The 57,052-nt window shown below is 72.5% G+C and carries 53 protein-coding genes, 1 other RNA gene and 1 pseudogene (1 of these 55 cut by a window edge); 19 read left to right on the top strand and 36 right to left on the bottom strand.

Features of this window, described 5'->3' with window-relative positions:
* Together FZC61_RS19125 and clpS are read right to left on the bottom strand one after the other, a co-directional pair.
* Positions 1-8, bottom strand: partial view of a DUF2017 domain-containing protein gene (locus FZC61_RS19125; RefSeq protein ID WP_148615782.1) — the 5' portion only. The gene continues 574 nt to the left of window position 1, outside the view; the window shows 8 of its 582 coding nt (coding positions 1-8); the start codon lies at positions 6-8; the stop codon falls past the left edge of the window.
* 11 nt (positions 9-19) lie between these two features.
* On the bottom strand, positions 20-328 hold the full coding sequence (gene clpS, locus FZC61_RS19120; protein ID WP_148615781.1) for an ATP-dependent Clp protease adapter ClpS: 309 nt from the start codon (positions 326-328) through the stop codon (positions 20-22).
* Between the two features lie 26 nt (positions 329-354).
* Between clpS and FZC61_RS19115 the strand changes: the two genes are divergently transcribed.
* On the top strand, positions 355-1,134 hold the full coding sequence (locus tag FZC61_RS19115) for an enoyl-CoA hydratase-related protein (RefSeq protein WP_148615780.1): 780 nt from the start codon (positions 355-357) through the stop codon (positions 1,132-1,134).
* Positions 1,135-1,142: 8 nt separating this feature from the next.
* Here FZC61_RS19115 and FZC61_RS19110 read toward each other — a convergent pair whose 3' ends face one another.
* Positions 1,143-1,682 (bottom strand): DUF1697 domain-containing protein, encoded by a 540-nt coding sequence (locus FZC61_RS19110; protein WP_148615779.1) that lies wholly within the window; start codon positions 1,680-1,682, stop codon positions 1,143-1,145.
* 90 nt (positions 1,683-1,772) lie between these two features.
* Here FZC61_RS19110 and FZC61_RS19105 point away from each other — a divergent pair, with 90 nt between their 5' ends.
* A complete protein-coding gene (locus tag FZC61_RS19105; RefSeq protein WP_148615778.1) occupies positions 1,773-3,650 on the top strand; it encodes a carboxypeptidase regulatory-like domain-containing protein in 1,878 nt (625 codons plus the stop codon).
* Here the strand turns inward: FZC61_RS19105 and FZC61_RS19100 are convergent, their stop codons facing one another.
* Positions 3,651-5,660, bottom strand: a complete 2,010-nt coding sequence (locus FZC61_RS19100; protein WP_148615777.1) for a S9 family peptidase — start codon at positions 5,658-5,660, stop codon at positions 3,651-3,653. It lies immediately after the preceding gene.
* 72 nt (positions 5,661-5,732) lie between these two features.
* Between FZC61_RS19100 and FZC61_RS19095 the strand changes: the two genes are divergently transcribed.
* The 3 genes from FZC61_RS19095 to FZC61_RS19085 all read left to right on the top strand — a co-directional run bounded on the left by FZC61_RS19095 (position 5,733) and on the right by FZC61_RS19085 (position 8,384).
* The gene (locus tag FZC61_RS19095) at positions 5,733-6,167 is read left to right on the top strand and encodes a MarR family winged helix-turn-helix transcriptional regulator (RefSeq protein WP_148615776.1); all 435 of its coding nucleotides are present in this window, start codon (positions 5,733-5,735) and stop codon (positions 6,165-6,167) included.
* Positions 6,164-7,426 (top strand): MFS transporter, encoded by a 1,263-nt coding sequence (locus tag FZC61_RS19090; RefSeq protein WP_148615775.1) that lies wholly within the window; start codon positions 6,164-6,166, stop codon positions 7,424-7,426. The genes FZC61_RS19095 and FZC61_RS19090 overlap by 4 nt, the downstream gene beginning before the upstream one ends.
* A gap of 304 nt (positions 7,427-7,730) precedes the next feature.
* Positions 7,731-8,384, top strand: coding sequence for a slipin family protein (locus FZC61_RS19085; protein ID WP_148615774.1), 654 nt, complete (start codon positions 7,731-7,733; stop codon positions 8,382-8,384).
* A 168-nt stretch (positions 8,385-8,552) separates the two neighbouring features.
* Here the strand turns inward: FZC61_RS19085 and hppD are convergent, their stop codons facing one another.
* Positions 8,553-9,746 (bottom strand): 4-hydroxyphenylpyruvate dioxygenase, encoded by a 1,194-nt coding sequence (gene hppD / locus FZC61_RS19080; protein WP_148615773.1) that lies wholly within the window; start codon positions 9,744-9,746, stop codon positions 8,553-8,555.
* Between the two features lie 82 nt (positions 9,747-9,828).
* On the opposite strand from hppD, the gene FZC61_RS19075 reads away from it, so the two are divergent.
* Complete coding sequence (locus FZC61_RS19075) at positions 9,829-10,287, top strand: Lrp/AsnC family transcriptional regulator (RefSeq protein ID WP_148615772.1); 459 nt, start codon at positions 9,829-9,831, stop codon at positions 10,285-10,287.
* 25 nt (positions 10,288-10,312) lie between these two features.
* Entirely contained in the window at positions 10,313-11,032 is a 720-nt protein-coding gene (locus FZC61_RS19070; RefSeq protein WP_148615771.1) for a M50 family metallopeptidase, read from the top strand.
* Between the two features lie 9 nt (positions 11,033-11,041).
* Here FZC61_RS19070 and FZC61_RS19065 read toward each other — a convergent pair whose 3' ends face one another.
* A complete protein-coding gene (locus tag FZC61_RS19065; RefSeq protein ID WP_148615770.1) occupies positions 11,042-12,949 on the bottom strand; it encodes a CocE/NonD family hydrolase in 1,908 nt (635 codons plus the stop codon).
* Between the two features lie 532 nt (positions 12,950-13,481).
* A pseudogene (locus FZC61_RS19060) lies at positions 13,482-13,976 on the bottom strand (DinB family protein).
* A 136-nt stretch (positions 13,977-14,112) separates the two neighbouring features.
* On the opposite strand from FZC61_RS19060, the gene FZC61_RS19055 reads away from it, so the two are divergent.
* Positions 14,113-15,708 (top strand): HNH endonuclease signature motif containing protein, encoded by a 1,596-nt coding sequence (locus FZC61_RS19055; RefSeq protein ID WP_148615769.1) that lies wholly within the window; start codon positions 14,113-14,115, stop codon positions 15,706-15,708.
* A 109-nt stretch (positions 15,709-15,817) separates the two neighbouring features.
* On the opposite strand, the gene FZC61_RS24000 is transcribed toward FZC61_RS19055, so the two are convergent.
* Positions 15,818-17,275 carry a sensor domain-containing diguanylate cyclase gene (locus tag FZC61_RS24000; RefSeq protein WP_148615768.1) on the bottom strand — a complete coding sequence of 486 codons (1,458 nt, stop codon included), beginning with the start codon at positions 17,273-17,275 and terminating at the stop codon, positions 15,818-15,820.
* A gap of 111 nt (positions 17,276-17,386) precedes the next feature.
* Entirely contained in the window at positions 17,387-18,832 is a 1,446-nt protein-coding gene (locus tag FZC61_RS19045) for an MDR family MFS transporter (RefSeq protein WP_246142794.1), read from the bottom strand.
* A 285-nt stretch (positions 18,833-19,117) separates the two neighbouring features.
* Between FZC61_RS19045 and FZC61_RS19040 the strand changes: the two genes are divergently transcribed.
* The gene (locus FZC61_RS19040; RefSeq protein WP_148615767.1) at positions 19,118-21,691 is read left to right on the top strand and encodes a PKD domain-containing protein; all 2,574 of its coding nucleotides are present in this window, start codon (positions 19,118-19,120) and stop codon (positions 21,689-21,691) included.
* Positions 21,692-21,707: 16 nt separating this feature from the next.
* The gene (locus FZC61_RS19035) at positions 21,708-22,202 is read left to right on the top strand and encodes a hypothetical protein (protein WP_148615766.1); all 495 of its coding nucleotides are present in this window, start codon (positions 21,708-21,710) and stop codon (positions 22,200-22,202) included.
* Between the two features lie 25 nt (positions 22,203-22,227).
* On the opposite strand, the gene FZC61_RS19030 is transcribed toward FZC61_RS19035, so the two are convergent.
* Complete coding sequence (locus FZC61_RS19030; RefSeq protein WP_148615765.1) at positions 22,228-22,683, bottom strand: PaaI family thioesterase; 456 nt, start codon at positions 22,681-22,683, stop codon at positions 22,228-22,230.
* Positions 22,684-22,737: 54 nt separating this feature from the next.
* Here FZC61_RS19030 and FZC61_RS19025 point away from each other — a divergent pair, with 54 nt between their 5' ends.
* Positions 22,738-23,229 (top strand): winged helix-turn-helix transcriptional regulator, encoded by a 492-nt coding sequence (locus tag FZC61_RS19025; protein WP_148615764.1) that lies wholly within the window; start codon positions 22,738-22,740, stop codon positions 23,227-23,229.
* Positions 23,230-23,276: 47 nt separating this feature from the next.
* On the opposite strand, the gene FZC61_RS19020 is transcribed toward FZC61_RS19025, so the two are convergent.
* From FZC61_RS19020 to FZC61_RS18995, 7 genes are all read right to left on the bottom strand, one after another.
* Positions 23,277-24,764 carry an MFS transporter gene (locus FZC61_RS19020; RefSeq protein ID WP_148615763.1) on the bottom strand — a complete coding sequence of 496 codons (1,488 nt, stop codon included), beginning with the start codon at positions 24,762-24,764 and terminating at the stop codon, positions 23,277-23,279.
* Between the two features lie 54 nt (positions 24,765-24,818).
* A complete protein-coding gene (locus tag FZC61_RS19015) occupies positions 24,819-26,600 on the bottom strand; it encodes a DEAD/DEAH box helicase (RefSeq protein WP_148615762.1) in 1,782 nt (593 codons plus the stop codon).
* Positions 26,597-26,866 (bottom strand): DUF3039 domain-containing protein, encoded by a 270-nt coding sequence (locus FZC61_RS19010; RefSeq protein ID WP_246142793.1) that lies wholly within the window; start codon positions 26,864-26,866, stop codon positions 26,597-26,599. Before FZC61_RS19010 ends, FZC61_RS19015 begins: the two co-directional genes overlap by 4 nt.
* Positions 26,867-26,876: 10 nt before the next feature.
* Positions 26,877-27,680 carry a hypothetical protein gene (locus FZC61_RS19005; protein WP_148615761.1) on the bottom strand — a complete coding sequence of 268 codons (804 nt, stop codon included), beginning with the start codon at positions 27,678-27,680 and terminating at the stop codon, positions 26,877-26,879.
* Positions 27,677-27,802 (bottom strand): hypothetical protein, encoded by a 126-nt coding sequence (locus FZC61_RS23995; protein ID WP_281289844.1) that lies wholly within the window; start codon positions 27,800-27,802, stop codon positions 27,677-27,679. Before FZC61_RS23995 ends, FZC61_RS19005 begins: the two co-directional genes overlap by 4 nt.
* A gap of 105 nt (positions 27,803-27,907) precedes the next feature.
* Positions 27,908-28,462: a YqgE/AlgH family protein gene (locus FZC61_RS19000; protein ID WP_246142792.1), complete on the bottom strand. Its 555-nt coding sequence runs from the start codon at positions 28,460-28,462 to the stop codon at positions 27,908-27,910.
* A 64-nt stretch (positions 28,463-28,526) separates the two neighbouring features.
* A complete protein-coding gene (locus tag FZC61_RS18995) occupies positions 28,527-29,084 on the bottom strand; it encodes a hypothetical protein (protein ID WP_148615760.1) in 558 nt (185 codons plus the stop codon).
* Positions 29,085-29,297: 213 nt separating this feature from the next.
* Here FZC61_RS18995 and FZC61_RS18990 point away from each other — a divergent pair, with 213 nt between their 5' ends.
* The gene (locus FZC61_RS18990) at positions 29,298-30,005 is read left to right on the top strand and encodes a TetR/AcrR family transcriptional regulator (protein WP_148615759.1); all 708 of its coding nucleotides are present in this window, start codon (positions 29,298-29,300) and stop codon (positions 30,003-30,005) included.
* A 24-nt stretch (positions 30,006-30,029) separates the two neighbouring features.
* Here the strand turns inward: FZC61_RS18990 and FZC61_RS18985 are convergent, their stop codons facing one another.
* The 6 genes from FZC61_RS18985 to FZC61_RS18960 form a co-directional block, all read right to left on the bottom strand.
* Positions 30,030-31,052 (bottom strand): DUF3048 domain-containing protein, encoded by a 1,023-nt coding sequence (locus FZC61_RS18985; protein WP_148615758.1) that lies wholly within the window; start codon positions 31,050-31,052, stop codon positions 30,030-30,032.
* 276 nt (positions 31,053-31,328) lie between these two features.
* The gene (gene fabG, locus FZC61_RS18980; protein ID WP_148615757.1) at positions 31,329-32,096 is read right to left on the bottom strand and encodes a 3-oxoacyl-ACP reductase FabG; all 768 of its coding nucleotides are present in this window, start codon (positions 32,094-32,096) and stop codon (positions 31,329-31,331) included.
* Between the two features lie 177 nt (positions 32,097-32,273).
* Complete coding sequence (locus tag FZC61_RS18975; protein ID WP_148615756.1) at positions 32,274-32,687, bottom strand: HIT family protein; 414 nt, start codon at positions 32,685-32,687, stop codon at positions 32,274-32,276.
* Between the two features lie 29 nt (positions 32,688-32,716).
* A complete protein-coding gene (locus FZC61_RS18970; RefSeq protein WP_148615755.1) occupies positions 32,717-33,853 on the bottom strand; it encodes a glycerophosphodiester phosphodiesterase in 1,137 nt (378 codons plus the stop codon).
* An 88-nt stretch (positions 33,854-33,941) separates the two neighbouring features.
* The gene (locus FZC61_RS18965; protein WP_148615754.1) at positions 33,942-34,343 is read right to left on the bottom strand and encodes a hypothetical protein; all 402 of its coding nucleotides are present in this window, start codon (positions 34,341-34,343) and stop codon (positions 33,942-33,944) included.
* A 36-nt stretch (positions 34,344-34,379) separates the two neighbouring features.
* Positions 34,380-35,177, bottom strand: a complete 798-nt coding sequence (locus FZC61_RS18960) for a hypothetical protein (RefSeq protein WP_170286188.1) — start codon at positions 35,175-35,177, stop codon at positions 34,380-34,382.
* Between the two features lie 259 nt (positions 35,178-35,436).
* On the opposite strand from FZC61_RS18960, the gene FZC61_RS18955 reads away from it, so the two are divergent.
* Entirely contained in the window at positions 35,437-36,216 is a 780-nt protein-coding gene (locus FZC61_RS18955) for an ABC transporter permease (RefSeq protein ID WP_211357339.1), read from the top strand.
* Between the two features lie 26 nt (positions 36,217-36,242).
* Here the strand turns inward: FZC61_RS18955 and FZC61_RS18950 are convergent, their stop codons facing one another.
* Positions 36,243-37,679, bottom strand: coding sequence for a sensor histidine kinase (locus FZC61_RS18950; RefSeq protein WP_148615752.1), 1,437 nt, complete (start codon positions 37,677-37,679; stop codon positions 36,243-36,245).
* A 65-nt stretch (positions 37,680-37,744) separates the two neighbouring features.
* Here FZC61_RS18950 and FZC61_RS18945 point away from each other — a divergent pair, with 65 nt between their 5' ends.
* Together FZC61_RS18945 and FZC61_RS18940 are read left to right on the top strand one after the other, a co-directional pair.
* A complete protein-coding gene (locus tag FZC61_RS18945) occupies positions 37,745-39,109 on the top strand; it encodes an ABC transporter substrate-binding protein (RefSeq protein ID WP_170286186.1) in 1,365 nt (454 codons plus the stop codon).
* Between the two features lie 199 nt (positions 39,110-39,308).
* Positions 39,309-40,745, top strand: a complete 1,437-nt coding sequence (locus tag FZC61_RS18940; RefSeq protein WP_148615750.1) for a lysyl oxidase family protein — start codon at positions 39,309-39,311, stop codon at positions 40,743-40,745.
* Here the strand turns inward: FZC61_RS18940 and FZC61_RS18935 are convergent.
* Positions 40,742-42,280 carry an aldehyde dehydrogenase family protein gene (locus tag FZC61_RS18935; protein WP_148615749.1) on the bottom strand — a complete coding sequence of 513 codons (1,539 nt, stop codon included), beginning with the start codon at positions 42,278-42,280 and terminating at the stop codon, positions 40,742-40,744. The genes FZC61_RS18940 and FZC61_RS18935 overlap by 4 nt on opposite strands.
* A gap of 141 nt (positions 42,281-42,421) precedes the next feature.
* Positions 42,422-42,792, bottom strand: a transfer-messenger RNA (tmRNA) gene (gene ssrA, locus FZC61_RS18930).
* Between the two features lie 141 nt (positions 42,793-42,933).
* Here ssrA and FZC61_RS18925 point away from each other — a divergent pair.
* Together FZC61_RS18925 and FZC61_RS18920 are read left to right on the top strand one after the other, a co-directional pair.
* Complete coding sequence (locus tag FZC61_RS18925; RefSeq protein ID WP_148615748.1) at positions 42,934-43,644, top strand: hypothetical protein; 711 nt, start codon at positions 42,934-42,936, stop codon at positions 43,642-43,644.
* Positions 43,645-43,720: 76 nt separating this feature from the next.
* Positions 43,721-44,545: a cutinase family protein gene (locus FZC61_RS18920; RefSeq protein WP_170286185.1), complete on the top strand. Its 825-nt coding sequence runs from the start codon at positions 43,721-43,723 to the stop codon at positions 44,543-44,545.
* Here the strand turns inward: FZC61_RS18920 and FZC61_RS18915 are convergent.
* The 6 genes from FZC61_RS18915 to ftsE all read right to left on the bottom strand — a co-directional run bounded on the left by FZC61_RS18915 (position 44,506) and on the right by ftsE (position 50,101).
* Positions 44,506-45,636 (bottom strand): serine hydrolase domain-containing protein, encoded by a 1,131-nt coding sequence (locus FZC61_RS18915; RefSeq protein WP_211357338.1) that lies wholly within the window; start codon positions 45,634-45,636, stop codon positions 44,506-44,508. The genes FZC61_RS18920 and FZC61_RS18915 overlap by 40 nt on opposite strands.
* A 36-nt stretch (positions 45,637-45,672) precedes the next feature.
* Positions 45,673-46,581: an amidohydrolase family protein gene (locus tag FZC61_RS18910; RefSeq protein WP_148615746.1), complete on the bottom strand. Its 909-nt coding sequence runs from the start codon at positions 46,579-46,581 to the stop codon at positions 45,673-45,675.
* The gene (gene smpB, locus FZC61_RS18905) at positions 46,574-47,053 is read right to left on the bottom strand and encodes an SsrA-binding protein SmpB (RefSeq protein WP_148615745.1); all 480 of its coding nucleotides are present in this window, start codon (positions 47,051-47,053) and stop codon (positions 46,574-46,576) included. The genes FZC61_RS18910 and smpB overlap by 8 nt, the downstream gene beginning before the upstream one ends.
* A gap of 43 nt (positions 47,054-47,096) precedes the next feature.
* Entirely contained in the window at positions 47,097-48,371 is a 1,275-nt protein-coding gene (locus tag FZC61_RS18900) for a M23 family metallopeptidase (protein ID WP_148615744.1), read from the bottom strand.
* 55 nt (positions 48,372-48,426) lie between these two features.
* Complete coding sequence (gene ftsX / locus FZC61_RS18895) at positions 48,427-49,347, bottom strand: permease-like cell division protein FtsX (RefSeq protein WP_148615743.1); 921 nt, start codon at positions 49,345-49,347, stop codon at positions 48,427-48,429.
* 64 nt (positions 49,348-49,411) lie between these two features.
* Entirely contained in the window at positions 49,412-50,101 is a 690-nt protein-coding gene (ftsE, locus tag FZC61_RS18890) for a cell division ATP-binding protein FtsE (RefSeq protein WP_148615742.1), read from the bottom strand.
* A gap of 78 nt (positions 50,102-50,179) precedes the next feature.
* Between ftsE and FZC61_RS18885 the strand changes: the two genes are divergently transcribed.
* The gene (locus FZC61_RS18885; RefSeq protein ID WP_148615741.1) at positions 50,180-50,821 is read left to right on the top strand and encodes a hypothetical protein; all 642 of its coding nucleotides are present in this window, start codon (positions 50,180-50,182) and stop codon (positions 50,819-50,821) included.
* An 8-nt stretch (positions 50,822-50,829) separates the two neighbouring features.
* On the opposite strand, the gene FZC61_RS18880 is transcribed toward FZC61_RS18885, so the two are convergent.
* The 4 genes from FZC61_RS18880 to pdxH all read right to left on the bottom strand — a co-directional run bounded on the left by FZC61_RS18880 (position 50,830) and on the right by pdxH (position 56,606).
* The gene (locus tag FZC61_RS18880) at positions 50,830-52,701 is read right to left on the bottom strand and encodes an alpha-amylase family protein (RefSeq protein WP_425465828.1); all 1,872 of its coding nucleotides are present in this window, start codon (positions 52,699-52,701) and stop codon (positions 50,830-50,832) included.
* A gap of 561 nt (positions 52,702-53,262) precedes the next feature.
* A complete protein-coding gene (gene prfB, locus FZC61_RS18875) occupies positions 53,263-54,378 on the bottom strand; it encodes a peptide chain release factor 2 (protein ID WP_148615739.1) in 1,116 nt (371 codons plus the stop codon).
* A 54-nt stretch (positions 54,379-54,432) separates the two neighbouring features.
* Complete coding sequence (locus FZC61_RS18870; RefSeq protein WP_170286184.1) at positions 54,433-55,836, bottom strand: glycoside hydrolase family 6 protein; 1,404 nt, start codon at positions 55,834-55,836, stop codon at positions 54,433-54,435.
* Between the two features lie 68 nt (positions 55,837-55,904).
* Positions 55,905-56,606, bottom strand: a complete 702-nt coding sequence (gene pdxH, locus FZC61_RS18865) for a pyridoxamine 5'-phosphate oxidase (protein WP_148615737.1) — start codon at positions 56,604-56,606, stop codon at positions 55,905-55,907.
* Between the two features lie 73 nt (positions 56,607-56,679).
* Between pdxH and FZC61_RS18860 the strand changes: the two genes are divergently transcribed.
* The coding region (locus FZC61_RS18860) for a citrate/2-methylcitrate synthase (protein WP_281289843.1) at positions 56,680-57,052 on the top strand (373 nt) is incomplete at its 3' end.

The raw sequence follows: 57,052 nt of genomic DNA, 5'->3' as shown, positions 1-57,052 counted from the left end.
CCACTCATGCGTCTGCGCCTCACTCCGACTTGGAGAGCGTGGCCCACAGGCCGTACTCGTGCATGGCCTGCACGTCGCGCTCCATCTCCTCGCGGGTGCCGGTGGAGACGACGCTGCGGCCGTCCTCGTGGACCTCCATCATCAGCTTCTCCGCCTTCTTCCTGCTGTAGCCGAAGTGCTTCTGGAAGACGAACGTGACGTAGGACATCAGGTTGACCGGGTCGTTCCACACGATGGTGACCCAGGGGGTGGCCAGGACGGTGATCTCGTCGTGCTCCGGGACTTGCTCGAGCCCTGGATCGACCTCGACAGGACTAGCGGTGGACACGTCTTCATGGTGGCACACTCACGCGGGTGCCCCACCTCGACGTGCAGCTGACCGACGGCGTGCTCACCCTCACCATGGACCGGCCCGAGGTGCTCAACGCGATGAGCCCCGAGATGAGCCTGGCCCTGGCCGAGCAGCTCGAGCAGGCCCACACCGACGACGCGGTGCGGGTCGTGGTACTGACCGGTGCGGGCACCGCCTTCGGCACCGGCGCCGACATCGGTGGCGCCGAGGCCCACGAGCGCTTCGACGTACGGGCGATGGACATGACCACCCGCATGGTGCGCGCGATCGTCGGCTGCGACAAGCCGGTCCTGGGCGCCATCAACGGCATCGCCGCCGGGGTGTCGTGCTCGCTGGCCCTGGCCTGCGACGTGATCGTGGCGCACGACTCCGCGGCGTTCCTGCTGCCCTTCGCGCGGATCGGCTTCATGGTCGACGGCGGCGCGTCGGCCACGGTCGCGGCCGCGATCGGCCGGGCCCGCGCGATGCGGATGGGCCTGCTCGCCGAGCCCTTGTCGGCCCGGGAGGCCTACGACGCCGGCCTGGTGACCCACCTCGCGCCCGCCGAGCCCGACACGGCGTACGCCGAGCTGGTGGCGACGCTGACCCGGCGCCTGGCCGCCGGGGCGCCGCTGGCCCAGGCCGCCACCAAGCGCGCGATCAACGCAGCGACCCTGGGTCACCTCGACGCCGCCCTCGACCGCGAGCGCACCGGCCAGACCCTGCTGATGCGCACCGCCGACGTCGCCGAGGGGATGCGGGCCTTCTCCGAGCGCCGCAAGGCGGTCTTCCGCGGCGAGTAGGGCCGCCCTCAGGGGCACCACTTGGTCACCAGAGCCCGCAGCACGGTGACGTTGCGGTTGGTGGTGACCCCGAGCCGCTTCTCGACCGGCTTGAGCAGGGTGGCGTCGAGGTAGCCGCCGTCGAGGAGCAGGTGCACCGCGCGCGCCGAGACGTGCACCCGCTCGCGGTCGGTCGACAGCGCCTCGAGCTCGTCGCGCTGCGCGGCCGACGGCTCGCGCTTGACCAGCCAGACGTAGTGCCTGCCCTGGTGGCTCCCCCGGCTGGCGGCGAACCGGTCGGCGTCGGCGACGACCGCGCGCAGCTCGTCGGTCGTGTAGGCGATGGTCGGCACCGCGAAGCCGCGGTCCTCGGCGTACGCCGCCTCGAGGGCGGCCTCGATGCGTGCGCGCGAGCGCATCCGGGTGGTGAGCCGCACGTTGCCGGTGTTGATGTGCGTCGCGACGTCGGTGAAGCCGGCGGCCTCGGTCGCCGCGACGATCGCGTCCTTCGGGAACTTCCGGGTGGCGCCGAGGTTGATGGCGCGCAGGAAGGCGACGTAGGTGGCCATGGCGCGAACCTAACCGGGTCGCGACCGGACCAGACCAGACCCGGAGCACTGCAACCCTGCCGCGCAGGCGTGCGTCTTGGGACCGTGAACATGATCTCCCGCATCGCCGGACTGACCGCGGCCCTCGCGACCGCCGGCCTCGTCCTCCCCGCCACGTCGACCGCCACCACGTCGACCGCCACTGCCACTGCCACTGCCGCCATCGCCCCCGCCGACGTCGGCTGGGTGACCGGCCGCGTCGTCGACGAGCAGGGCCGGCCGGTGGCCGGTGCGCTGGTCAACGTCGCCGGACCCAGCGAGGTCGTCGAGCGCGGGCTGCTGCCCGACCGCACCGACCGGCGTACGCGCACGGCGGCCGACGGGACCTTCCGGGCCCGTCAGGACGCCCGCGGCTACCTGGTCCAGGTCTGCGAGCCCGACCCCGACGCCCCGACGACCTGCCGGGAGACCGCACTGGGCGTCGAGCACCTCATCGCCTACGTCGGCCCCGACGGTGGCAGCGACAGCTGGGTCACCCAGACCCGGCTCTTCAAGCCGGCCGGCACCGACCGTGCCGTCGGCGACGTGGTCGTGCACCCGCCGACCCGGGTCACCGGCACGCTGCGCGGAGTGCGCCACGGGCTCGTGCAGGTCATGCGCCTCAACGACACCGTGGCGTTCAACGGGCAGACCGACGGCGAGGGCCGCTACGCGATCGAGGGCCTGGCGCCCGGCACCTACTACGTCCGCGCGGGCGGCGAGGGCCGCCTGCCCTGGCGCTCGGCACCGGTGACCGTGACCGCCGAGCAGCCCGGCGTCGTCGACGGCGTCGTGCGGCTGGGTGCCGTGGTGACCGGCTCGCTGGTCTCGGGAGGCCGTCCGGTCGCCCGCACCGAGGTGCTGCTGACCCGTGGCGACGGCACGCCGTACGCCGCCGGGGCGACCGACGGTCGCGGCCGGTTCCGCTTCACGGGGCTCACCCCTGGCCGCTGGCGGGTCGGGGTGCGCGAGGCCGGCGGCGTCCACGTGCCGCGGATGGTGGGCTTCACCGTGGACGGCGCCGCGGACCGCGTGGCGGTGACCGTGCGCCTCACGAAGGGCGCGACGATCGTCGTCCCGCTGGTCGAGGACGGCCAGGCCCCGCGCCGCACCCGCGACGAGCTGCGCAACGCCGACGGCGACCTTGTGCTGACCTACCGCAGCGGCGGCGGCACGGCGACCTACACCGGGCTGCGTCCGGGTGACTACACCGTGACCGTCTCGGGCGCGAACGGCTGGGCGCGACGCACCGTCGAGGTGCGCGCCGGCCGGACCGTGCGCACCCGCCCCCTCGACCTCGCGCGGCCGTTCCTCACCCTGCGCGGCACGACCGCCCCTGGAGCCGTGGTCGAGGCCACCACCAGCGACCTGTGCCCGCCCGACGGGCAGCCCGTGATCGGCGCGTTCCACGAGATCTCCGACCGCGCCGACGCCCAGGGCCGTTACGTCCTGCGCGGGCTGGTCGGGGGACGCCACATGGTCGGGGCCGACTCCTGGCCCGGCACCCACGCACCGAGGTGCTGGGACGACGTCGCGATCACCAGGAGCCGGCGCCTGGACCTGCCCCTGGCCGCCGGGGCCACCGTCACCGGTCGCCTCGTCTACGCCGGCACGGCCAACCCCGTGATCGCACCGCTGTCCTACGAGCTGCTGCACCCGGCCGGCCGCGCGACCAACCCGACCTCCGAGCACCCGGCGGTGGGTCGCGCCCGTGGCGCGACCGGCGTCTTCTCGGTGCCGCGGCTTGGCGCGCGACAGGTGACCGGCGTGCTCGCGACCCAGACCGCCGAGGGCATCACCGACGGGAGCTTCCTGGTGCTGCACCCTTACCAGGACGGCACGCCGTACTGGCTGGAGGCCGCGCCGCGACCGATCTCGCTCTCGGTCGGGTCGCAGGTCGACCTGGGCGACGTCGAGCTCGTCGTGCACGGCGTCGCGACCCAGCCCTGATCAGGTGGCAGGGGCGTCGACGTCCTTGAGGTAGCGGTCGAACCACTCGACGACACGCCGCTGCACGTCGACCTGGTGCCGGGTCTCGCGCACCGCGTGGGGCTCGCGCGGGTAGGTCACGAACCCCAGCGGCGCGTCCTGACCCGCCAGCGCCCGGTGGAACGCGACGGCCTGGCTGTGAGGGACCCGCGCGTCCTCGGCACCGTGCAGGATCAGCAGCGGCGTACGCCGACGCGCGGCGTGGGAGATCGGCGAGCCGAGGGCGGCCCGGTGGGGGCCCGGGCCGTCCCACGGGCGGCTGCCGCCCAGGGCGGCCTCGAAGTCGGGCAGGTCGCTGGTCGCGGCCATCATCCCCCAGTCGCTGACCCCGGCGCCCATGACGCCGACCTTGAACCGGTCGGTGGCGGTGACCGCCCAGGCGGTCAGGAAGCCGCCCTGGCTCCAGCCCCCGACGCCCAGCCGGTCGGGGTCGGCGATGCCCGCCGCGACGGCCGCGTCGACCACCGCCGTCACGTCGTCCCACTCGACGCTGCCCATCGTGCCGCGGGCGGCCGCGGCGAACTCGCGGCCACGGCCGGAGCTGCCGCGGTAGTTGGGCATCACGACCGCGTAGCCGCGGGTCGCGAGCAGCTGGCCCCAGTCGAGGGGGTGCACGTGGGCCTCGGGGACGTCGCGGCCGTAGGGCCCGCCGTGGACGAGGACCGCGGTCGGCCAGGGCCCGTCGCCCGCGGTGCCGGCGGCGGGGCGGATGACGACGGCGTCGAGGTGGGTGCCGTCCGGCGCCGTCGCGGCCAGGGCCTCGGGCACCCCCAGCACCACGTCGGGCAGGCCCGCGCCGTGGTCGGCGACGTCGCGCAGGTCGCCGAGGGGGCCCGCGAGCACCCGCACCGGCAGCCCGGCGTCGAAGAGCACCAGCGCCAGCACCGGCCCGGCGTCGGTCGTGACGAAGGTGGCGTCGAGCGGCTGGCCGGGCACCTCGAGCGCGAGGCTCCGCTCCCCCGTGGCGAGGTCGAGCCACTCGAGCCGGTCGGCCATGCCCTCCGAAACGGTGAGCAGTGCTCTCGAGCCGGCGCCCGCACCGTCGGTCGCAAGCCCCGCGGCGCAGCGCGGCTCGTCGCGACCGGTGCCCACGACACGCAGCTCCCCGCCCGCGGCCGGCACGGCCCAGGCGGTGTAGCCGGTCTGGGGCGACAGGTCGTGCTCGGCGAGCAGCACCACCTGGTCGCCGACCCACCCCAGCCCCGAGGCGTACGGCGCCGCGCAGAGCGTCCGCGACCCCCCGGCGAGCGGCACGACGACGACGTGGCGCGAGGCCCAGTGCTCGGCCGGTGGCGCGTCGTCGGCGAGCACGGCCAGGTCGGCGCCGTCGGGCGACCACGACAGCTCGACGAGGTGGCGGTCGAGGTCGTCGAGGCGCGCCGGCTCGGCCTGCTCGCCCGGCGCGGGGTCGACGTCGACCAGCCACAGGTGCGCGTGCTGCCAGCGCTCGCCGTGCACGGCGGCGTCGTCCTTCTCCTTCTCGCGGCGCGCGTCCTCGTCGTCGGGCTCGTCGGGCGCGAGGAACGCCAGGCGGGTGCCGTCGGGCGACCAGGCGAAGGCACCCACGTCACGCTTGCGCAGCGCCACGGGCCGCGCCTCTCCCCCGTCGACCTCGAGCACGTAGAGGCCGTGCGTGCCGCGCTCGTGGCGGTCGGACAGGAAGGCCAGCGGCAGGCCGTCGGGCGACCAGCGCGGCGACGTCTCGTGCGTGCCGTGCGTCCACCGCCGCCCCGGCCCCGCCGTCGTCAGGTCGGCCACCCACACCCCCGACTCGGGGTGCTCCCCCGCGACGCCGAACGGTGCGGCCGTCCAGGCCACGCGGCGACCGTCGGGCGAGACCTGCGGGCCCCGCGGGAACAGCAGGGACGAGACCAGCTCGGGGTCGAGCCCGGTCGTGGGGGTCGGCGGGGTCGGCGGGGTCGGCGGGGTCGGCGGGGTCGACGGGGTCGACGGGGTCGACGGGGTCGGCATGCGGGTGACGCTATCTGTTCCCCGGGTCACACTCGCTGGAGATGCATAGGTTTCCTATGTAACGTGGAGGACATGGACGATCCCGTCGACCTCGGCAGCGAGCTGGTCACCCACGCCGCCCGCCTCGTGCGCGCCGTACGCCGCCGCCACGACCTGCCGGCCGGGATCCGGGTGCTGTCGCTGCTCGACGAGCACGGCACCCTCGGCGTCTCCGCGCTGGCCCGGGCCGACCGCTGCTCGCAGCCGACGATGTCGGCGAGCGTGCGCGACCTGGCCGAGGACGGCTGGGTCACCAAGGACACCGACCCGACCGACGCCCGCGCGTCGGTCGTCACCCTCACCCCGGCCGGACGGGCCGAGCTCGACCGCGTCCGCCGCTTCAACGGAGAGGCGGTCGCGGCCCGACTGGCCGCGAGCACCACCCACACCGTCGACGATCTCGCCACGGCCGTCGCCGTGCTCCGCGACCTGCTCGACGGCTCCGACCCCGAAGGGAGTCACCTGTGAGCCACTCCTCGGCCACCACCACCCCTCACCCCACCGACGAGAAGAGCTCGTTCCTCGCCCAGCCCCGCGCGGTCTGGGCCGTCGCCTTCGCCTGCGTCATCGCCTTCATGGGCATCGGCCTGGTCGACCCGATCCTCAAGGACATCGCGGCCCAGCTCGCCGCGACCCCCAGCCAGGTGTCGCTGATGTTCACCAGCTACATGGCGATCATGGGGATCGCGATGCTCGTCACCGGCGTCATCTCCAGCCGCATCGGCGCCAAGCGCACCCTGCTGGCCGGCCTGTCGCTCATCATCGTCTTCGCCGCCCTCGCCGGCGCCTCCGACACCGTCGGCCAGATCGTCGGCTTCCGCGCCGGCTGGGGCCTGGGCAACGCGCTCTTCGTCGCCACCGCGCTCTCGACGATCGTCTCGGCCTCGGTGGGCTCGACCGCCCAGGCGATCATCCTGTTCGAGGCCGCCCTCGGCATCGGGATCGCCTCGGGCCCCCTGGTGGGCGGGCTGCTCGGCGAGCAGTCGTGGCGCGCGCCGTTCTTCGGCGTCTCGTGCCTGATGGTGCTGGCCCTGGTCGCCACGGCCGTGCTGCTGCCGGCCACCCCGCCCGCCGGGCGGCGTACGTCGCTGCTCGACCCGTTCCGCGCGCTCAAGCACCGGGCCCTGCTGCTCCTCGGCGTGACCGCGATCTTCTACAACATCGGCTTCTTCACCATCCTGGCCGCCGGCCCGTTCGCGCTGCCCGAGGCCGGGATCCTCGAGATCGGCTGGATCTTCTTCGGCTGGGGCCTGCTGCTGGCCTTCACCTCGGTCTTCGTCGCCCCGGTCGTGCAGCGCTGGCTCGGCACCGTGCCGGCCGTGATCACGGTGCTCGCGCTCTTCGCCGCCGACCTGGCCGTGATGGCGCTCTTCACCTCGCACACACCGGTCGTCGTCATCGGGATCGTGCTGTCCGGGGCGTGCATCGGCGTCAACAACACCCTGGTCACCGAGGCCGTGATGGGGGCCGCCCCCGTCGAGCGTCCGGTCGCCTCCGCGGCGTACTCGTTCCTGCGCTTCACTGGCGGTGCGGTCGGCCCGTTCGTCGCCCTCAAGCTGGGCGAGGAGGTCGACGCCCACGCGCCGTTCTGGTTCGGGGCCGTGGCCATCGCGATCGGTGCTCTCGTTCTGACCGCCGGACGCCACGTCGTCGCGGGCCGCACCCCGCACGCCGCGGTCGGCAGCCGCGACGAGGCCGAGGCCGTGCTGGTGGGCGACCAGGCCTGAGCCCACCAGGGCCTGTGGAAAGCCGTTCGCGCGCGGGACGCCGCGCGCGTACGGTCGTGCCTGGCGGGATCAGCAGCCGGCGCGGGGTACCGATCGCCGGTCCTGCGCGTCGTACCCCGCCACAGGTACGCAGCCTGAACAGCTGCAGGGTTCGACTCCCTCCTCTCCGGCGGGGTCGGGTCCGGGCGTTCACCGCAGCGGCCGCCAGCGACCCGGCCGGTCAGCACGACGGTCGACGTCCCGTGGCCGTCGCGTGCCCGGACCCGACCCTGCCCTCACCCACGACCGCACCGAGGAGAGCACGATGACCACCACGACCGTCCCCGCCACCACCGTGGCCGTCGAGTACGTCGACGGCCTGCGCACCCGCGTGCTCGAGCCGGGCCGCCACCGGGTGCCCCGTCGCGCGACCCACGTGTCGGTCTCGCTGCTCGAGCGCCTGGTCACGATCGCGCCCCAGGAGGTGCTGACCGCCGACGGCGTCAGCGTCCGGGTCACCGCCGCGGTGCGGTGGACCGTGGGCGACCCGGTCGCCTTCCTCGAGACCACCAGCGACCCCGACGGCGCGGTGCACCTGGCGGTGCAGCTGGCGCTGCGTGAGGCGCTGCTCGACGTCGAGGCCGACGCCGTCGTGCGCCGCGCGCGCACCGGGCTCGGCGACGCCCTGCTGGCCGCGGCACGGGGCGCCGGCGCGAGCGTCGGCATCGACGTGCGCGCCGTCGCGGTCAAGGACGTGATCCTGCCCGCCGACCTGCGCGCGGCCTACGCCGAGCTGGTCACCACGCGCGCCCGCGGCCAGGCCCGGCTCGAGGCCGCGCGCGCCGAGACCGCCGCCCTGCGCTCGCTGGCCAACGGCGCCAAGCTGCTCGACGACCACCCGGCCCTGGCCCGCCAGCGGCTGGTCGAGGCGGTGCCCTACGGCTCGACGATCACCGTCAGCACCGGCACCACCGACTGACGCCCCCCGGCCGGGATAATCCCTGACGAAAATCAACGATGTCGGCCGCGGATCGTTGATTTTCGTCAGGGACTACCCCGCCGCCGGCCGGCCCGACGCCGAGATCGCGGTAGCGAGCACCAGGCATCCCGCGCCCGCGGCGCGCGGCAGCCGGATCGCGACAATCAGTTACAGGTTGCCGCGGGCGTCCTGCTCGCGCTCGATGGCCTCGAAGAGGGCCTTGAAGTTGCCCTTGCCGAAGCCCAGCGAGCCGTGGCGCTCGATGAACTCGTAGAACACGGTGGGCCGGTCGCCGATGGGCTTGGTGAAGATCTGCAGCAGGTAGCCGTCCTCGTCGCGGTCGACGAGGATCTTGCGCTTCTTGAGCTCCTCGATCGGCACCCGCACCTGGCCGATGCGCGCGCGCAGGGCGGGGTCGTCGTAGTAGGAGTCGGGGGTGTCGAGGAACTCGATGCCGTTGTCGCGCAGGATGTCGACGCTGCGCAGGATGTCGCCGGTGGCCAGGGCGATGTGCTGGCAGCCGGCACCGTCGTAGAACTCGAGGTACTCGTCGATCTGCGACTTCTTCTTGGCGATCGCCGGCTCGTTGAGCGGGAACTTGACCCGGTGGTTGCCGCTGGCGACGACCTTGCTCATCAGCGCGGAGTAGTCGGTGGCGATGTCGTCGCCGATGAACTCGGCCATGTTGGTGAAGCCCAGGACCTTGTTGTAGAAGGTCACCCACTCGTCCATCTTGCCGAGCTCGACGTTGCCGACGCAGTGGTCGACGGCCTGGAAGAGCCGCTGGGGGTGGCCCTCGCGCCGGGTCACGGTGGTCGCGCGGGCGACGTAGCCGGGCAGGTAGGGACCGGAGTAGCGGCTGCGGTCGACCAGCGTGTGGCGGGTCTCGCCGTACGTCGCGATGGCGGCGGTGCGCACGGTGCCGTGCTCGTCGGTCTCGTCGTGGGGCTCGACCAGGATCGTCGCGCCGACCGCGCGGGCGTGCTCGATGCACTTGTCGACGTCGGGCACCTCGAGGGCGAGGTCGACGACGCCGTCGCCGTGCTTGCGGTGGTGCTCGTGCAGCGGGCTCTCGGGCGTCACGCCGCCGGTGAAGACGAAACGGGCGCTGCCGCTGCGCAGCACGTAGGACTTGGAGTCGCGCGTGCCGGTCTCGGGGCCGCGGTAGGCCTCGAGCTCCATGCCGAGCGCGAGCTGGTAGAAGGTCGCGGTCTGCGTCGCGTTGCCGACCACGAAGCACACGGCGTCCATCGCGGTGACCGGGAACGGGTCGCGGCTGGCGTCGTACTCGACGAGGCCGACGAGCTCCTTGAGCTGGTCGAGGGTGAGGTCTGCTCTGAGCTCGTCCGGGGTCAGCGTCATGGGGCTCAGCGTGTCCGGCGGTGACAATCTGTGCAACAGTGCTGCGACACGTTGAGCAACTTGTCCAGTCGAGAGGGGCACGATGGACGACCTGGACCGCACCCTGATCAGTCTGTACGCCGCCGAGCCCCGCGTCGGGGTGCTCGAGGCGTCGCGCCGGCTCGGCGTCGCCCGCGGCACCGTGCAGGCCCGGCTCGACCGGCTCGTGTCGTCGGGCGTGGTGACCGGCTGGGGTCCCGACCTCTCCCCCGAGGCCCTGGGCTTCCCGGTGACGGCGTTCCTGACCCTCGAGATCAGCCAGTCGGCGGGCCACGTCGCGGTGGCCGACCACCTCGCCACGATCCCGGAGGTGCTCGAGGCCTACACGATCACCGGGGCCGGCGACCTGTGGTGCCGGGTCGTCTCGCGGTCCAACGCCGACCTGCAGCGGGTCATCGACCAGGTCGTCTCCGTCGACGGCGTCCAGCGCGCCTCGACCGTGATGGCGCTGGCCACCCAGGTGCCCTACCGCGTGCTCCCGCTGCTCGAGGCCACCGACTGACCCCCGCACCCGCACACTTGTCCCCGTGGACGCGCTCACCGAGACCTGGGACCGCGCGACCGCCGTCCAGCCCCTGCCCGAGCCGGGCGTCGTCCTGGCGACCGGGCTGGTCGCGCTCCTGATGGTGCTCAGCTCGACGACCTGGCGGCGGGTGCGGCTCGGCGTCACCGTCGTCCACGAGGCCGGCCACGCGGTGGTCGCCGTCCTGGTCGGCCGACGCCTGCAGGGCATCCGGCTGCACGCCGACACCTCGGGTCTGACGGTCTCGAGCGGTCGCCCGACCGGACCCGGCATGGTCGCCACCCTGCTCGCCGGCTACCTCGCCCCCGCCGTGGTCGGGGTCGGGGCCGCGCTGGTGCTCGCGAGCGGGCGTGGGGTCGCGCTGCTCTGGCTGATGATGCTGCTGCTGGTGGGCCTGCTGCTGTGGGTGCGCAACTGGTACGGCGTGCTGACCCTCGCCGGCGCCGGCGTCGGCATCGGCCTGCTGACCTGGTACGCCGCGCCCGACGTCCAGGCGGTCGTCGCCTACCTGGTCGCCTGGCTGCTCCTGCTCGCCGCGCCACGGCCCGTGCTCGAGCTCGTCACCGCAGGCCGCCGGCGCAGCCGCAGCTCCGACCCCGACCAGCTGGCCCGGTTGACCGGGGTGCCGGCCCTGGTCTGGTGCCTGCTGATGCTGGTGGCTAACCTCGCCGGCCTGCTCGTCGGCGCGCTGACCCTGGCGCCGGACCTCCTCGCCCGCGCCTGAGCCCGGACCTCAGCCGGGCAGCCCCGGCAGCCGGAAGGTCGAGCCGGCGCGCACGGTCACCGTGTCGGCGACCTTGGCGTTGTACGACGTCTGGTCGGTCGTGCAGAGCACCAGCCGCACCCGGTGACCGGCCTGGAAGCGGTGCGCGAACCCGAGCAGCCGCACCCGCACCGCCCGGTCGCCGTAGCCCTTCGGTACCCGGACCGGCGTGATCAGCCGGTGGATCAGCGTGGCCGAGCCGTCGGGCGCGACGTCGAGGACCTTGGCGTAGAAGACGGTGTCGAGGCCGTTGGCGCCCCGCAGCCGCAGCGTCGCCGACGGGATGCCGACCGACACGTAGGGCCGCGCGAACGGTCGCGACGTGAAGGCGGCCAGCTGGCCCGGAACGTCGCGCGGCGGCATCGCCAGGTCGGGCGAGGAGTCGGGGCCGCTGAAGTTGCTGGTCTCGGTGTAGGCCGCCGGCTGCCCGCCCGCCGGGTTGAGCATGGTCAGCGCGCCGGGTCGGACCCGGCTCTCGCGCGTCACGAGCCGGCCGTCGGACGACAGCAGGAACGCGGTCGTACGCCGCGGGGCGAACCGTGCGGACGCGCCGTACTGCTCGTCGTCGGCACCGCCGCCGGTGTGGCGCACCCAGTCGCGGTAGTAGGTGAAGGTCGGGCCGCGGCCGGCGGGGGTGCCGCGCAGCCAGTGGTCCATCCAGCCCAGCGCGCGCAGCGGCAGGTAGCAGCGGTTCATCTGCGCCACCGAGCGGGCGACCCCGTCGTACTGCTCGCACTCGCCGGGCTGCGAGCTGTAGCCACCGTGGCCGCCGGAGTTCCAGATCATCGCGACCGGCACGCCGCGCCGCCGCAGGGTCGTGAAGGTCGCGGCCGCGTCGTTGAGGTTGAACAGCGTGTCGCTCTGGCCCTGTACCAGCAGCACCGGGACGTCGATCTCAGACAGGAAAGTCGACGCCGAGGCGCGCGCGACCTGCCGGATCGCGGCCGCGCGGAAGCTGCCCGTCGCGGTGAGCTCGTCGTAGAGCGTGCAGAGGTCGGCGTAGTAGCCCGGGCAGGAGGCGATGCTCGCGATCTCGGCGGGGTCGCCGCTGCCGGCCTTGGCCGCGGCACAACCGCCGTTGCCCATCGCCTGCTGGGCGTTGCCGAGCGCGTAGAACAGCGAGGTCCACTGCTGCTTGAAGACGCCCTGGTGGGGCGGGTGCCGCAGCCCGGTCCGGTCGCCGCGGTCGACCAGGTTGTTGGGGTCCAGCGAGTAGCGCAGGTTGTTCCAGGTGCGACCCGGGATGGCCGCCCGGATGCGGTGGTCGGCCGCCGCCAGCGGCAGCTGGATGCCGCCGCCGTAGGACCCGCCGATGGTGCCGATCACCAGGCCGCGACGGTCGCGCAGCACGTCACGACGCGGCCCGAGGACCGTGCTGATCACCTGGCTGGCGGCCTCGACGTCGTAGTCGGCCGACTGCAGGCTCACGCACCCGCCGCTGCGCCCGAAGCCGGACGAGGTGTAGGTCAGCACGTTGTAGCCGTGGGCCGCGAAGAACCGGGCGGTGGTGACGACCTCGTTGGAGTCCTTGGTCAGGCCGAAGCCGTGCGTCATCAGGATCGTCGGCTGCGGCGTACGACGCGTGGCGTTGTCGGGGACGTAGAGCCGGGTGTCGATCGAGAAGCGGAAATTGTCATCGGGACCCACGACCACCGGCACCATCTGGTCGTTGGTCCGCCAGGAGTGCGTGCCGGGCCGAGCGCGGACGACGTCGTGGTCGGGCGGAGTCGTGGTCGCCCGGGCTGCGACCGGCACGGCCGTCGTCGTCGGTGCGGTGCGGACGTCGGTGGTCGCCGCCTCGGCCCGGACGGCGGCCGGCACCAGCGCGGCCACGACGGTGGCGAGCACGACGGCCCGCCCGATCCTGCTGGTCTCCATGTGACGACGGTAACGCCGTCACGCCTGCTGCGATGCCGTACGACGTATTGGCGGCCGCGCAGCCCCTCGCCTCCACACGGCTCTGCCGCAGGGGTCTCTGTTGGGGGACGGTTCTCGTGAGCTCCGTGCGGCCACGTTGTCTCCACGTGACCTGACCGATGATCAGTGGACCCGCTGGAGCCGCCGTTTAACGTGCCGGACACAAGCGGCCGCGAGCACGCCGAGGACCCGTCCACGGTGGTGGACAGGATCCGGCCTATCGTTCAGACCACTGCCGGCGGCGATCTCTCCAGACGTCGTTCGAGCCGTGCACACCGGTCTGGCTACAGTTCTGCCGCTCGTCAATAACGGCAGGTGAAGGTAGGCGATCACGGTATGGCATCGCCACCGCCGTGCGCTCCCCGTCACGGGAACGAGACGGCCGGCTCACAGTCGCGCTCGCAGCCTGGTCGTGAGGCCCCCGGGAAGCGCGCGCAACGCGAAAGATCTGGATGCGTCCCTAGATCTGACGTACGTCGGCAGGCCGCCGACCCTAGTAGCCGCGCGTACCGTCGAGTTGCTCTCGAATCACGTCGAGGTGCCCGAGATGGCGGGCGGTCTCGTCGATCATGTGCGTGACGATCCATCGGAGACTCACTGGTGGGAATTCAGGTGGTGTGAACTCCTGCATCGCCCCGAGGTCTTGGTGCGACACCACCTGACGTGACACTGCACATTCAGTTCAATAGCCCTCGACGAGGGCGTCCAGCGACGACCGGGGAACCTGCCAGCCGTCGGAGGAATCGCGCTCTGTGTGGCCTCCTGCTGCGCTTGGGAAAATGGCGGCGAACCAACCGTGCTCGGTCCAACGCAGGTGCGACAGGATTCCCGCGACCGTCATCAGCGGCGAGGTCGCCAGGAGGGACTGGTGGGCCTGTTCGTCGGTCAGCCCTTGGACCTTACGCAGCACAGTCGCACGCTGCCAGTCCAGCCAGCCTGTCAGTACTGCTCGTTCGTTCCCGCTGCCGTCTGGGAATGTCCGCTCCACGTCATCCACCGTAGTGACGCGGACAGGTGAGCGCCCTCGCGCTCATCGCCAGATCCGGTATGCACTGCTAGGCAGCCCACGCCAGGAAAATGAAGAACCCATTGTTCTCGAACATGTGCTCGATTATACTCGACCCATGTCCACTGCTCTCGCCGACGACGCGGTGACCCCGGCACTGCTGCTGGAGCAGGTCCGTGCGGCACGGGTCGCAGCCGATGCGGCCGAGGCACGCATCCTGCAGGTCGCGGTGGACTGGGCGCAGGCCCACCCGGTGCTCGACGGTGCCGACGGTTGGCGGATCACGGCCGCGTCGGCGCAGCCGATGGAGCAGCTCGACGGCACCGCCCTGGCCCTGGGGTTCGCCGACCTCGAGACCGGCGAGCAGGCCGAGGAGCGCCTGGGGTGGTGCGGCATCCCCCCGGTCGCGTGGGACGCCCCGGCTGCGTTCGCCGCGGCCAACCGGATGTCGACCGCGGCCGGCAAGGCCCTGATCCGTGACGCCCTGGTGCTGTGCCACCGGCTGCCGAGGATCTGGGCCCTGGTGTGCACCGGGCAGGTCCCCGCCTGGCGGGCCCGGCGCATCGCGCAGGCCGTGCTCGGCTCCCCGGCCGACGTGGTGGCCTACCTCGACGACCACCTCGCCCCGATCGCTGCCACCGTAGGCCTGACCACCCTGGACCGGGCGATCGCCGAGGCGATGCTGCGCCTGCACGCCGAGATCGTCGAGCTCGAGCAGGCCGCCGCCGAGCACGGCCACCACGCCTCCTTCCACCTCGACCCCCAACCCGACGGCAGCGCCGAGCTCCACGCCCGCGGCGACTGGCAGGACCTCCACGCCCTGGCCGCCACCGTCGCCCGCATCGCCGCGGCCCTGAAGACCAACGGCAGCGACCCCGACGACCCCGACGACCCCGACCCCGACGACCCAGACGAGACCGACCCGCTCGACACCCGCCGCGCACGCGCCCTCGGCGTCCTGGCCGACCCCGCCCTAGCCCTCGCCCTGCTCCACCAGCACCCGGCACTCGCGTCCGCTGAGTCACCCGCCGAGTCACCGGCCGAGTCACCGGCCGAGTCACCGGCCGAGTCACCGACCGAGTCACCGGCACCCGCTTCCGTACCTACCCAGGCTCCGACACGGGTCCCGGGCAAGCAGGCCGTGGTCTACCTCCACCTCACCGACCTCGCCCTGCTCGGCCTGGACCCCGTCGCGCTCAACGACACCCCCGGCACCCGCCCCCACCCGCTCCTGGTCCAACAGGTCCACCAGTGGCTGTCACGAACCGACACCCACGTCGCCGTCTTGCCCGTGCTCGACCTGTCCAACGAGCTGCACACCGAGTCCTACGCCATCCCCGACCTTCTGCGCGAGCAGGTCCGGCTGATCAACCCCACCTGCGTGTTCCCCTGGTGCACCACCCCCGCGCGCCGCTGCGACCTCGACCACCTCGACCCCTGGAGCCCCCACCCCGGCGGCGGCACCACCAGCAGCTGCAACCTCGCACCCCTGTGCCGACACCACCACCGACTCAAGACCCACACCACCTGGACCTACCGCACCTTCCGGCCTTCCGCACCCAGGGCATCGGCAGTCTCCTGCTGGACGCGGTCCAGCGCGCGGCATCCCTGCGCAGCGAGTCAGTCGGTCTCGGTGTCGGCCTCTACGCGGACTACGGCGCTGCTCAGCGCCTCTACGCCCGGCGGGGCTACGTTCCCGACGGACACGGGCTGATGTACGACTACGCCCCGGTCGCTCCCGGCGACACCGTCCGCGTCGACGACGACGCCACCTTGATGCTCGTCCTCAGCCTGTCGAAGCGCGGCAACGCCGACGCGTGACCTCAGCTGGCGCGGGCGGAGTGCTTGACCAGGTACATCGCGGCGTCGGCGACAGCGGCCAGGGCGGAGCCCTCGCATTCGTCTGTGGTGGCCGCGCCGACCGAGGCGCGTACGTCGACCGACGTGCCGGCCCACGGCAGCGAGAAGGTGAGCGCACCCTGCACCCGGTGGATCAGCTGCACGGCGACGCTGCGGGGCAGCCGCGCCGCGACCAGGAACTCGTCGCCGCCCAGGCGGGCGACCAGGTCGTGCGGGCGGGCCGCGGCCCGCAGCCGCCGACCGACCTCGACCAGCACCGCGTCACCGGCGGCGTGCCCCAGGGTGTCGTTGGTGGCCTTGAAGGAGTCGAGGTCGACGTAGGCGACGACCACCACCTCCGCGGGGGCCACGAGCGCGACCTGCGCGGCCAGCCACGGGTCCACGACCCGGCGCGTCGCGCACCCGGTCAACGAGTCGGTGTCGGCCTCGTCGCGTGCGCGCGAGACCGCCGCCTCACGTTGGACCTCCGAGGCGATGAGTCGGGCGAAGAGCCGCATCGTGGGCAGGTGGGCCTCCGCGTCGTCGGCGCTCACCGAGTCGGCGGCGCACAGTGTGCCCCACAGGGCGCCGTCGGGCATGGTCACGGGCACCGACACGTAGACCCGGATGCCGAGCTCCCGGCCTGCAGCACTGTCGGGCCACGCCGACGCGACGTCGGTGACGTAGGGCCGCTGCTCCTCCAGCGAGCGCTTGCACAGGGTGTCCTCCCACGGCACGACGAGGCCCTCGTCGACGGCGAACCCGTCGCGGGTGTTGCGGGCGTAGCGGATCTCCTGCACGCCGTCGTCCTCGTGCACGACCGTGAGGTACGTCGACGCGAGGCCCGTCAGGTCGCCCAACGCGTCCAGCAGCGGCCGACTGAGGCCCTCGAGGTCTCCGGCCTTCTCGACGGCGTCGGCGACGGCCGCCAGGCCGGTCGGCGTCGGGCGAGCCTTCGGCGGCGCGTCGAGCGCCCGGACCAGCGGTGCGGCCACGGCGGCCAGGCCCGAGAGGACGTGGTGGTCGCGCACGTTGAGCGAGGTGTGCGGCTCGCGGCCCAGCGCGCAGAGGGTGCCGAAGACCGTGCCGCTCTCGTCGAACAACGGGACGCCGGCGAACGAGACGATGCCGAAGGCCGACGTCGAGGGCAGTGCCTGCAGCGCCGCGTCGTCCCGCGCGTCTCCGATCATGAAGCCGCCGGTCTCGACGACGCGACCGCACCACGCGTCGGCCAGCGGCTCGGTGATGGCGTCGGGGCCGGCGGTGCCGTCGGCGTGGGCCGACAGCCGCACGGTGCGGTTGCCCGCGCCGTCCAGGACGCTCGCGAACGCGGTGTCCATGCCCAGCTGCTCGCACAGCAGGGTGAGCAGGCGGCGCAGGACGACTCGGGGCTCGCCCTCGACGAGGCTCGCGATCTCCTGGAGCGCAGGGGCTGCGGTCATGGGCCCACGATGAGGGGTGGCGGCACGGCCGGTGGCCGAATCCGGCGATTCGGACCACTCGGGCGCCCCGCATGACCCGAACGGGTCAGGGACCACCCGACCCTCGTCGTCCTAGGCCGCGTCGGCCCCTGCGCGCCGCGGCATCAGCAGCCCCGAGAGCAGCAGGGCGAGCGCGACGACCACCGAGCAGACGAACACCGCGTGGATGGCCGGCGCCAGCACCCCGGCCGCGAGGTTCTCGAGGTCGAGCGTGGCGCCCGGCGCGGACCCGTCGGCCACCCGGCTGTTGACGATCGCACCGAAGACGGCGACGCCGACGGCGCTGCCCATCGAGCGGGCTAACATATTGGTGCCGGTGGCGACGCCGCGGTGCTGCCAGTCGACCGACGACTGGGCGACGATGACCCCGGGGCTGGCGACGTAGCCGAAGCCGATGCCCATCACGAAGCAGGGCAGGGCGAGCTGCCACAGGGCACTGTCGGCGCTGACCGGCAGCAGGAGCGCTGCGCCGGCGATCACGAACAGGGCCCCCATCAGCACCGTGCGGCGGAACCCGATCGTCAGGTAGAAGCGTCCGCTCGTCGAGGCCGCGATCGGCCACCCGATCGTCATCGCCGCCAGCGCCAGGCCGGCCACGAGGGCACCGTGACCCAGCACCCCCTGGGCGTAGAGGGGCACGTACGACGTCAGCCCGAGCATCAGCACCCCGACGACGAACGCCCCCGAGTTGGCGGCGTTGAGCACGCGGCGCCGAAAGATCCACAGCGGGAGCACCGGCTCGGGCGTGCGCGCCTCGACCGCGACGAAGGCGACGAGCAGCGCGAGCGCGGCGACGAAGATCGCGACACCGGCGGTCGAGCCCCACTCCCAGCGCACCCCACCCTCGAGCAGGCCGAGCAGGAGCAGGGAGCCCCCGGCGGCCAGCAGCACCGCGCCGACGTAGTCGATCGTGTGCTTGCGCCGCTCGATGCTCTCGTCGAAGCGCCGCCACATCACCCAGCCGGCCGCGATCCCCAGCGGCAGGTTGACGAAGAAGATCCAGCGCCACGACAGGTAGTCGGCGAAGACCCCACCCAGCGTCGGGCCGATCACCGAGGCCGCCGCCCAGACGCTGGCGATGTAGCCCTGCACCTTGGCGCGCTCGGCCAGGGAGTAGATGTCACCGACGATCGTCATGCCCATCGGCTGCACCGCACCGGCGCCGAGGCCCTGGACGAGCCGGAACAGGATGAGTGCGGGCATGCTCCACGCGATCCCGCAGAGCAGCGACCCCACGACGAACAGACCGATCCCGAGCAGCATCACCGGCTTGCGACCGTAGAGGTCGGCGACCTTGCCGTAGATCGGCACCGACACCGCCTGCGCCAGCAGGTAGATCGAGAACAGCCACGGGAACGACGTGAAGCCGCCGAGGTCGTCGACGATCGCGGGCACCGCGGTCGCCAGGATCGTCGCGTCGATCGCGACCAGACCGATGCTGAGCATGACCGCCAGCAGGACGGGGCCCCGCTCGCTGCGCAGGCCGACGCTGGCACGGGTGATCTCGGGAGCACTCACGGGTCTCCCCAACCCCCGGGCGACGCCCTGTGTTCCCGAGCCGCCCTGACCTGCCGTGGGGCATGGCCGACTTCGACAGCGGCGCGGTCGCGGCCGCTGACCGGGCACGGACCGGCAGACGGCTGCGCCCTGGCCGACGTGTTCGCGCGGCTCCTCGCCGTGCCCTCACTCCGGGTCGGCTGAGCCGTCGAGGCAAATTCGGTCAGCCCTGGTGCCTAACCCCACGCCGGACCGTTCGTTGTGCAGTAGCCCCAGCAAGCTCCGTCCTTCGATCAAGGGTGTCGCGTGTCCACAACTGCACCAGCCTCCGTCCGCCGCCGACGACGTCACCTCGTCGCCGTCGCCGCCGTCTCGACCCTGGCCCTCGGCCTCGTCGGCCTGGTCGCCTCAGCGCAAGGCGCGTCACCCACCGCGGGCGACCTGACCGACACCCACCGGTCGGTGTCGTGGACCGGCGGACCGCTGGCCGGCGCCGACCCCGGCGCGCTCCTCGGGACGGGCCCTCTGGTGTGCCTGCCCGCAAGCTGCGACGAGTTCGCCCTGAAGGTCGCCACGCCTGCCGGCTACGGCACCACGCACAACCTCACGATCTCGCTCACGTCGACCTCCCCGAGCGGCCAGGACGACTTCGACCTCTACCTGGTCGACCAGGGCGGCAACGTCGTGGCCTCGAGCGCCGAGGCGGGCGACGAGTCGCTCACGATCCCGGTCCCCGCGCCCGGCACCTACAGCGCCGACGTGGTGGCCTACACGGCCGCCGGTGGCACCTACACGGCCAGCGCCACCATCTCCGACGCGGCGGGCCCCACGCCCGGGCCGGGCCCCGGCCCGGTGCCGACCGACCCCGCGGCCCCCGGCTACGCCACCTACGCCGCGCCGAGCGCCCTGCCGGGCGCCAACGACGCGGGTGAGCCGTCGATCGGCAACCACAACACGCCCGCCTCGCAGGACCCGGCCCTGCCGGACCCCGTGATGTACCAGGCCGGGCTGCACACCTACAAGGTCCTCTTCGACGACACCGTGACCCCCGCGACCGCGACCTGGAGCGACGTCACCGCCTCGGCGACCGTCGGGTGCCTGGGCGGCAACACGACCGGCCTCGACCCGATCCTGTTCACCGACCCGCTCACGGGCCGCACCTTCGAGTCCCAGCTCACCGGCCAGGACTCGCTGACGTGCTACACCGACGACGACGGCGCCACCTGGAACCCCAGCCAGGGCGGCGGTCTGGTCAGCGGTGTCGACCACCAGACCATCGGCGGTGGCCCCTACTCCCCCGACGACCTCGTCGGTGGGTTGCCGGTCAACGACTACCCCCACGCCGTCTACTACTGCAGCCAGGACATCGCCACGGCGCTGTGCGCGGTGTCGCACGACGGTGGCACGACGTTCCCCGTGGTCAACCAGACCTACACGCTCGCCGACTGCGGCGGCCTCCACGGCCACATCCGGATCGCGCCCGACGGCACCGCCTACCTGCCCAACAAGAGCTGCACCGACGCCGACGGCAACCGCACCGCGGCCGTCGTGGTCTCGACCGACGGGGGTCTCAGCTGGACCGTCAAGCCGGTCACCGGCTCGACCGCGGGTGACTCGGACCCGTCGGTCGGCATCGGCCGCGACGGCACCGCCTACGTCGGCTACGTCGGCGCCGACGGCAAGCCCGGCGCGGCCGTGAGCCCCGACCGCGGCGACACGTGGATCCACCACCACGTCGCCGGCGCCTCGGTCCCCTGCACGGGTGCCGCGGACGTCGCTCCCTGCAGCGTCCAGAGCGCCGTGTTCCCCACGGTGATCGCCGGCGACGACGACCGCGCCGCCTTCGCCTACCTCGGCACCACGACGCCGGGCGACTACCAGGCCACCGGGGTCTTCACCGGCGTGTGGCACCTCTACGTCGACACGACCTACGACGGCGGCGCCACGTGGGTGACCACCGACGCGACCCCGACCGACCCGGTCCAGCGCGGCTCGATCTGCACCGGCGGCACCACCTGCGGCGACGACCGCAACCTGCTGGACTTCATCGACATCACCCACGACGACCACGGCCGCGTCGAGGTCGGCTTCGCCGACGGCTGCATCGCGGCGTGCGCCACCGACCCGACGTCGATGACCCACGACTCCTACTCGACCATCGCCCGCCAGACCACCGGCCGGACGCTGTTCGCCAAGTACGACCCGGCCACCGGTCCCACGGACCCGACCACCGACCCGCCCGCGCCGACCAACACCCGGCCCGTGGCGCGGATCGCGCTCGGCTCGCGTCTGGTGGCCGTGGACGAGCAGCTGCGGGTCAGCGGGTCCGGCAGCCGTGACGCCGAGACCCCCGGCCGTTCCCTGACCTACGCCTGGGACTTCGGCGACGCTGCCTCGCCCCGTCTGGCGGGCGGCCTCAAGGCCTCCACGACCTTCACCCGGCACGGCGCCCAGACGGTCACCCTGACGGTCACTGACGCCGACGGCCTGACCGACACCGCGACCACGACGGTCCAGGTGGGTCGTGAGCACGGCTGCGGCAGCCTCGACCAGAAGGGGACCTGGCGGACCCGCAAGGCCGCCGGCGCGTCGGGGAGTCGCTACTGCGAGAGCCCGGAGCAGCAGGCCGGCCGGGATCGTTCCTCGCTCGCCACCACCTTCCGCGGCAGCCTGCTGGGCATCGCCTTCGGGACCGTGAAGGGCGGCGGCACCGCGCGCGTCCTCGTCGACGGCCAGCGCGTCCGCACCCTGGACTTCGGCGGCGCCACGGGCTCGCCGAGGTTCGGCCGTGACATCGTCGTCGGCGGGCTCGGCGCGGGCTCGCACACCCTCGAGATCGTCGTCCGTGGGCGCGCTGTCGTCGACAGCGTCACCTACTGACGTGGACCGGCCACCCGTGACGACACGCCGGGTCCGGCGCGCCACCGTGGCCCTGGCCGGGGCGCTGCTGCTGAGCAGCGGCACCCTGGCGGGGTGCTCGAGCGACAGCAGCGCCGAGAGCGACCGCGACGAGACCGAGGGCTCGGTCCTGGCCGACGCCGCCGACCTCACGACCTGCACGGCCGACGCCACGCCGGTCGCGGCGCCGTACGGCGACGGCTTCCCGAGTGACTGGGCGTTCCCGCCGCAGACGACCGTCTACGACGTCGAGGAGCGGGCCGGGGCCGGCACCATCGTCACCGGCGTCTCGACGGCTCCCCTCGACGACGTGCTCGCCTTCCTCAACGACGACCAGCCGGCCGCCGGCTACACGATCACCGGCGGCGAGACCGAGGACGACGACGCGGAGGCCGACTTCACCCTCGCCAAGCACTCCGGCCGCTGGTCGATCCGCGAGTCCTCGGCGTGCGAAGGAGAGACCGTGATCCAGGTCGTCGCCTTCGAGCGCTAGACCGGCGGCGGTAGGTCCCGAAGGGTCAGCTGAAGATCATGCACGACGAGGTCGCGTGGGCGACCTGCTTGCCGGCCGCGTCGAGGAGCACCGCCTCGGCCAGCGCCGTACGGCGCCCGCGGTGGATGACGCGTCCCTCGGCACGCAGCCGGCCCGAGTCGACGGTCACCGGCCGCAGGAACTTCACGGTCAGGTCGAGCGAGGTGTAGCCCTCCCCCGCCGCGAGCGTGGAGTGCACCGAGCAGCCGGCAGCCGTGTCGAGCAGGGTCGAGATCACGCCGCCGTGGACGGTCCCGAGCGGGTTGTAGTGGCGGGCCTGCGGCACGAGCTCGACGTGGATCGCGCCGTGCCCGCCGCCGAAGTTCTCCATGCCGATGGTGTCGGCGATCGGTGCGCCTGGCAGCTCGCCGCGGGTCATCGCCTCGAGCTGCTCGAGCCCGGTCATCGCGAACGGGTCCACCGGGGCCTGGGTCTCAGTCATGGACCGAGCGTGCCGCCCTTGGCTGGGTCTGTCAACAAGACCTAGACTGTGACCATGCCCACGACACCCGCGACCCCTCCGGCCCTCGCCTGGGCCACCGACAACTGCCAGGTGGCGCGGGCGATGGCCATCCTCGGCGAGAAGGGCACGATGATCGTGCTGCGCGAGGTCTTCAACGGCGTGCGCCGCTTCGCCGACATGCAACGCCACAGCGGCCTGCCCCGCCAGGTGCTCAGCAACCGGCTCGCCCTGCTCGTCGAGCACGACATCCTGCACCGCGTCCCCTACCGCGACGAGGGCAGCCGCGAACGCCACGAGTACCGCCTGACCGCCAAGGGCTTCGAGCTCTACCCCGTGCTCGCGGCGGTCGCCGAGTGGGGCACCCGCTGGTACGCCGACCCCGAGGGCCCACCGGTCGAGCTGACCCACCGCGACTGCGGCGCGGTGGTCACCACGGTCCTCGAGTGCCGCGACGGGCACCGCGTCGACGACGCGCGTGACGTCGTCACGCGACCGGGGCCGGGCGCCCGCCCGTTCGAGGGCTGAGCCGGACGGACGTCAGCCGACGGCACGCCCGCAGCGGTCACGCGTCGTCACAGCGCCTCCAGCTCGAGCTCGTAGTCCAGCTCGGCCGCCTTCTCGGCCATGTCCTTGTGGTGCCGCACGGCCTCCACCCCGGGGAGCAGCAGACTGGCCACCGCGCCGACCGCGAGCCCGATCCCGGGCACCAGCAGGCCGTGCAGCACCCCGTTGCGCCAGGCGTCGCTCGACTGACCCGCGCCGACGGACTCGAAGAAGACCACGCCGACGATCGCCAGCAGCACCGCGCCCCCGACCTGCTGGAAGGTCCCCAGGACACCCGAGGCGGCGCCGGCGTTCTGCACGTCGATGTTGGCCAGCGAGACGTCGAGCAGCGGGACCGCCGCGAACGCGAGACCGACCCCGCCCAGGAACATCGGGCCGGTCAGGTCCCACGTGCTCAGCGCGTCGCCGTGGTGCGCGATCGTCTGGGCGGTCCACGCCACCGCGAGGGTGAACAGCGACAAGCCGATCGTGACCAGCGCCTTGCCGACCTTGTCGACCAGGGGCACGCTCGCGCCGCTGGCGAGGAACGCGCCGACGCTGAACGGCAGGGTGGCGAGCGCAGAGCTGATCGGGGTGAAGCCCAGTCCCAGCTGGAGGTAGAGGGTGACGATGAAGAAGAAGGCACCGATCGACCCGAAGAAGGCCAGCGACGTGAGGCTGCCCGCGGTGTAGCCGCGGTCGCGGAACAGGCTCGGCGGGACGAGCGGGGTGACGCCGCGCTGCTCGACCTGACGCTCGTGGCGGACGAAGGCCACCAGCAGGACCGCCGCGACCGCCATCAGCGCCCAGATCCACCAGGCCCAGCCCTTCGGGCGCCCCTCGATCAGCGCGAACACGACGAGGAACAGCGCCAGTGAGCTCACGACGACCCCGGCGACGTCGATGCTGGTCCGTCGCGGCGACCTGGTCTCGGGGATGAGGTAGGAGCCGCCGACGAGCAGCAGCGCGCCGATCGGCAGGTTGATGACGAAGATGCTGCGCCACTCGAGGCCGGCGACGTCGTGGGTGACCAGGACGCCGCTCAGCAGCGGGCCGGCCACCGCGGCGAGACCGGTGACGGCGCCCAGGGCACCGAGCACGCCGGCGCGGTCCTTGGGGCTGTAGAGGACCTGGACGATCGAGAGCACCTGCGGCACCATCGTCGCCGCGAACACGCCCTGCACGATCCGCGAGACCACCAGGACGTCGGCCGTCGGGGCGAAGGCGGCGACGCCCGAGGCGACGGTGAAGCCGACCACGCCGATCAGGAAGATCCGCTTGCGTCCGTAGAGGTCGCCGAGCCGGCCCATCGTGATCAGGACCGTCGCGAAAGCCAGCACGTAGCCCGAGACGATCCACTCCAGCTGTGACGGCGAGGCCTGCAGGTCCCCCTGGATCGCCGGCAGCGCCACGTTGACGATGGTGGTGTCGAGCAGGTCCATGAAGGTGGCGACGAACAGGACCAGCACGGCGACCGCACGGAGCCTGCCGGTCGGCAGGGCGGCATCGGGAGGCATGCGCGCATTGTGTCGCAGGAGGGGGCGCCGGAGGGGTGAGGCAGCCTCGGGGACTCAGCCCGACTTGCGCATCGCCCAGTCGCGGACCAGGTCGATGCGGGCCCGCAGCTGCTCGGCGTTGGCGATCGCGGCGGCCGGGCCGCCGGCCTCCTTGCGCAGGGCGGCGTGGGTGATGCCGTGGGCCTGGCCTGTGCGGTGGTGCCAGGCGGCGACCAGGCCGTTGAGCTCGCGGCGCAGCACGGCGAGCTGCTCGTGGGTCGAGACCTCGGCCACCGTGTCGGGCGGCGAGCCGGCGGCGGACTGGCGGCGCGCCTTCTGGGCCTTGGCGCTGTCGGCCTGACGCTGCTGGAGCAGCTCCTTCATCTGCGACGGCTCGAGCAGCCCGGGGATGCCCAGGAAGTCCATCTCCTCCTCGGAGCCGTACTGGTCGCCGTCGAAGAGCACGTGGTCGAACGACGCCTCCGAGCCGAGCGCCTCGAACGAGAAGGTCTCGTCGGGCGTGGCGGCGTCGCCGGCCTCGGCCTGCGCGAGCAGCTCCTTCTCCGCGGCGAAGATGTCGTCCTCGTCGGTGACCCGACGGCCCAGCACGTGGTCGCGCTCGAGCTCCATCTCGGAGGCGTGGCTGAGCAGCACCGGCACCGACGGCAGGAAGATCGACGCGGTCTCGCCGCGCGACCTGGCTCGCACGAAGCGCCCGATCGCCTGGGCGAAGAACAGCGGCGTCGAGATGGTGGTGGCGAAGACCCCGACGGCCAGGCGCGGCACGTCGACGCCCTCGGAGACCATGCGCACCGCGACCATCCACCGCTTGTCGCTGTCGGTGAACTCGGTGATCTTCTTCGACGCGGCCTTCTCGTCGGACAGCACGACCGTCGGCGCCTCGCCCGAGACCGAGCGCAGGATCTTGGCGTAGGCCCGCGCGGACTCCTGGTCGGTCGCGATCACGAGGCCACCCGCGTCGGGGACGTGGCGGCGTACCTCGGTCAGGCGCTTGTCGGCCGCGGCGAGCACCGACGGGATCCACGACCCCGACGGGTCGAGGGCGGTGCGCAACGCCTGGTTGGTCATGTCCTTGGTCAACGGCTCACCGAGGCGCGCCGCGATCTCGTCGCCGGCCCGGGTGCGCCACGACATCTCGCCGGAGTAGGCCAGGAAGAGGACCGGACGCACGACGTGGTCGGCCAGGGCGTGCCCGTAGCCGTAGCTGTAGTCGGAGACCGAGCGCGGGATGCCGTCGTCACCGGGGGCGTAGGTGACGAACGGGATCGGGTTGACGTCGGAGCGGAACGGGGTGCCGGTGAGCGCGAGGCGGCGGGTGGCCGGCTCGAAGGCCTCACGCACGCCCTCGCCCCACGACAGGGCGTCGCCGGCGTGGTGCACCTCGTCGAGGATGACCAGGGTCTTGAACCGCTCGGTGCGGATGCGCAGGGCCAACGGGTTGACCGCGACGCCGGCGTAGGTGACCGCCACGCCCAGGAAGTCGCTGGAGATCTTGCCCTTGCCCGCGGAGTACGTCGGGTCGATCGGGATGCCGGCGCGCGCGGCGGCCTCGGCCCACTGCAGCTTGAGGTGCTCGGTGGGCGCGACCACGATCACGCGGTCGACGACACGGCGTCCGATGAGCTCGGAGGCCACCGACAACGCGAACGTCGTCTTGCCGGCCCCCGGCGTCGCGACCGCGAGGAAGTCACGCGGCGAGCGCTCGAGGTAGTCCTTCATCGCCGCCGTCTGCCACGCGCGCAGCGACGGGGCGGTGCCCCAGGCCGCGCGCTCCGGCCAGGCCGGGGTGAGCGCGGGGGTCAGGTGGGGGTCGGCGGGGTCGTGGGCCCCGGTCACCCCTGGTCGCCCGAGTCGTCCTTGAGGTTCTCCCAGGCGTCCTTGCACTCGGGGCAGACGGGGAACTTCTCAGGGGCCCGGCTGGGCACCCAGACCTTGCCGCACAGGGCCACTACGGGGGTGCCCATGACCATGGCCTCGGTGAGCTTGTCCTTCTCGACGTAGTGAGAGAACCGCTCGTGGTCGCCCTCGTCGGTCGGGACGGTCCGCTCCTCCTCGCGCACCTTGGTGTCGGTCGAGGTTCCGAAGCCGAAGGGAGGAGTCACAGCGATCAGTCTAGACGCCACACGGCTCGTGCCGAACCTCGCGGTGAGCGTCGCGCAGCCACGCGCACGAGACCCCGCCGAGGGCCAGGGCCGGGACCACTCCGACCAGGACCGTCGGGACGCCGGTGCTGGCGACCGCAAGCGTGAAGCAGACCACGAGCGAGGCCGCCGCCACGACGATCCCGACGCAGTGCACGACTCGGGGGCGCGGCGAGCGCAACGCGACGACGGTCACGACCACCGGGGCCAGGCCGAGCAGCACCCAGCCGACCCCGTCCGTGCTGGCCGGCTCGTCGGTCAGCCCGGCCACGATCGGGAGCACCAGGAGCAGCAGCGCCGTCCCCGCGACCGCGTAGAGGCCCAGCAGCACCCGCGCCGCCGCGACCAGCCGCGCGGACCGGTCGCGCTGCGCCTCGGCCAGCCCGAGCCCGGCGACACCGACGACCAGCGGCGGCACGACGACCGCGGCCGCCACCAGGACCGCCGTGGTGAGGGTGACGTCGTCCCAGGCGAAGGCGACCTGGGAGGCCCACGCCAGCGCGGCGACGAGGTCGGCCAGCCCGATGACGACAGCTGCCCCGAACGCGGTGCTCGCGGTGCGCGACATCGCGAGGGCGGCGAGGACCAGCAGCGGGAGTCCGAGCGCCAGGCCCGGCAGGATGACGATGAAGGCGAGGCCGCTGTAGTCGCCCCTCTCCCCGGTCAGCCAGTCGACGTAGGTCCAGGCGGCGAGCAGCAGGGCCGCGACGGCGGCGAGTCCGTGCACGGCGCCGACGGCGACGACGACCCGGCGCAGGGTCCGCGGGCCGGTCATCGGTCGGCCACCTCGTCGGTCTCGACGGGGCCGGGACAGCCGTCGGAGTCGGGCAGCAGGAGGGCACACATCTCGGTGAGCATCGCGATCACGACCTCGGGTCGTTCGGTGGTGGGAGCCATGGCCCGATCCCACCGACATCCACGCACGGTCGACCCCGTGCCGGTACTCAGGTAGCTCGCGCGGGAGTACTCAGATCAGTCGACCGCCGTGGGGTCGGGCCGACGTCAGTTGAGGTCGGCGTCGAGCGGGCGGGTCGACTGCCAGGCCAGGTCGCCGGGCTGGCGGCGCAGCACGTCGCGGTGCAGGGTCGAGGTGTCGGCGCGGAAGACGTCGGGGGCGGTGCCGGGCACGACGTACCAGCTGCCCTCCTCGATCTCGCGCTCGAGCTGGCCGGCGCCCCAGCCGGCGTACCCGGCGAAGATGCGCAGCCCGGCGAGCTCGTCGCTGACCAGCTCGACGGGGGTGTCGAGGTCGAGCAGGGCGAGCCGGTCGACGACCTCACGAAGACCGAGGACCTCGTCGTCGCTGCGGCGCAGGGCGACGGCGAGCGCGCCGTCGGTCTCGACGGGTCCGCCCTGGAACAGCACCTCGGGCTCGGCGACGACGTCGCCCCACGCCTCGAGGACCTCGGCGACCGGCAGGCCGGTGGGCCGGTTGAGGACGACGCCGAGCGACCCGTCGCCGCGGACGTCGAGCATCAGGATCACGGTGTCGGCGAAGTTGGGGTCGAGCAGGGCGGGTGTGGCCAGCAGGAGCATGCCGGCGCGTACGTCGGTCACCCGACCATCATGACGCAGACGACGGCAGGGTGCCCGTGGGAGGACGGGCACCCGCCGTCGCGGATCAGGCGGCCAGGACCGACCGCAGGCGCTCGAGGAGGCTGGGCCGCGACGACTCGACCACGAGCGTGGGGATGCCGTGGTGCAGGGCGCGGGCGCGCTCCTCGATGAGGGCGCCGATCGGCGCGGCCTCGGCCTCGGCCGCGGCGTCGCCGACGCTGCCCTGGCCGGCCATCACGGCGAGCAGGGCGTGCTCCTTGACGGTGGCCTTGCCCATCGCCTGCGCCATCGCGTCGTCGACGGGCTCGGCGCGGTAGTGGTCGAGCACGAGGCGTACACCGGGGAGCTCGTCGCACGTGTCGCCCCAGGCAGTGGCGACCGCGAGAGGGAGGTCGAGCGGCTGCTCGAGCAGCTGGCGCTCGATCTGTCCGGCCAGGCGGGTGTGCCACTTCAGCTGCAGGGTGCCCAGCAGCTCGAGGTCGTCGGCGAAGGTCTCGGAGACACCCTCGACGTCGGTGGGGAGGATGCCGTCGCGACGGGTGTTCGCGGTGGCGATCACCGTGCGCAGGATCTCGCCCCGAGAGTGGAAGGTCTTCCAGGTCATGGTGAGCTCCTTGGTCATGGGGCACTCGCATACTGCGAGTACGTACTTGAAGTATGGAACATGCCGAGCGGCATCCACACCTCCTAAGCCGTGATCCTGGCCACCGAGCACGTGCGGTGCATCACTCCAATCCCGCTCAACCATGGGCCGCAGCGCTTCGGCTCACCTGTTCAGGTCGTTCGAAGTGGCGACCGCCACGCGCGCGTGTGGGCCACGTCATAGGGTGTGCGGGTGCCCAAGTCCTCGGTCTCCAAGCTCGTGCCCAAGGTGCCGAGCGTCCCTGGGGCGAGCCGTCGGGCCGCCTACTCGGCCTCGACCAAGCGCGCCCTGGTCGACGTGGCCGAGGAGCTCTTCACCGAGCACGGCTACGCCAACGCCTCGCTCGACTCGATCGTCGCCGGCGCCCAGGTCACCAAGGGCGCGCTCTACCACCACTTCGCCGGCAAGCAGGCCCTCTTCGAGGCGGTCTTCGAGCGCGTCGAGGACGACGCCTCGCGCACCATCCAGAAGGCCATCAAGGGCCACAAAGACCCATGGGACAAGGCCCGGACGGGTCTGCGGACGTTCCTGACCGTCGTCCAGGAGCCACGCTACCGGCGGATCGTGGTGCAGGACGGGCCGGCCGTGCTCGGCCACGAGCGGTTCCGCGAACAGGAGGAGCGCTCGACGTACGCCAACGTCGTCGACATCGTCCGCTCGGTGCTCGTCGCCGGTGCGTGGGAGCTCGACGAGGACATGGTCGAGACCTTCTCGCGGATCTTCTTCGGGGCGATGGCGTCGGCCGGCGAGTCCGTCGCGGGCGCCGACGACCCGATCGTGGCCGCCGACCGGGTCGAGGTCGCGATCAGCTTCATCATCTCCGGCTTCCAGGCCCTCACCGAGGCAGGCGTCGCGCTGCCGAGCGGTCTCGGGCAGCGCCGGGAACCCGCCCAGGACTGAGGGGACCGAGCCGGGTCCGAGCCGTCAGTCGAAGGTGACGTCGCCGGTGGCGGCCGGCACCAGCTCGATCCACGTGTGACCCGGGGGTACGTCGAGCGCGCCGGCGCGGGTCGTGAGCTTGATCGGCGAGTCGAGCGACGACTTGCCCCACGTGCCGCGCACCAGGCGCCCGCCGTGGAAGAGCATCGCGTCGCCGGAGCCCTTGAGCACGGTCTCGGGGACGGGGTTGCCCGCGGGGTCGCGGTAGCCCGCGTCGCCGACCTTCACGCGCAGCACGAGCACGGTGTCGGCCGGGAACGCGTCGCCGTCGGCGGCGTACCCGTCGACGTTGACGTAGGAGCCGTCGCGGTAGGACCAGGTGGTGGTGTGGCCGGGCGAGAAGCGGGCCCGGACCGACGTCGCCGGCTGGCCGGCGGGCAGGTCGTCGTCGGGACCGAAGGGCAGGTAGTCGACCGGGCGGCCGGGGACGCCCTCGGCCGCCTTGGCGACCTCGCCCATGTCGGTGAACAGGTTGTAGGGCGCGTAGCGCGAGGAGTCGCGGAAGAAGCCGGGCGAGCCCTCGGTGTAGTAGTCGATGCCGGCGGCCTCGATGCGCTGGATCGTGACCGAGGCGGCGCCACTGGTGACCATGTCGCCGTCGACGGGCGACACGATGCCGATGTCGGAGGCGCGCATCGAGCGCACCGGACCGACGACCCCGGGGATCGTGGAGTAGTAGAACGCCGCGAGCCGGGTGACCCCGCCCTCGACGAGCTCCTCGACGACGAGGTCGGCGGAGCCGAGGCCGAGCTGCGGGTCGCTGGAGGGGGTGTTGTCCATCTTGAGCACCAGGACGGGGTGCTTGCGCACCGAGGTGCCGCCCTGCACCATCAGGCCGGTCAGCGGCCAGGTGTCGGGGTTGCCGCTGACCTCGGCCCGCGGCGCACTGGCCGCCGTGCCGTCGGGCGCCGCCGGCTGCTCGTCTCCCCCGCCGCACGCGGCCAGCGCGAGGCAGAGCGCGACGGCTGCCGCGAGGGCGGGTACGTGCGGTGTGCGGGGGAAGGGCACGGGGAAGATCCTTCCGGGTCGCCGTCGGACTTTGGTCTATCGAGTCGGTGGACTTATGGACCCAGTGTGGGCGCCGTACGCCGCCGCGCGTGGGACATCGCCTCGGCGAGTCGGCTGTGGTCGCCCTCAACGGCGCCCCGACCACGGACCCAGGCCGACCACGGGGCGCACGGAGCCGGAGGCGGGCCCGGCGTCTCGGCGGCCGCCACCCAGGCCGGCGGCAGCAGTGCCAGGCATGGGCGGCCAGCGAGACGCAGGCCCGCCGGAGGCGACCATTCAGCCGAGCTTGGCGCCGCCGTCGACGTAGAGGGTCTGGCCGGTGATGTAGGAGGCCTCGTCGCTGCACAGGAACGCAGCCGCGGCGGCGATGTCCTCGGGGAACCCGACGCGCTTGACCGGGTTGGCCTCGGCGGCGGCGGCGCGGAAGTCCTCGACGCTGACGCCGACGCGGGCCGCGGTCGCGTCGGTCATCTCGGTGGCGATGAACCCGGGGGCGATGGCGTTGGCGTTGATGCCGTAGCGGCCGAGCTCGATGCCGAGGGTGCGGGTGAAGCCCTGAATGCCCATCTTGGCCGCGGAGTAGTTGGTCTGGCCGCGGTTGCCGAGCGCGGAGACGCTCGAGAGGTTGAGGATCTTGCCGTACTTCTGCTCCACGAAGTGGGCCTGGGCGGCCTTGGTCATGAGGAACGCGCCCTTGAGGTGGACGTTCATCACGAGGTCCCAGTCGTCCTCGGTCATCTTGAACAGCAGGTTGTCGCGGGTGATGCCGGCGTTGTTGACGAGCACGTGGATGCCGCCGAGCTCGGCGACGACGCGCGCGATGGCGGCGTCGACGGCCTCGGCGTTGCTGATGTCGGCGCCGATGCCGATGGCCTTGGCGCCCTCGGCCAGCGGCAGGCGTGCGGCGGCGTCGGCGGCGGCGGCCTCGTCGAGGTCGACGACGGCGATCGACGCGCCCTCCTCGGCCAGTCGCGTGGCGATGCCGAAGCCGATGCCTCGCGCCGATCCGGTGATGACGGCAACGCGCCCGTCGTAGCGACCCATCGTGGTGACTCCTCTGTCGGTGGTCTGGACGAGGCCCACGGTAGAGGGTGGGTCAGGTCGGCCCGATCGGGGCCTGCAGGGCGAAGGCGACGACGGTCATCACCACGATGAAGAACGTTCCGAGAAGCGTCTTGGTCATGCCTGTACAGACGCGCGGGGCGGGCGTTGGGTTGCCTGTCAGCCGAGCGCTTCTCTCAGGCGCTCGGCGTACGACGCGGCCTCGCCGTCGGCGTACGTGGTGCGCGGCCAGAAGAAGCCCCGCAGGCCGTCGCCCTTGGTGCGCGGGACGACGTGGAGGTGCAGGTGCGGGACCGACTGGCTGACCGTGTTGTTGATCGCCACGAAGCTGCCCTGCGCGCCCAGCCCGTCCTTGACCGCGGTCGCGATGCGCTGGGCCGCCGCGAGGAAACCGTCGCGGTGCTCCGCCGGGAGGTCGGGCAGGGTCCCGAGGTGCGTGCGGGGCACCAGGAGCACGTGACCCTTGAAGACCGGGCGCACGTCGAGGAAGCCGAGGAACGCCGGCTCGTCGAGCACGACGTGGGCCTCGGCCTCCCCGGTCACGATCGCGCAGAACACGCACGGCTTGGCCATCCCCCGAGGCTAGTGGCCAGGTCGCGGGGTCACTCCACCCAGCCGTCCCGCGCGTCGACGCAGGAGTCGGCGTAGTCGCAGAAGAGGCCGTCGATGCCGGCGTCGAGCAGCGACTCGACCTCGCCGCGCACGTCGCCCTTGGCGTTGGGGTCGGTGCCGGTGCGGAAGTTGGTCGGCAGGAACTGGTTCTCGTCGCGCACCGTGTAGACCACGACGCGCACGCCGGCACGGTGGGCGTCGCGCACGAGGTCCGAGGGGCGGCCGGTGGCGCCGGCGACGTCGCGGGGCAGGACCTGGATCTTGTCGGGGCCGATCCAGTCGGCGTACCGGGCGACCTTCCGCAGGCCCTCGGCGGAGGTGATCTGGGCGTAGGTGGTGCCCTGGGCGCTGAGGTCGAACGGGCCGCCGCTGGCGCCGGTCAGCTGCACCAGCGGGACGTCGGTGAGGTGGTCGAGCTCCTGGAGGTTGGAGACCTCGAAGGACTGGATGACGACCGGGCTCTTCCTGCGGTCGAGGCCGAAGCGGTCGAGCGTGGCGACCAGGGGCTCCTCGAGGGACAGCCCGATGGAGTCGAAGTAGGTCGGGTGCTTGGTCTCGGGGGCGACGCCGATCGTGGTGTGCAGCTTCTTCTCCCACGTGCGCACCAGGCGCAGGACCTCGGTGAGGGTGGGGATCTCGAAGCGGCCGTCGTAGCGGGTGTTGCCCGGGCGCACCTGCGGCAGGCGCTCCTTGGCGCGCAGGGTCTTGAGCTCGGCGAGGGTGAAGTCCTCGGTGAACCAGCCGGTCACCTGGACGCCGTCGATGCTCTTGGTCGTACGACGGTCGGCGAACTCGGGGTGGTCGGCGACGTCGGTGGTGCCGCTGATCTCGTTCTCGTGACGGGCGACCAGGACGCCGTCCTTGGTCGAGACCAGGTCGGGCTCGATGTAGTCGGCGCCGAGCCGGATCGCCAGCTCGTAGCTCGCGAGCGTGTGCTCGGGGCGGTAGCCGGAGGCGCCGCGGTGGCCGAAGACGAGCGGGGAGGCGAGCTGCCGGACGCGCTGGCGGGAGTCGGCGTGGTGAGCGCCCCGGTCGGGGGCCGCGTCGGCAGGCAGGGTGAAGATGCTGAGCGCGGCGGCGGCCAGGAGGGCGACGGGGGCTGCGTGACGAAGGGTCCGAGAGGTCATGGTCGGACCCCATCGGGCCCCGGTGGCCGGCGGGTGAACGGCGGGCGGGCCCCCGGTGATCGTTGGCCCCACGCGCGGGTCCAGCCGGCTACGGGGCGGGGCAACCGCCGCTGGTGCCGGAGTCACGCACGCCCATGGGGGCCGTGTCGTAGGAGGCCCACGCGCCGTCGGCGTCCTGCAGGCACAAGACGAACTCCACCGCGTCGGGGTCGTAGGTGTAGCCGCCGACCTCGGTGCCGGGCGAGAGCGTGATCCCGGCGGGGGCGAGGGTGGAGACCGCCTCGTCGAGCGTCTGCGGGTAGGGCCCGCCGCGGTAGTAGCTCTCGAGGGCGGGGGCGACCGAGGTCACCTCGGCGACCACGGCGTCGGCGCCGGACCCGGCCGGCGCAGTGGTGGCGCCGGACGCCGAGGGCGACTCGTCGTCGCCGCAGCCGGCGAGACCGAGTCCGAGGGCGAGCACGACGACGGCAGGGAGCACACCACGGGTCATCGGGCCAACCTAGTGCGGTCGGTGGGGTGCTGCGGGTCACCCGTCCGGTGTCGTACGACGCCCGCGCCGGGCGATCACGACCGCGCCGGAGACCATGGCGAGCCCGGCGATCACCAGCAGCAGCGCGGCCGCGACCGAGTCGGGGAACCAGCGGTTCATCGTCGCGGGCAGGTCGAGCACGGCGCTCACGGCTCCCACCGCGAGCAGCGCCAGGTCGTGGACGAGGATCGCAACGGCCACCACCACGACGATGGTGGCGGTCAGCAGCAGCATCCCGGCGTCGGAGCCGGCGGTCAGCATCGCCCCGAACACCGCCATGGCCGAGCCGAGCACGGCGGTCATCCGCTGCGGGGACAGCAGGCCCGCCCACCCGCTCAGCGCCCAGGCCACCCCGACCACCCAGACCCCGAGCCCGGGGAGGTCCGGCTGCTGCGACACCCGGTCGACCGCGGTGGCGAGCGTGACGGCCAGGGCGACCATCATCGCGACCTGCTGCGGCGGCGGCGTCGGGTGCAGGGACCACAGCACGGCCGCGCCGAGCGCGCACCCGCCGGCGGCGAGGAGGGCGACGCTGCTGTGGCCCAGGTCGAGCACCTGGTCCCCCACCACGACGAGCAGGCCCGCCAGGCACCCCAGCGACACGAGCCAGAAGACCGAACGGAGACGTGACCCGAGACCGTCGTCGGCCGGCACGACCGCACCGGCGGTCAGCAGGGCCGCGGCGCTCAGGCCGAGGACCGCCGTACGCCACGGCGTGCCGAGGTCGCCCCAGAAGCGGGCGCCGACGAGGATCGCGCCGACCAGGCACAGCACCCCGCCCAGGTAGCCGACCACCTCGAGGGCCGGCAGGCGGTCGCGCGACTCCCCCGCGCGCTCGGCCCGGGCTTAGCCACGCATCACCTCGGCCTGCTCCGCGGTGATCACGCCGTCGGCGACGCACCGCTCGACGAGCACGTCGACGCGCGAGCGCTCGGCGGTCGCTGTCCACAGCACGGTGCACCTCCTGCTCGCAGCGTCGACGTCCGCGGAGCGCGCCGGCAGGGTCCGAGGTCATCAGGGCGCGGGACCGCAGGGCACGCCCTAACCTCGGGGTGTGCACCCCCTGGTGGCCGCCGCGCCGCAACCCGACTGGCGGCTCGCCGTCGTGCTGGTGGCGCTGGTCGCGATCGCCGCCCTCGCGTCGGCCGTCGGGCGGTTGGGTGTCGGTCGCGACCACCTGACGGCGGCGGCCCGGGCGGTCGTCCAGCTCGCCGCGGTCTCCGCGGTGATCGGAGCACTGCTCTCCTCGCTGTGGGGGGCGCTGGCCTTCGCGATGGTGATGTACGTCGTCGCGACGGCGACCGCGAGCCGGCGGCTCGGCGCGCCGACGCACCAGGCCGGCTGGGTGGCCCTGGCGATCGCGGCCGGCGCCCTGCCGGTGCTGGTCCTCAGCCTCGGTTCCGGGGTGATCCCCTTCAACGGCGCCGGCATCATCCCCGTGGCCGGCATCGTCATCGGCAACACGATGACCGCGGCGACCCTGACGGGGCGCCGGGCCGCCGACGAGCTGCTCGCCCAGCACGGCGCCTACGAGGCGGCGCTCGCGCTCGGCCTGCCGTCGTCGGAGGCGGCGTACCTGGTGCTCGAGCCGTCGGCGCGCGAGGCGTTGACCCCCGGGCTCGACCAGACCCGCACGGTGGGCCTGGTCACGCTGCCCGGCGCGTTCGTGGGTGTGCTCCTGGGCGGCGGGACACCGCTGGAGGCCGGCTCGGCCCAGGTGCTGGTGCTGATCGGGCTGCTGGCGGCCCAGGCCATCACCTGCGCGGTCCTGCTGCGCCTGGTCGCCTCCGCCCGCGTCGTACGACGGGACCTGGCCGCCGTCTTCCCGCGATGACGCAGGTCAGCCCACGGGGTCGGGCGTCACTCGGCCAGGACGAGTGAGGCGAGGTCGCAGGCCTGGGGATGGACCGGCTCCTCGGCCGACCCGTCGGCGTCGGCGACCACGAGCGGAATCCGCATCTCGAAGAGCGTGCCGCTGGGCGCCACAGCCTCTGCACGCAGGGTTCCCTGGTGGCCTTCGACGATCGACTGCGAGATGGCGAGACCCAGACCGGTGCCGTCGATGCCCTCCGCAGTGGCGGAGGAGGCGCGGAAGTAGGCATCGAAGACGCGATCCAGCTCGTCGGCGGGGATGCCTATCCCGGTGTCACGCACCCTCAGCACGGCCTGTGTCCCGACGGTGGCCACCGAGACCTCGACGCGGCCGGCCGCCGGCGTGAACTTGATGGCGTTGCCCACGAGGTTGTCGACCACCTGGCGCAGGCGGTCGGGATCACCGCTGATCAGGGCGACGGCACAGCTGGTGCACGTCAGGTCGACGTGGGAGGTCCTCGCGCGACCTCGACTGGCCTCGACCGCGTCACGGACCAGTGCGGACAGGTCGAGCTCGACCGTCTCGGCAACGTCGATCGGCGAACCCCCCTGCCCGAGGTCGGTCACCAGTCGCTGCACCTGCCTGGCGCGATCGCGGATGACGGACGCCTGGCGCACCACCTCGGGTGACGCCCCGTCCTCCGCGGTGATGAGCTCGGCGTACCAGTCGATGACCATGATCGGGTTGGTGAGGTCATGGCTGACCATGGCGAGGAAGCTCTCGCGCGAGTGCTCGAGGTCGCGAAGGATGCCCAGCTGTCGAGTCTCCTCCGCAAGGAGCTCCGCCCGTGTCCGGGCGAGCTCGGTGGCGAGGGCTGCGTCCTCCCCCATGCGCCGGTGCTCCTTCAGCAGCCTGCGAAGGGTCCACCCGACGACGGCGAGGGCCAGGGCGAATGCGGCGGGGAGTTCCCAGCCCAAGCGCTGGGTCACCTCGATCTCCTGTCGGGTGGCACGCTTGAGATCTGCTCGATGGCTGGCGATCGACGCCTCGAGCAGCTGCTGAATGGAGTCGAGGGCAGGACCGGCCACGCGGTCGTCCCCTCCGGGGGCCACCGGGGCGTCCAGGGTCGAGCGCACCTGGTCCACGTAGCGCTGGTTGAGCAGCTTGAGGTTGGCCAGGATCGGGCCGTCACGTCGTTCGGTGGCCGTGTGTGCCGTGGTGAGTGCGTCGTCGGTCGCAGCGATCGAGGAGTCGAGACGCAGTCGGGCTGCTGCGCTCGGCGCCCGCCGGTACCCGGCCTCGGCCACGGCCTCACCCGCGACCGCTGCTCGGATGTCGCTGTAGGCGATCGCCGACTCGCGGGTCCGCAGCGTCTCCTGCTGCGCCTCACGCATGGACTGAACCGCTGACCACGACGTCACCCCGAGGGCCACGAGCACGACCCCGAGCACCACCGAGGAGAGGAGCGAGGCACGTGTCCGCACAACATTTCCTCCCGGCTCCCGCCATACGTCGGTTCGTGACCACTTCAAGGTGACACATTGGGCCGGTGACCGGAGCCGATTCGCACAAGGCAGACCGTCGGCACCCCCCTGCGCGGGCCGGCATCGTCGCGGTCGCTGCGCTGCTGGTCACCTGCCTCGCCGGCTCGTTGGTCGGGTGCACGACGCCCAGCAGGGACAGCAGCACCGACACCGAGGTCCGCGCTCTTATCGTCTGGCGCCACGCCGGCACCGACGCCGAGGCCCGCGTCTTCGCCGACCAGGTCGACGACTTCAACGCCACCCACCCGGACATCAGGGTGACGGTCAGGACGGTCGCCGAGGGCGACTACAACGACGCGCTGCAGACCGCGGTGGCCGCGCGCGAGGTCCCTGACGTCGCTGAGATCGACGGCCCTCTCGTCGACAGCTACGTCTACCAGGACCAGCTCGCCGACCTGGACCAGCTCCTGCCCACCGAGATCGTGAACGCCCAGCTGACGTCGTTGCGGACCCAGGGGCAGGTCGACGGTCGTACCTACTCGGTGGCGGTGTTCGACTCGGGCCTCGGCCTCTACGCGGACCGTCGGCAGCTGCGCGCAGCACACGTCGCCTGGCCCACGGGGCCCGACGACGCCTGGACGGCCGCGGAGTTCTCTCGTGTGCTGGCCCGGCTCGCCGCGCGCGACGACGACGCCAGGGTGCTCGACCTGAAGCTCAACTACGGTGTCGGCGAGTGGCTCACCTACGGGTTCGCGCCGCTGGTCGCGTCCGCCGGAGGGGACTTGATCGACCACGACACCCTGAGCCCGGTGGGCCATCTCGACGGCGACGCCGCAGTCCGCGCGCTGGGGACCCTGGCCGAGTGGGCACCGTACGTCGACCCGGACACCCGGGACGACGCCTTCACGAGCAGGTCAGTGGCGTTGTCGTGGGTCGGCCACTGGGTCTACCGCGACTACGCCGCAGCCCTGGGCGACGACCTGCTCGTCCTGCCGCAGCCCGACCTCGGCCACGGCTCGAAGTCCGGTCAGGGCAGCTGGTCCTGGGCGATCACGAAGTCGAGCCGGAACCAGCAGGCGGCCGCCACCTTCCTGACCTACCTGCTGGGCACCGACCAGGTGCTGCGGATGACCGATGCCAACGGTGCCGTGCCCGGGACGGACGACGCCCTGGACCGGTCCGACCTCTACGGACCCCAGGGGCCGTTGCGGCTCTTCGCGGCACAGCTCCTGGCCAGCTGTGCCGACGCACCGCCGACGACCTCGTGCGTGTCGGTCCCCCGCCCGGCCACCCCCGCCTACCCCACGCTGAGCGCGCAGTTCTCCTCCGCGGTGTCAGCGGCTCTGACCGGTGGGGACTGGAGGCAAGCACTGCGCGTCGGCACCGAGCGGGTTCAGGCCGACCTCGACGCCAACGACGGCTACCGGTAGCCACTCGCGCACCCAGCCGGCTGACGACCCCGGGCCGGGTGACGCACAAATGACGTAGGCACTATCCGCCACCCGGGCCGGATCGATCCGGCGCATCGAGCACATGCTGGCAACCCCCCGACCTCTCGGAAAGGAAGCCCCCGTGCGCAGTCCGCGTCGTGCTCTCTCGTCCCGTCGTCTCACGGCTGCAGTGCTCCCCGTGCTGCTCGTGCTGGCGATCCCCGCCCAGTCCCGGGCCGTCGTACCCGACCGTGACCAGGTCGTGGCGAGCGCCGCAGGCTCCGTCGCGCGCGCCGCCGGCACTCACCGCGTAAAGCCCACCGCGACTCTCGTGACCGTGGGTTCGCGCTACGTCAGTGCCCCGATCCCGATCCGGGGTCGCACGGCACACCTGGGCTCGGGCCGCTACCGACTCGTCGTCCAGCGACGCATGGGCGGGCAGCCGATGTGGCTCAACCGTGACCAGCAGTACGTGATCAGCGGCGGCTATCGCTTCTCGCCGCAGCACGTGGCCACCCAGGGTGAGGTCGCGTTCCGCACCGTGCTCTACCACCGCGGCAACCGCGTCGCCACCTCGAACGTCGTCAGGGTCAGGGTCGTGCCGCGCTCGTCCTCGGCGACGTGCGCCAGCGCGCCCAGCCCCACGACCTGCCCGCAGCCGGCCTCGACCGTCGAGCAACGCACCGTCGAGACAGCGAACTGCCCGCAGCTCACCGTCGACACGCACCAGGAGGAGCGCACGATCGGGTGGCGCTGGAGCGCCAGCGACCTGGCCTGGGTCCCGGCGCCGTCGCCGTGGGTGACGGTCCCGGGGTCCGAGGGGCAGCGCGCAGCAGGCCTGGCTGACTGCGTGAAGGTCGTGGACGGGATCCCCGCGGGAGCCACCCTGCCGGACCTGCGGATCAAGGACCTGACCAAGTGCGGCGCCGGTGACCTGGCTGCCACCAACGGGACCTGCTTCAAGATCGACCCGGCGGCGCCGTACAGCGCCGACTTCCCGTCGCTGGAGGGCAGGAAGCTGCTCAAGTTCGGCGTCATCACCATAAACGTCGGTGCCGGTCCGAGCGAGATCGTCGCCGATCGGTCTGCGGCCGACGCGACCGACTGGACCGCGTACCAGAACTACTACGGAGCCGACGGGACGCTGCTCGGCTCGGTGCTCGACCCCGGCGTGGGGTTCTTCTACGCCGGCGACGGCCACCACCATTGGCACATCCGGGACTTCGACGACTACCAGCTGCTCGACGCCGGCGGCACCGTCGTCGCCCGCGCGGAGAAGCACGGCTACTGCATCCAGGACAACACGACCTACACGCCGATGCAGGGCCAGCCGGGCGTCCCCGAGGCCCCGGTCTACGGCGAGGACACCTCCTGCGGCAAGGGCCTCACCAGTGCCCTGACCGTGGTCCACGGCCTGAGCCGTGGTTGGGGTGACACCTACCCGACGACGCTGCCCAACCAGGCCATCGACATCACCGGGCTCCCCGACGGGACCTACACGGTCCGTGTCCATGCCGACGCACTCGGAGCCGTCGCCGAGTCCGACGACGCCAACAACACCGCCGAGGTGAAGGTCCAGATCACCGGCGACACCGTCACCGTGGTCCCGGACACCTCGACCGGCGGGCTGCCCTAGACCGACTCGGGGTACAGCGAGTAGGTCGGGAAGTTGCCCATGAGCGGCCCCTCCCCCTCGGTGACCGCCTGCACCAGCAGGTCGCCGCCGACGAAGGCGCCCTTCCAGGAGGCTCCCTTGCCGCCGAACACCTCCTCGCGGTCACCGCGTGAGCGGGGCTTGTTGATGCCGACCTTGAAGCTCTGCAGCTGCTCGCCGACCCGGGCGGCGAAGTCGGCATCGTCGGTGGCGATGGAGCCGACCAGGGCGCCGTTGGAGGCGTTCATGGCGGCCAGCAGCTCGGACTCGCTGTCGACGAGCACGATCGAGTCGAGCGGACCGAAGGGCTCGGCGTGGTGCAGGGCCCAGGACTTCGGGGGCTCCAGGACGCACGCGGGGGCGACGTACGCCGAGGTGTCCTGGCCCCCGAGGAACCGGCCCTGCGACAGCGAGCCACGGTAGAGCGGGATGCCCTCACCGGCGACGGCGGCGTCGAAGTGCCCGACCAGCTCCGCGGCCTTGGCGGCGGAGATGACCGGCCCGAAGTTGAGCGTCGGCAGCTCGTCGTCGGGGTTCTCGACGGCCAGCGGGTGGCCGAAGGTCAGCGAGCGCACGACCGGCAGGTACATCTCGAGGAACTGCGGGAACAGCTCGCGCTGGACGGCGTAGCGCGGGTAGGCGGTGCAGCGCTGCTTGGCGTAGTCGAAGCCCTTGGTCAGGTGGGCGGCCAGCGCGTCCCAGTCGGAGTAGTCCCACACGCCCCAGACGTTGAGGCCCTCCTGCTCGAGCAGGTGGCGCTTGCCGGTGTCGGCCAGCGTGGTGGCGGCCTTGCGGCCGTTGGCCCGCCCGCCGACGAAGGCCAGCGCGCCGATCTCGGGGCTGGAGATGAGGGCGTCACCGAGGGCCGCGCCGACGCCGGACAGCAGCGTCACGGGCAGGCCGGCCCGCTTCATGATCGCGTGGGCGAGGGTGAGGGTGTGGAAGCCGCCCTGCGACGGGGTCTTGGCCACGACGCCGTTGCCGGCCAGGCACTGCACGAGCTCGGCGTGGACCTGGACGCTCATCGGGTAGTTCCACGACGCGATGTTGCTGACCGGGCCCGACAGCGGGGTCCGGCCGGCCAGCTGCCGCTCGATCTCGCCGAGGTACCAGTCGACGCCGGACAGGGCGCGGTCGACGTCGTCGCACGCGAGCTTCCACGGCTTGCCGATCTCCCAGACGAGCAGCAGCGCGAGGGTGTCGCGGTGCTCACGCATCTCCGCGACCGCGGCCGCCACCCGGGCCTTGCGCTCGTCCAGGTCGACCCTGGCCCAGGCGTCGTGCTCGACGTGAGCGTGCTTGACGGCCTCGACCGCCTCGTCGTGGCCGATGCGCGGCGGGCCCTGGATGGCCTGCCCGTCGACCGGGTTGACGTGTTGGCCCGGCTCACCGCTGCGTTGCCACTCGCCCCCGTGCAGGTTGAGGATGCGGTCGGCGTCGAAGGCCTCCGGCGCAGCGGCCCGCGCACGCGCGTAGACCTCGTCCCACGTGGTGCCCGGCTTGATCTGCAGCGTCATGGCGGGAGTGTGTAGCAGAGGGTCCGCCACCTGGTACACCTTCCGGGTCACCGCACCGTGCTGGCGCTGCGGGGTCGGCGTACGACGAGAGCCGCCCCGACGGGTGTCGGAGCGGCTCTCGCTCAAGAGGCTGTGGTGATCTGGTGGAGCTGGCGGGAATCGAACCCGCGTCCTCGAGCGTCGAACCAGGTCTTCTCCGGGTGCAGTCCGTGAAGGCGATTTTCTCGGCCCTGGCGCTCGCACAGACACGTCGCCAACAGGCTCAGTCAGGATTAAGTCCCGATCAACCCTCCTGACAAGGGATGAGCAGCAAGTCTCCTAGATGACGCCAGGATCCGGGACGGAGACGGATGCCCGGTCTGACGGTTCGATCACCGATCAGGCGGCGAGAGCGAACGAACTGCGCTTAGCGTTGGCAGTTATTGGTTTCCAGCGATCGTTTACGAGATGACGCTGGCTCCTCGACCCGCTTCCCCTGGAACTAACGTCCCAAGTCGAAACCGATCAGCCCCTCTTGAGTTGTCGTGCTCCCACAGCCTACCTGCTCCTCCCCACCGCGTCGCCGCGCGAGCCGATCCGAGGGGCCCCGCACCGCAGGATCGCGGGTTAAGGTGCGCACGCCCCTCCCCACCACCCTCGGAAACGGAACGTACATGCGCCAGCTCCTGCGCGGCATCGCCGCCGCCACCGCCCTCTCCCTCGCTCCGCTCACCGCGGTGGCCGTCACCGCCGCGCCCGCCCACGCGGCCGCGACGGTCAACACCACCGTCACCCTGGCCTCCGACATCACCAAGATCGGCTTCTACGGCGACTACTTCTCGATCACCGCCGAGGTCGACGCGACCAACGACCCGGACGGCTACACCACCCCCTTCGTGGGCAGCGCCTACCTGCAGCGACAGGCGCCGGGCTCGTCGACGTGGACCACCGTCGGTACCGACACCGACCCCTCCTTCTCCTACTTCCCCGACTACGACACCTTCCGCGGCAACGCCCTGTTCCGCGTCTACTACACCGGCGGCACCTACCACGCCGGCGAGAGCGACGAGCGCACCTACCCGGCGTCGGTCTCCGACACGGTGCGGATCCGCACCGCTCGCAACATCGACGGCACCGACGTCTCGAAGGGCCGGACCGTGCGCGTGCGGACCGTCGTGAAGCCCAAGTTCGGCGGCAAGAAGGTCCTGGTGCAGAAGAAGCGCTCCGGCGGGTTCCGCACGATCAAGAAGGTGCGCACCAACCGGCAGGGCGTCGCGGTCGTCTCCGTCTCCGGGTCGCGCCGCGGCATCCGCTACCGGCTGGTCGCCCCGGGCGACCGCAACTTCGTGGCCAGCACGCTGACCTTCACCGCCCGGGTCTACTGACCCGACCGCGTTCACTCGGGTGCGTCGCGACGATCGCGGCTCGCCGGGCTGTGCGGCACCCAGCACCATGGAGGACGTGCCCTTCTCCCAGCGGTGGTGTCGTCGGCTCCTGCGGGTCGCGGTCGTCCTCGCCGCGGTCGTCGCGGTGTCGGCGGTGGCGACACCGGTGACCACGCCGCGGCTCCTCGACGACCCGACGGGAGCCGACGGCTGCTCCGACGTCGTGTTCTACGGCGTACGCGGCTCGGGTCAGGACGCCGACGACCGGGCTGCCGGGTTCGGGCGGGAAGCCGCCAGTGTCGCCGCCCACGCGACCGAGCGGCTGCGCGAGGCGGGCCGCAGCGTGACCTACCGCGCCGCGGACTACCCCGCAGCGCGCGGCGGCGGTGACTACGACGCCTCGGTCGACGCCGGTGTGGCGACGACCCGTCGCGACCTCACCGACCTGGCCGAGGGCTGCCCCGGCTCCGACGTCGTGCTGGTCGCGTTCAGCCAGGGAGCGCAGGTCGCCCACCTGGCCCTGGGGGCGGTGTCCGACGCCGTCGCCGGCTCGCTGAGGGGCGTCGTGCTCGTGTCCGACCCGCTGCGCGACGTGGCCGACCCGGCGGTCGAGCTGCCCGGATGGGGTGGCAGCCGGGACTCCGGGGGCTTCGCGCGGTCACCGGCGACCGCGCGCCTCGACCCCGACCTGGCCGGCCGCGTGCTGTCGGCGTGCTACGACAGCGACCCGGTGTGCCACCGCGGCGGCGTACCGGTGCTGGGGATGCTGACCCACGCGTTCCGCTACGAGTGGGGCCCCGCCGAGGACCTGATGGCGGCCTGGGTGCTCGAGCGCCTCGTCGGCCAGGTCGTCGACCAGGCTCACAGGGAGTCCAGACAGGCGAGAGCAGTGCTCACGTAGGCGTCGGTGCGCGGTGACGACACCATGTGCTCGACCAGCTGGTTGGGCGTGTAGGCGATCGTCGTACGGCGGTCGAGGTCGTTGACGACGACCGCGCCGCCGTAGCCGGTCCACCAGCACGCGCGCCCGGTGGGGATCGCCGGGGCCGACGGTGTCGGCAGCCCGTAGCCGGTGCCGAAGACCAGCGGGATGCCCAGCACCAGGTCGGTGCCGTCGGCCTGGACGTCGAAGATGCGGTCGATGGTGTCGGCGCCCAGGAGCCGGGTGCCGTCGAGCGCGCCGCCGTGGGAGACCACCGCCTGGGCGCGAGCGACCCCGCGCGCGTTGCCGTGGCCGCCGGCCGCGCCGACCGCGCCGCGGCGCCAGGCGTCGCCGTTGCAGACCTTCATCGTCAGGAACGGGTTGGCGATGGTGCGCAGCAGGAAGCTGTCGGGCGACAGCGCGGCGTAGTCGACCGAGGTCGACGGCGGCGACCGCAGGTCGGCGACGTCGTCAAGACGGTCGTCGGGCACGCCGAGGAAGAAGTCGGCGCCGAGCGGGCCCGCGACGTCGTCGTGGAAGACCTCGGCCAGCGGCCGGCCGGTCGCGCCGCGCACGATCGCGTCGAGCAGGTGACCGTGGTTGAGGATCTGGTACGCCGGGGCGGAGCCGGGCTCGTACCAGGGCGCCTCCTGGGCCAACCAGCCCTCGCTGAGCTCGAGGTCGAGCAGGTCGTCGACGGCGACCGGCCGGCTCCAGCCGGGGACGCCGCCGGTGTGGCCGAGCACGTGACGCACCCGGACGTCGTCCTTGCCCGCGACCGCGAACGCGGGCCAGTAGTCGGCGACCGGCGCGTCGAGGTCGAGCTGGCCGCGGTCGGCGACCACGAGCGCGGTGAGCGCCGCCATCGTCTTGGTGACCGACCAGACCTGGACGATGGTGTCGCGGGTCCACGGCACCCCGGGACGGGCCTGGCCGCCCCACAGGTCGGCGACCAGCTCGCCGTCGTGCACCACCGCCACGGCGGCGCCGACGTCGGTGCCGTCGGCGAGGTTGCCCGCCAGCAGGTCACGCAGGGGCTCGAACGCGTCAGTGCACTCTCCGTCGACCACGCCCACCACCCTAGAACCCGTTCCAGTCCTGCGGGACTATCCCGGCTCGCCGAGCAGGGCGGCCCCGTTGTGCCACAGGACGTCGCGCAGCCAGTCGTCGCCGAGGCCCAGGTCGACCAGGGCGTCGAGCTGGTCGGCGTAAGGGAACGGGAGGGTCGGGAAGTCGGAGCCCCACAGCACGCGGGGCTGCAGGTCGGCCAGCATTGGCACGACCGCGGGGTCGAAGTGGTCGCCGAAGAACGGGCTCACCGCCATCGAGGTGTCGAGGAATACCCGCTCGTGGGTGGCGGCGAGGCGGGCGAAGTCGAGGCACTCGGGGGCCCCGAGGTGGGCCACGACGATCGTCAGCCGCGGGTGGGCCGCGAGCAGGCGGGCCATCGACTCGGGTCCGGTGAACTTGGTGCCGACCGGGCCCGACCCGGCGTGCACGAGCACCGGTGTGGTGCCGTCGGCCAGCACCTCCCAGACCGGGTCGAGCAGCGGGTCGTCGAGCAGGAAGCCGCCGACCTGCTGGTGGAGCTTGAAGATCTCCACGCCCTGCTCGACCAGCGCGGCGACGTAGTCGGCGGCGCCCGGCTCGGGGTAGAACGTGCCCGACCACACGGCCTCGGGCACCTCGGCGGCGAAGTCGCGCGACCAGTCGTTGAGGAAGGTCGCCACGCCGGGCTTGTGGGCGTAGGGCAACGTGGTGAAGCGGCGTACGCCGAAGGAGCGCAGCAGCGCGACACGCTCGTCGACCGGCTGGCGGTAGCGGATCGGCCACTCGCGCCCGATCAGCGGGCCGGCCTCGTCGAAGACCCGCCACACCGCCCGCTCGATGGGCGGCGGCAGGAAGTGGGCGTGGACGTCGATCAGGCCCGGGAGCCCGAGCCGCTCCCAGACCGCGCGGGCGCGCTCGACGGGCTCAGCGGGCTCAGCGGGCCCGACGGGCTCGGACTCACTCACTCATGCCCTTGAGCCGGCGTCCGACGGCCTGCTCGATCTCACGGTTGGCCTGGCGCTCGGCGAGGGTGTTGCGCTTGTCCCACGACTTCTTGCCCTTGCCGACGCCGATCTCGATCTTGGCGCGGCCGTCGAGGAAGTACAGCGACAGCGGGACGACGCTGAGGCCCTTCTCGCTGACGCGGCGCTCGATCTTGTCGATCTCGACACGGTTGAGCAGCAGCTTGCGCTTGCGACGGGCGGCGTGGTTGGTCCAGGTGCCCTGGGAGTACTCGGGGATGTGGACGCCGTGCAGCCAGGCCTCTCCCCCGTCGATGTCGACGAACCCGTCGACCAGCGAGGCCCGCCCCTGACGCAGCGACTTGACCTCGGTGCCCTGCAGCACGATCCCGGCCTCGTAGGTGTCGTCGATGGCGTAGTCGTGGCGTGCCTTCTTGTTCTGCGCGACCAGCTTGCGGCCCTGCTCCTTCGCCATGCGACCAGTCTCCCAGAAGCACGCAACGGGGTTGCAGGTGCCGTTACAGGTACTTCATCGGGTCGACGGCGACGCCGTTCTCCATGACGGTGAAGTGCAGGTGGCAGCCGGTCGACCAGCCGGTGGTGCCGGAGAGCCCGACGACGGTGCCGCGCTCGACGCGCTGGCCCTCGGAGACCCGGTAGGCCGACATGTGGTTGTAGATCAGCACCAGGCTCTTGCCGTTGACCAGCCCGAGCGAGAGGTAGAGCCGGTTGCCGTAGACCGAGTCGTAGTAGGTGTCGATCACGGTGCCGCCGGCGGCGGCGTAGAGGGGGGCGCCGCAGCCGGTGCCGAAGTCGGTGCCGTTGTGCAGGCTGTAGTAGCCGTAGATGGGGTGCACGCGATAGCCGTACGGCGAGGTCACCGGGCCGCTCGCGGGATAGCTGAGGTAGCCGTCGGACCGGCCCTTGAAACCGGTCTGGTCGCGCTGGCTGCGGGCCAGGGCGACGAGCTTGCGCGAGATGGCGGACTCGCGGGCCCGCAGCGTGCGCAGCACCTGGCGGTCGTGGGCGCGGGCGGCGAAGGCCCGCTGGCGGGCGTCGCGGGCCTCGCCGACCAGGCCCTTGACCTTCTGGGCGGCGGCGAGGGACTCGGTGTAGAGCGCCCGGACCTCCACGAGGTGGGCCGCGGCCTCCTGCCGCTTCTGCTCGACCGCTGCGGTGGTGCGCTCGACCTCTGCCCGCTCGGCGACGAGCAGGTCCTCGGCCTCGGCGAGGTCGTCGAAGACGGTCGACTGGCGGCTGGTGACGACCTCGTTGCCGAGCTGGCGGGCCCCGATCTCCTCCAGCGACCCGCTGTCGAGCACGTCGCCGAAGGCCTGCAGCCGGGGGTCACCGCCGGTGTAGATGGCGATCGCGGTGCGGCGTACGACGCTGCGCTGGCGATCGACGGCGGCCGAGGCGGCCTCCATGGCCGCCGTGGCCCGCGCGAGCTCGGCCTCGGCCTGCGCCAGCTCGACCTTCAGGCGGGCGTCGCGCTCGCGCGCGTCGGTCAGGCGCGTGCGGACGTCGGCCAGGCGGCTGCGCGCGTCGGCGAGCCGGTCGAGCACCTGGGTGAGCCGGCCCGTGGCCCGGACCACCTGCCGGCTGGCCTCGCGCAGGTCGTCGCTGGCGTCGGCGATCTTGCCCTTGACCTCGCGCTGCCGGGCGCGCAGGTCGTCGTCGTCGTCGGCGTGGGCCAAGGGCACCACGAGCGCGGCGAGCGAGACGACAGCAACGCAGGCAGCGGTGAGTCGCTGACGCGGAGCGCTGGGGAAGTAGCGCACAGGAAGAGCCATTTCGTCGGGGGAAGCGTCCGGGGAAGAGGACACCGTCGACGGTAAGGGACCCGCCTCAGAATCTGAGGTATTTGCGGGTCAGCAGGAGTGTCGGGATGACGGTGAGCAGCGGTCCGGCGACCCCGATGACCACGAGCGTGTAGAGGTAGTCCGACCAGCCGATGAACGGCAGCGCGTCGTAGGACGCGTCGAGGGTGTCGATGATGCCGAACTTGGTCAGCGCGGCCAGGGCGCCGGCGGCCAGGAGCACCCCGACAAACGCGTTGAAGACCGCCTCGAGCAGGAACGGCAGCACGATGAAGATCCGTGACGCGCCCACCAGGCGCATGATCTCGATCTCCTTGCGTCGGGCCAGCGCGGTGAGCCGGATGGTGTTGGCCACCAGCATCACCGCGGCGAGCAGCAGCACGGCCGCCGCACCCCACGCGGAGTACTTGATGACGTTGATGATGGTGAAGACGTTGCCCACGAGGTCCTTGGCCAGCACGATGTTGCGCACGCCGTCGAGGTCCTGCACGGCGCTGGCGACCCCCTGGTACTGGTTGGGGTTCTTCAGCGTGATGCGCAGCTCCTTGGGCACGTAGTCGGCCGTCAGCAGCGCGTCGGGGCCCTCGGTCTGCGCCTGGGTGACCAGGCCGAGCTTGATGAAGTTGTCGAGGCCCTCCTCCTTGGAGATCTCCTCCCACGAGGCGACCTCGGGGTTGTTCTCGATCGTGTCGACGATCGCCGCCTCCTGCGCGGCGGTCACCTCGGTGGTGCACTGCGGGTGGTCGGGGTCGTCGGGCACGCAGAGGTAGACCGACACCTTGAGCTCGTTGCCGATGACGTCGGTGGTGAGGCTGGCCTGACGGTTGAGCATCACGCCGATGCCGGCGAGGGTCAGCGACACGAAGAGCGTGAGGATCACGGCGGCGTGCATCGACATGTTGCGACGCAGGCCCTGGCGCAGGTTGGTGCTGACGTGGCGAAGCTGCATGAAGCGGGAGACTCCTGAGGATCGGTGAGTGGTCGGCGTACGGGCGGGCGGCCGGCCCGGGGGCCTAGTGCTGGAAGCCGTAGACGCCGGTGGCCTCGTCGCGCACGACGACACCGTGGTCGAGCTCGACGACGCGCTTGCGCATCTGGTCGACGATCCCGTTGTCGTGGGTGGCCATGAGCACGGTGGTGCCGGTGGCGTTGATGCGGTCGAGGAGCTTCATGATGTCGACCGAGGTGGTGGGGTCGAGGTTGCCGGTGGGCTCGTCGGCGATCAGGATCATCGGCTCGTTGACCATCGCCCGGGCGATCGCGACCCGCTGCTGCTCGCCGCCGGAGAGCTCGTCGGGCAGCCGGCCGGCCTTGTCGGACAGCCCGACCAGCTCGAGGGTCTGGGGCACCGTGGCCTTGATCTCGCGGCTGGAGTGGCCGGTCACCTGGAGCGCGAACGCGACGTTCTCGGCGACCGTCTTGCCCGGCAGCAGCCGGAAGTCCTGGAACACCGTGCCGATCTGGCGGCGCAGCCGCGGCACCTTCCAGGTGGCGAGGCGGTTGATCTCCTTGCCGGCGACGTAGACGCGGCCGCTGGTGGGGCGCAGCTCGCGCAGCACCAGGCGCAGCGCCGTGGACTTGCCCGATCCCGACGTGCCGACGAGGAACACGAACTCGCCCTTCTCGACGTCGATCGACACCTGGTTGAGCGCAGGCTTGCCGGGGCCGGGGTAGGACACCGTGGCCTTCTCGAAGCGAATCACCGAAAAGACGGTACTCGCATCGGGGGCCCGTCGACGCTTCGGCGTGTCGTGCCCCGGCCGGTCCGTAGGGTGGCAGGCGTGCGTCGTGTCCCCGTGCTCGTGGTCGCCGCCGTCGTGACGCTCGTGGTCGTGGTGGTCGGCCTGGTCGTCGTCAGCGGTGACGACGACCCCGCGCCGTCGACCGCGCCGGCGTCGAGCCCCACCCCCACCACCCCGCCCGTCGTGCCGCTGTCCGACGTCGACACCCTGACCACCGCCGTACGACGCGGGGAATTCTGCGACGCGGTCGCCCCCGAGGCGGTCGAGGCGGCGCTCGGCGCCCCGGCGACCGATACGACGTCGTACGGCGACGGGCAGGACGCCCCGGTCACCGGTCGGGTCCGCGACATCGCGCACGAGTTCGCCTGCGACTGGACCACGCGCACCGCCGCGGCCCGGGCGTGGGTCTTCGCTTCCCCGGTCACCCCGCGGTTCGCGAAGGAGCTGGTCGCCGGCGCGAAGCGGGAGCCCGGCTGCGCGCCGGTGTCGGGAGCCGCGTCCTTCGGCCGCCCGACGCTCGCCCTGCTCTGCCGGACCCCCCGCGGCCTCCAGGCGTCCTACCGCGGCCTGTTCGGCGACGCCTGGCTGACCTGCACGGTCGCGGGACGCCTGGACCGCGCCGAGGTCGCCCAGCGCGCCGACCGCTGGTGCGTGGCCGTGCTCGACGCCGTCGCCCGCTGACCCGTCGGTCAGGCCCCGACGACCCACCAGGCGGCGTACGGCGGCAGCCACAGCAGGCCGTCGGACCCGGCGGTGAGCGCGTGGTCGCCGAGCGCCTCGCGGGGCTCGGTGAGACCGAGGTCGTGGAGCCGGTCGAGCGGGAACGGCCGCGGCTGCGTGGTGACGTTGTAGAGCCCCACGAGGATGCCGCTCGGGTGCCGGCGGACCACGGCGAGCACGCCGTCGTCGGTGTCGGGGAGCACCGAGACCGGGGCCGAGGCGTGCAGCTGCGGCAGGCCCGCCCGCACCCGCATCAGGTGGGCGAGCCCGGCGTGGACGCGGGCGTGGTCGGTGGTGGGATCGCCCAGGGCGGCGAGGTCGGCGTCGGTGACGCGCGAGCGGTGCGCCCAGCGGTTGTCGTCGGCGTGGCCGGGCTCGTCGGCCCACGCGGGGTCGTCGGGCAGACCGAGCTCGTCGCCGCTCCAGATCACCGGTACGCCGCCCCAGCCGGCCACGACGGCGTGCGCGAGGTAGATCCGCGCGAAGGCCCCGTCGGGGTCCCGGCGGTGCGCGCCGAGCCCGGTGAGCGAGGCGGTCGTGCCGCTGATGCGCCGGTCGCCGGTGGCCGGGTTGTGCTGGAAGACCAGGCCCTCGGCCCACGACCCGGGGAACTCCCCGGCGTACCAGTCGGCGAGGAAGTGCCGGTGGCCCGGACCGGTCACGCCGACGGCGGCCGCGTCGGCGTCGTCGATCGCCCAGCCGATGTCGTCGTGGCAGCGCAGGTAGGTGATCCAGGTGCCGCTGGGCGGGGTCGGCGGCAGCGCGCCGAGCGCCTGGCGGGCCAGGCGGGTGTCGCCGGTCGCGAGCATCGACCAGACCTGCACCATCAGGCTGTTGTGGTAGGCCAGGTCGCTGACGCGGCCGGTGTGCTCACCGACGCCGAGGTAGGGCACGAGCTGGCGCGGACCGACGATCGCCTCGGCCTTGAACAGGGTCGCGGGCGCGGCCATCCGGGCCACGGCGCGCAGGGCCTGGGTGATCGCGTGGACCTCGGGCTGGTTCTGGCAGTCGGTGCCCAGGCGCTTCCAGAGGAAGGCGATCGCGTCGAGGCGCAGCACCTCGACGCCGAGGTTGGCCAGGTCGACGACGACCTGCGCGAGCTCGGCGAGCACGGCCGGGTTGGCCCAGTTGAGGTCCCACTGGAAGGAGTTGAACGTCGTCCACACCCAGGCGTCGAGCTCGGGCTCGAACGTGAACGAGCCGGGCGCGAAGTCGGGAAAGACCTCCGGCAGCGTCTCCTCGTAGCGGTCGGGCAGCGCGCGGTCGGCGAAGACGTGGAAGTAGTCGCGGTAGGTCGCGTCGCCAGCGCGGGCCGCCGCCGCCCAGGGGTGCTCGCGGGCGACGTGGTTGAGCACCAGATCGACGACCAGGCTGATGCCCTCACCGCGCAGGGTGGTCGCCAGGTCGCGCAGGTCGTCGACGGTGCCGAGGTCGGGGCGCACGGCGCGGTAGTCGGCCACCGCGTAGCCGCCGTCGTTGTCGCCCTCGCGCGGCCGCAGCAGCGGCATCAGGTGCAGGTAGGTCACGCCGAGGCTGCGTAGGTGATCGAGCCGGCCGGCGAGGCCCGCGAGGGTGCCGTCGGGGCTGAACCGCTCGGTGTAGCAGGCGTAGCCCACCTGCTCGGGCCCCTGGATCCGGTCGGGCCGCAGCAGCCGCTGCTCGTCGAGACGGCGCAGGTCGCGCGGCCGGTCGGCGTAGCCCCGCGCCGCGGTCTCGACCAGCCGCAGCGCCACCCGCTCGGGGTCGTCGTACGCCGCCGCGACCGCGCCCACCAGGTCGGGCCACCAGCGCTCCAGGCGCAGCAGGAACGTCTCGCGGCGGTGCCGCTTGAGGCCCGACAGCGCGGCCTTGGCGGCGGACCTGACCTGCTCGGGGACGCTCACGGGGCCACCGTAGTAGTGCCGCCGGCGAGGTCCGGTTCCATGGGGCCCGGGTCGGGTCTTGCTCGTCAGCTGTCCTGGGTGCTCCGGGTCTGGCGGCCGCGCGCGTAGCCGATCGCGCAATCGGCTTGCGGCGCGCTCAACGGCGGAGCCTCGTTCCTCGGCCCGCCGCCGCTGGCGCGGCCGCCCGACCCTCAGGTGCCCCGCTAGATCCACCGGGACGCTGAAGCCTGGACAGGGCCGCTGAAATTTCATCGTCCCTGAAGGGGCTCTATCGGCCCGGACGCACTGGTGGGGCAGGTGGGATGAGTCTCGGGTTGTCCGCGCCCACGAGGGCGCGGCTTGCCACTGCCCGTGCGCCGCACTCCGGGAGAGACTCGCGGTCAAGGACCGCGCAGCGGCGCAGCGAAGCGACGTCCTCGACGGCGAGACCCGGAATGCTAGGCGCGCGGACAATCCGACGCACCAAGACCTCAGGCCAGGCGGGACCCGTGGAGAACCCGACCGAGACCGGCCAACCCGTCAGGCGTCGGCCTTCTCGGAGCCGCGACGCCAGCGGATGCCGGCCTCGAGGAAGCCGTCGAGGTCGCCGTCGAAGACGGTGGAGGGGTTGCCCTCCTCGTAGCCGGTGCGCAGGTCCTTCACGATCTGGTAGGGGTTGAGCACGTAGTTGCGCATCTGGTCGCCCCAGCTTGCTTGGACGTCGCCGCGCATCGAGTCGAGGTGGGCCTTCTCCTCGGCCTTCTTGCGCGCCAGCAGCTTGGCCTTGAGCACGACGAGGGCGCTGGCCTTGTTCTGCAGCTGGCTCTTCTCGTTCTGGCAGGACACGACGATGCCGGTGGGCAGGTGGGTCAGGCGCACGGCGGAGTCGGTGGTGTTGACCGACTGGCCGCCGGGGCCGCCGGAGCGGAAGACGTCGGTCTTGATCTCGTCCTCGGGGATCTCGATCTCGTCGGTCTGCTCCAGCACCGGCACGACCTCGACGGCGGCGAACGACGTCTGGCGGCGGCCCTGGTTGTCGAAGGGGCTGATGCGCACCAGGCGGTGGGTGCCGGCCTCGACCGAGAGCGTGCCGTAGGTGTAGGGCGCGTGGATGGCGAAGGTCGCCGACTTCAGGCCCGCCTCCTCGGCGTAGGAGGTCTCGAAGACCTCGACCTTGTAGTCGTGCTGCTCGGCCCAGCGGATGTACATGCGCATGAGCATCTCGGCGAAGTCGGCGGCGTCGACGCCACCGGCGCCGGCGCGGATCGACACGAGCGCCTCGCGGGCGTCGTACTCGCCGTTGAGCAGGGTGCGGACCTCGAGGCTCTCGACGGCCTTCTTGACCTTCTCGAGCTCGCGCGCGGCGTCCTCGAGGGAGTCGTCGTCGCCCTCCTCCTGGCCGAGCTCGTGCATGATGCCGACGTCCTCGATGCGGCCGAGGAGCTCGTTGTAGCGGTCGAGGGTGCCCTGCACGGCCGACAGCCGCCCGGTGATGGTGGTCGCGCGGTCGACGTCGTCCCACAGGTCGGGCGCGGCGACCTGCTCGCCCAGGTCGGCGATCTCGACGCGCATGCCGTCGAGGTCGAGCACCTGGCCGATGGTGTGCATCGTCGCCTGGAGCTGCTTGATCTCGGTGTCGAAGTCGGGGCCTGCCACAAGGGGCAGGCTACTCGGCACCGCGCGGATCGTGAGATCGAGCCGGGGGACGGCTCAGCCGAACGGGTTCTGGTCGGCCAGCGTGACGGCGAACCCGACCCGGAACGGCGCGACCTGGTGGTACAGCCAGGGCCGGTCGATCCACAGGTAGGCGTCGACGTTGCGGGCGGCGAGCCGGTTGACGTGGTCGGGCAGGCCCCAGCGCGGGTCGGCGACGTCGGTGGTCGGCGGGATGCCCAGGGCGACGCAGAGCCGCTGGTCGGGGTTCCGGCACATCGGGGCCCAGTTGATCGGCTCGCTCGGCGGGACCTCCTTGCGGTACTGGGAGCCGGAGAAGCCGCGTCCGTTGTCGGAGGTGTCGACGACGAAGTGCGTGCCGGTGATGCCCCGCGCGGCGAGCGCCGCCACGATCCGCGACCCGAAGGCGACCGACTGCCGCGTGGTGTCCATGTGGGTGATGCTCAGGGCGAAGCCGCGGGCGTCGGCGACCCCGGCGTCGACGAGCAGGCGTACGGCGTCGGTGATGTCGTCGCGGAACCAGCCCGGTGAGCCCATGTCGATGTAGACGCTGGTGCGGGGCAGCGCGCTGAGCAGCCGCGCGGACCACGCGATGAGCTGCGAGGGCGCCTTCGAGCCGCCGGGGGCGCACCGCGCGAAGGGCCCGTCGGGCTGCAACACGACCGCCATCCGGGTGTCGCCGATGGCCCCGGCGACGTTGGTCAGGTAGCGCTTGTAGGACCGCGTCTCGGCCGCCGTGGGCAGCGCCTTGCAGGCGTCGCCCTCCCAGGGCGTCATCCGGAAGATCGTCATCTGCGCCATCACGTCGGGGTCGCCGCCGGTCTGGTTGTCGATGTACTCGTGGACCTTGCCGGCGACCTCGTCGTCGCTGAGCCAGCGCCCGAACCACTTGGCCTTCGGCTGCAGCAGGATCTCGCCGATCGCCGCCTTCGTGGCCCCCTCGGCGCCCAGCCACGGGTCGTAGGACTGCTCGGCGTGCCCGAGGTAGACGCCCCACTCCTGCCCGGCCAGCGGGTTGGTCGGGTTGGCGGCCAGCTGCGGCGTCGCGGCGCCGTAGGTCAGGACCCGGCTCTCACCGACCCCCTTGCTCCGCCCGCCGTCGGCGACCGACCGGACGGCGACCTTGTAGGTCGCGCCCTTCGCGAGGCCCTCCACGACGGCGGTGTGGGTGTCGGCGGCGACCCTGGCCCGGACGGTGCCGTCGACGAGCACCTCGTACGACGCCGGGGCGCCCTCGACCGGGTCGGACCAGCTGACGGCGAAGGCCGGGGCCCCGCCGGAGCGCACGTCGACGTCGACGCCGGTCGGGACGCCCGGTGCGGCGCCCGCCCGCGCCGCGGTCTCTGCGGTCGACGGGGCGGTGAGCGAGGTCAGGGCCAGCACGAGGGTGGCCGCGGTGGCGGCGCCCAGGACGCGGCCGCGAGCAGCGGTTCGGGACAAGGTCGGGCCCATCGGTCGGAGGTGGTCCGACCGGAGCATCGGCAGGCGGCGCCCGGGTCTTGAGGCGTTCAGGGGGCCAGGCGCACGACGTCCCAGCCGTGGTCGGTGCGGCGGTAGACCAGCCGGTCGTGCAGGCGGCTGGGCCGGCCCTGCCAGAACTCGACGACCTCGGGCCGCACGAGGTAGCCGCCCCACTCGTCGGGCGGCGGCACCTCGTCGGTGCCCTCGAAGCGCGCCTGCGCCTCGTCGTACGACGCCGCGAGGGCCGCGCGGTCGGCCACCACGCTCGACTGGTGGGAGGCCCACGCGCCGAGCCGGGAGCCGCGCGGGCGCTGGGCGAAGTAGGCCTCCACGTCGGCGCGCGAGAGCGGCTCGGCGACGCCGTCGACGCGCACCTGGCGCTCGAGGGGGTGCCAGGGGAAGAGCAGCGAGCAGCGCGGCTGCGCGGCGAGCTCGACGCCCTTGCGCGACGACAGGTTGGTGAAGAAGCGGAACCCGTCGTCGCCGACGCCCTTGAGCAGCACCGTGCGGGCCGCCGGCTGCCCGTCGGCCCCGACCGTGGCGACCACCATCGCGTTGGGCTCGTGCAGGCCGGCCGCGCGCGCGTCGTCGTACCAGCGGGCGAACATCGAGACGGGGTCGGCAGCCAGGTCGGACTCGGTCAGGCCGCCGGCGGTGTAGTCCTTGCGAGCGGCCTCGAGGGCGGCGCTCAGGTCGGTGCTCACGTCGGTGCTCAGGTCGGCTTCGGGGGACAGGGTCGGGTCGGCCATAGGAGGAACGTAGTGCGTGCGGCACAATGCCCGACGACGCAAAGAGGCCTCTCACCGAACCAAGGAGCGACGCATGACCGAGGTACACCACGGGCTCGAAGGAGTCGTCGCTTTCGAGTCCGAGATCGCCGAGCCCGACAAGGAAGGATCGGCGCTGCGCTACCGCGGCGTCGACATCGAGGACCTCGTGGGGCGGGTGCCCTTCGAGAACGTCTGGGGCCTGCTCATCGACGGCGCCTACACACCCGGGCTGGCCCCGGCCGAGCCCTACAACCTGCCGGTCCACACCGGCGACGTGCGCGTCGACGTCCAGGCCGCGGTGGCCATGCTCGCCCCCGCGTTCGGGTTCGGCCAGACCTACGACATCACCGACGAGCAGGCCCGCGAGGACATCGGACGCCTGGCCGTCATGGTCCTGTCCTACGCCGCACAGTCCGCGCGCGGCC

The organism is Nocardioides rubriscoriae, assembly GCF_008087085.1.
Taxonomy (GTDB): Bacteria; Actinomycetota; Actinomycetes; order Propionibacteriales; family Nocardioidaceae; genus Nocardioides; species Nocardioides rubriscoriae.
The sequence above is the reverse complement of the archived record's forward strand: the minus strand, read 5'-3'. Positions and strand labels throughout refer to the sequence as shown.

Bases quoted from the DNA above. Each gene is read 5' to 3' on its own strand.
- FZC61_RS19105 (WP_148615778.1), top strand. From the start codon at position 1,773: ATGATCTCCCGCATCGCCGGACTGACCGCGGCCCTCGCGACCGCCGGC.
- FZC61_RS18935 (WP_148615749.1), bottom strand. From the start codon at position 42,280: ATGACGCTGCAGATCAAGCCGGGCACCACGTGGGACGAGGTCTACGCG.
- FZC61_RS19055 (WP_148615769.1), top strand. From the start codon at position 14,113: ATGTCCACTGCTCTCGCCGACGACGCGGTGACCCCGGCACTGCTGCTG.
- FZC61_RS18925 (WP_148615748.1), top strand. From the start codon at position 42,934: ATGCGCCAGCTCCTGCGCGGCATCGCCGCCGCCACCGCCCTCTCCCTC.
- FZC61_RS19020 (WP_148615763.1), bottom strand. From the start codon at position 24,764: ATGCCTCCCGATGCCGCCCTGCCGACCGGCAGGCTCCGTGCGGTCGCC.
- FZC61_RS18995 (WP_148615760.1), bottom strand. From the start codon at position 29,084: ATGACCAAGGAGCTCACCATGACCTGGAAGACCTTCCACTCTCGGGGC.
- FZC61_RS19065 (WP_148615770.1), bottom strand. From the start codon at position 12,949: ATGGAGACCAGCAGGATCGGGCGGGCCGTCGTGCTCGCCACCGTCGTG.
- FZC61_RS19110 (WP_148615779.1), bottom strand. From the start codon at position 1,682: ATGGCCACCTACGTCGCCTTCCTGCGCGCCATCAACCTCGGCGCCACC.
- FZC61_RS24000 (WP_148615768.1), bottom strand. From the start codon at position 17,275: ATGACCGCAGCCCCTGCGCTCCAGGAGATCGCGAGCCTCGTCGAGGGC.
- FZC61_RS19085 (WP_148615774.1), top strand. From the start codon at position 7,731: ATGACCACCACGACCGTCCCCGCCACCACCGTGGCCGTCGAGTACGTC.
- FZC61_RS18970 (WP_148615755.1), bottom strand. From the start codon at position 33,853: ATGACCTCTCGGACCCTTCGTCACGCAGCCCCCGTCGCCCTCCTGGCC.
- FZC61_RS18965 (WP_148615754.1), bottom strand. From the start codon at position 34,343: ATGACCCGTGGTGTGCTCCCTGCCGTCGTCGTGCTCGCCCTCGGACTC.
- FZC61_RS19100 (WP_148615777.1), bottom strand. From the start codon at position 5,660: ATGCCGACCCCGTCGACCCCGTCGACCCCGTCGACCCCGCCGACCCCG.
- FZC61_RS18900 (WP_148615744.1), bottom strand. From the start codon at position 48,371: ATGGCTCTTCCTGTGCGCTACTTCCCCAGCGCTCCGCGTCAGCGACTC.
- hppD (WP_148615773.1), bottom strand. From the start codon at position 9,746: ATGACGCTGACCCCGGACGAGCTCAGAGCAGACCTCACCCTCGACCAG.
- FZC61_RS19075 (WP_148615772.1), top strand. From the start codon at position 9,829: ATGGACGACCTGGACCGCACCCTGATCAGTCTGTACGCCGCCGAGCCC.
- FZC61_RS19030 (WP_148615765.1), bottom strand. From the start codon at position 22,683: ATGACTGAGACCCAGGCCCCGGTGGACCCGTTCGCGATGACCGGGCTC.
- FZC61_RS19005 (WP_148615761.1), bottom strand. From the start codon at position 27,680: ATGACCGGCCCGCGGACCCTGCGCCGGGTCGTCGTCGCCGTCGGCGCC.
- ftsX (WP_148615743.1), bottom strand. From the start codon at position 49,347: ATGCAGCTTCGCCACGTCAGCACCAACCTGCGCCAGGGCCTGCGTCGC.
- smpB (WP_148615745.1), bottom strand. From the start codon at position 47,053: ATGGCGAAGGAGCAGGGCCGCAAGCTGGTCGCGCAGAACAAGAAGGCA.
- pdxH (WP_148615737.1), bottom strand. From the start codon at position 56,606: ATGGCCGACCCGACCCTGTCCCCCGAAGCCGACCTGAGCACCGACGTG.
- FZC61_RS19025 (WP_148615764.1), top strand. From the start codon at position 22,738: ATGCCCACGACACCCGCGACCCCTCCGGCCCTCGCCTGGGCCACCGAC.
- FZC61_RS23995 (WP_281289844.1), bottom strand. From the start codon at position 27,802: ATGGCTCCCACCACCGAACGACCCGAGGTCGTGATCGCGATGCTCACC.
- fabG (WP_148615757.1), bottom strand. From the start codon at position 32,096: ATGGGTCGCTACGACGGGCGCGTTGCCGTCATCACCGGATCGGCGCGA.
- FZC61_RS19095 (WP_148615776.1), top strand. From the start codon at position 5,733: ATGGACGATCCCGTCGACCTCGGCAGCGAGCTGGTCACCCACGCCGCC.
- FZC61_RS18975 (WP_148615756.1), bottom strand. From the start codon at position 32,687: ATGGCCAAGCCGTGCGTGTTCTGCGCGATCGTGACCGGGGAGGCCGAG.